At 45.0% G+C, this 56,614-nt stretch carries 66 protein-coding genes and 5 pseudogenes (2 of these 71 running past the window's edge); 56 read left to right on the top strand and 15 right to left on the bottom strand.

All coding sequences use genetic code 11. From position 1 onward, the window contains the following. From glyS to AB447_RS04540, 16 genes are all read left to right on the top strand, one after another. On the top strand, positions 1-2,018 hold the 3' portion of the coding sequence (glyS, locus tag AB447_RS04610) for a glycine--tRNA ligase subunit beta (protein ID WP_048355487.1). It extends 22 nt beyond the left edge of the window; the window shows 2,018 of its 2,040 coding nt (coding positions 23-2,040); its start codon lies beyond the left edge, outside the window; it ends in the stop codon at positions 2,016-2,018. A 184-nt stretch (positions 2,019-2,202) separates the two neighbouring features. Continuing rightward, on the top strand, positions 2,203-2,841 hold the full coding sequence (ccpN, locus tag AB447_RS04605) for a transcriptional regulator CcpN (RefSeq protein WP_048355501.1): 639 nt from the start codon (positions 2,203-2,205) through the stop codon (positions 2,839-2,841). A 25-nt stretch (positions 2,842-2,866) separates the two neighbouring features. Then, on the top strand, positions 2,867-3,679 hold the full coding sequence (locus AB447_RS04600) for a pyruvate, water dikinase regulatory protein (RefSeq protein WP_057957452.1): 813 nt from the start codon (positions 2,867-2,869) through the stop codon (positions 3,677-3,679). Between the two features lie 263 nt (positions 3,680-3,942). Next, on the top strand, positions 3,943-4,434 hold the full coding sequence (locus tag AB447_RS04595; RefSeq protein ID WP_057957451.1) for a YaiI/YqxD family protein: 492 nt from the start codon (positions 3,943-3,945) through the stop codon (positions 4,432-4,434). 32 nt (positions 4,435-4,466) lie between these two features. After that, positions 4,467-6,290, top strand: coding sequence for a DNA primase (dnaG, locus tag AB447_RS04590; protein WP_048355489.1), 1,824 nt, complete (start codon positions 4,467-4,469; stop codon positions 6,288-6,290). Between the two features lie 200 nt (positions 6,291-6,490). Beyond that, positions 6,491-7,612 (top strand): RNA polymerase sigma factor RpoD, encoded by a 1,122-nt coding sequence (rpoD, locus tag AB447_RS04585; protein ID WP_006637592.1) that lies wholly within the window; start codon positions 6,491-6,493, stop codon positions 7,610-7,612. Between the two features lie 358 nt (positions 7,613-7,970). Then, on the top strand, positions 7,971-8,330 hold the full coding sequence (gene cccA, locus AB447_RS04580) for a cytochrome c550 (protein WP_048355490.1): 360 nt from the start codon (positions 7,971-7,973) through the stop codon (positions 8,328-8,330). Positions 8,331-8,656: 326 nt separating this feature from the next. Beyond that, a complete protein-coding gene (locus AB447_RS25680; RefSeq protein WP_156183620.1) occupies positions 8,657-8,812 on the top strand; it encodes a hypothetical protein in 156 nt (51 codons plus the stop codon). 99 nt (positions 8,813-8,911) lie between these two features. Beyond that, entirely contained in the window at positions 8,912-9,349 is a 438-nt protein-coding gene (locus AB447_RS24990) for a T7SS effector LXG polymorphic toxin (protein WP_232517695.1), read from the top strand. A 122-nt stretch (positions 9,350-9,471) separates the two neighbouring features. Continuing rightward, a complete protein-coding gene (locus tag AB447_RS04570; RefSeq protein WP_048355492.1) occupies positions 9,472-9,960 on the top strand; it encodes a hypothetical protein in 489 nt (162 codons plus the stop codon). A 218-nt stretch (positions 9,961-10,178) separates the two neighbouring features. Continuing rightward, complete coding sequence (locus AB447_RS04565) at positions 10,179-10,673, top strand: hypothetical protein (RefSeq protein ID WP_048355493.1); 495 nt, start codon at positions 10,179-10,181, stop codon at positions 10,671-10,673. Positions 10,674-10,953: 280 nt separating this feature from the next. Next, entirely contained in the window at positions 10,954-11,613 is a 660-nt protein-coding gene (locus AB447_RS04560) for a hypothetical protein (RefSeq protein WP_048355494.1), read from the top strand. A gap of 361 nt (positions 11,614-11,974) precedes the next feature. Then, a complete protein-coding gene (locus AB447_RS04555) occupies positions 11,975-12,364 on the top strand; it encodes an immunity 50 family protein (RefSeq protein WP_048355495.1) in 390 nt (129 codons plus the stop codon). A gap of 89 nt (positions 12,365-12,453) precedes the next feature. Next, positions 12,454-13,179: an endonuclease V gene (locus AB447_RS04550; protein ID WP_048355496.1), complete on the top strand. Its 726-nt coding sequence runs from the start codon at positions 12,454-12,456 to the stop codon at positions 13,177-13,179. 78 nt (positions 13,180-13,257) lie between these two features. Beyond that, positions 13,258-13,974: a tRNA (adenine(22)-N(1))-methyltransferase gene (locus AB447_RS04545; protein ID WP_231592338.1), complete on the top strand. Its 717-nt coding sequence runs from the start codon at positions 13,258-13,260 to the stop codon at positions 13,972-13,974. Next, positions 13,967-15,088 carry a Nif3-like dinuclear metal center hexameric protein gene (locus AB447_RS04540; protein ID WP_057957450.1) on the top strand — a complete coding sequence of 374 codons (1,122 nt, stop codon included), beginning with the start codon at positions 13,967-13,969 and terminating at the stop codon, positions 15,086-15,088. Before AB447_RS04545 ends, AB447_RS04540 begins: the two co-directional genes overlap by 8 nt. Positions 15,089-15,110: 22 nt before the next feature. On the opposite strand, the gene AB447_RS04535 is transcribed toward AB447_RS04540, so the two are convergent. Beyond that, entirely contained in the window at positions 15,111-16,055 is a 945-nt protein-coding gene (locus AB447_RS04535) for a 4-hydroxy-3-methylbut-2-enyl diphosphate reductase (protein ID WP_048356154.1), read from the bottom strand. Between the two features lie 122 nt (positions 16,056-16,177). Beyond that, the gene (gene vrrA / locus AB447_RS04530) at positions 16,178-16,870 is read right to left on the bottom strand and encodes a VrrA/YqfQ family protein (protein ID WP_048356153.1); all 693 of its coding nucleotides are present in this window, start codon (positions 16,868-16,870) and stop codon (positions 16,178-16,180) included. 256 nt (positions 16,871-17,126) lie between these two features. Between vrrA and AB447_RS04525 the strand changes: the two genes are divergently transcribed. Both AB447_RS04525 and AB447_RS04520 read left to right on the top strand, forming a co-directional pair. Beyond that, positions 17,127-18,446 (top strand): DEAD/DEAH box helicase, encoded by a 1,320-nt coding sequence (locus tag AB447_RS04525; protein WP_057957449.1) that lies wholly within the window; start codon positions 17,127-17,129, stop codon positions 18,444-18,446. Between the two features lie 11 nt (positions 18,447-18,457). Beyond that, complete coding sequence (locus AB447_RS04520; protein WP_048356152.1) at positions 18,458-19,351, top strand: deoxyribonuclease IV; 894 nt, start codon at positions 18,458-18,460, stop codon at positions 19,349-19,351. Between the two features lie 15 nt (positions 19,352-19,366). Here the strand turns inward: AB447_RS04520 and AB447_RS04515 are convergent, their stop codons facing one another. Next, positions 19,367-19,627, bottom strand: a complete 261-nt coding sequence (locus AB447_RS04515; RefSeq protein ID WP_048356155.1) for a DUF2624 domain-containing protein — start codon at positions 19,625-19,627, stop codon at positions 19,367-19,369. Between the two features lie 131 nt (positions 19,628-19,758). On the opposite strand from AB447_RS04515, the gene AB447_RS04510 reads away from it, so the two are divergent. From AB447_RS04510 to zur, 4 genes are all read left to right on the top strand, one after another. Further along, positions 19,759-20,640: a YitT family protein gene (locus AB447_RS04510; protein ID WP_048356151.1), complete on the top strand. Its 882-nt coding sequence runs from the start codon at positions 19,759-19,761 to the stop codon at positions 20,638-20,640. 145 nt (positions 20,641-20,785) lie between these two features. After that, positions 20,786-21,568 (top strand): metal ABC transporter ATP-binding protein, encoded by a 783-nt coding sequence (locus tag AB447_RS04505; protein ID WP_048356150.1) that lies wholly within the window; start codon positions 20,786-20,788, stop codon positions 21,566-21,568. Next, the gene (locus AB447_RS04500; protein WP_057957448.1) at positions 21,562-22,422 is read left to right on the top strand and encodes a metal ABC transporter permease; all 861 of its coding nucleotides are present in this window, start codon (positions 21,562-21,564) and stop codon (positions 22,420-22,422) included. Before AB447_RS04505 ends, AB447_RS04500 begins: the two co-directional genes overlap by 7 nt. Then, positions 22,400-22,828 (top strand): zinc uptake transcriptional repressor Zur, encoded by a 429-nt coding sequence (gene zur, locus AB447_RS04495; protein WP_048356149.1) that lies wholly within the window; start codon positions 22,400-22,402, stop codon positions 22,826-22,828. Before AB447_RS04500 ends, zur begins: the two co-directional genes overlap by 23 nt. A gap of 45 nt (positions 22,829-22,873) precedes the next feature. Here zur and AB447_RS04490 read toward each other — a convergent pair whose 3' ends face one another. Further along, positions 22,874-23,458 carry a 5' nucleotidase, NT5C type gene (locus AB447_RS04490; protein WP_048356148.1) on the bottom strand — a complete coding sequence of 195 codons (585 nt, stop codon included), beginning with the start codon at positions 23,456-23,458 and terminating at the stop codon, positions 22,874-22,876. A gap of 138 nt (positions 23,459-23,596) precedes the next feature. On the opposite strand from AB447_RS04490, the gene AB447_RS04485 reads away from it, so the two are divergent. Further along, positions 23,597-23,971 carry an MFS transporter gene (locus AB447_RS04485; protein WP_048356147.1) on the top strand — a complete coding sequence of 125 codons (375 nt, stop codon included), beginning with the start codon at positions 23,597-23,599 and terminating at the stop codon, positions 23,969-23,971. A 40-nt stretch (positions 23,972-24,011) separates the two neighbouring features. Here AB447_RS04485 and ispG read toward each other — a convergent pair whose 3' ends face one another. From ispG to AB447_RS04470, 3 genes are all read right to left on the bottom strand, one after another. After that, entirely contained in the window at positions 24,012-25,130 is a 1,119-nt protein-coding gene (ispG, locus tag AB447_RS04480) for a flavodoxin-dependent (E)-4-hydroxy-3-methylbut-2-enyl-diphosphate synthase (RefSeq protein ID WP_096891858.1), read from the bottom strand. A gap of 104 nt (positions 25,131-25,234) precedes the next feature. Next, positions 25,235-25,540: a LysM peptidoglycan-binding domain-containing protein gene (locus AB447_RS04475; RefSeq protein WP_048356145.1), complete on the bottom strand. Its 306-nt coding sequence runs from the start codon at positions 25,538-25,540 to the stop codon at positions 25,235-25,237. Between the two features lie 79 nt (positions 25,541-25,619). Further along, positions 25,620-26,372 (bottom strand): DUF1189 domain-containing protein, encoded by a 753-nt coding sequence (locus AB447_RS04470; RefSeq protein WP_048356144.1) that lies wholly within the window; start codon positions 26,370-26,372, stop codon positions 25,620-25,622. A gap of 120 nt (positions 26,373-26,492) precedes the next feature. Here AB447_RS04470 and AB447_RS04465 point away from each other — a divergent pair, with 120 nt between their 5' ends. The 9 genes from AB447_RS04465 (at position 26,493) to pstB (AB447_RS04425) (ending at position 36,255) form a co-directional block, all read left to right on the top strand. After that, complete coding sequence (locus AB447_RS04465) at positions 26,493-26,978, top strand: DUF456 domain-containing protein (protein ID WP_048356143.1); 486 nt, start codon at positions 26,493-26,495, stop codon at positions 26,976-26,978. A gap of 190 nt (positions 26,979-27,168) precedes the next feature. Further along, entirely contained in the window at positions 27,169-27,777 is a 609-nt protein-coding gene (sodA, locus tag AB447_RS04460; RefSeq protein ID WP_048407223.1) for a superoxide dismutase SodA, read from the top strand. 333 nt (positions 27,778-28,110) lie between these two features. Beyond that, the gene (locus tag AB447_RS04455) at positions 28,111-29,397 is read left to right on the top strand and encodes an MFS transporter (protein WP_048353158.1); all 1,287 of its coding nucleotides are present in this window, start codon (positions 28,111-28,113) and stop codon (positions 29,395-29,397) included. A 95-nt stretch (positions 29,398-29,492) separates the two neighbouring features. Further along, entirely contained in the window at positions 29,493-31,622 is a 2,130-nt protein-coding gene (locus AB447_RS04450; RefSeq protein ID WP_057957447.1) for a peptidoglycan D,D-transpeptidase FtsI family protein, read from the top strand. A gap of 190 nt (positions 31,623-31,812) precedes the next feature. Then, a complete protein-coding gene (locus AB447_RS04445) occupies positions 31,813-32,733 on the top strand; it encodes a phosphate ABC transporter substrate-binding protein (protein WP_269430316.1) in 921 nt (306 codons plus the stop codon). Positions 32,734-32,804: 71 nt separating this feature from the next. Further along, the gene (gene pstC / locus AB447_RS04440; protein WP_048353157.1) at positions 32,805-33,734 is read left to right on the top strand and encodes a phosphate ABC transporter permease subunit PstC; all 930 of its coding nucleotides are present in this window, start codon (positions 32,805-32,807) and stop codon (positions 33,732-33,734) included. Further along, a complete protein-coding gene (gene pstA, locus AB447_RS04435; RefSeq protein WP_048353156.1) occupies positions 33,734-34,621 on the top strand; it encodes a phosphate ABC transporter permease PstA in 888 nt (295 codons plus the stop codon). The genes pstC and pstA overlap by 1 nt, the downstream gene beginning before the upstream one ends. Before the next feature lie 19 nt (positions 34,622-34,640). Further along, positions 34,641-35,462 carry a phosphate ABC transporter ATP-binding protein PstB gene (gene pstB, locus AB447_RS04430; protein ID WP_048353155.1) on the top strand — a complete coding sequence of 274 codons (822 nt, stop codon included), beginning with the start codon at positions 34,641-34,643 and terminating at the stop codon, positions 35,460-35,462. 13 nt (positions 35,463-35,475) lie between these two features. Next, a complete protein-coding gene (pstB, locus tag AB447_RS04425; protein WP_048353154.1) occupies positions 35,476-36,255 on the top strand; it encodes a phosphate ABC transporter ATP-binding protein PstB in 780 nt (259 codons plus the stop codon). A gap of 145 nt (positions 36,256-36,400) precedes the next feature. On the opposite strand, the gene AB447_RS04420 is transcribed toward pstB (AB447_RS04425), so the two are convergent. Both AB447_RS04420 and AB447_RS04415 read right to left on the bottom strand, forming a co-directional pair. Then, entirely contained in the window at positions 36,401-36,883 is a 483-nt protein-coding gene (locus AB447_RS04420; RefSeq protein WP_048353153.1) for an endolytic transglycosylase MltG, read from the bottom strand. Further along, complete coding sequence (locus AB447_RS04415) at positions 36,880-37,230, bottom strand: hypothetical protein (protein WP_046130043.1); 351 nt, start codon at positions 37,228-37,230, stop codon at positions 36,880-36,882. Before AB447_RS04415 ends, AB447_RS04420 begins: the two co-directional genes overlap by 4 nt. Positions 37,231-37,781: 551 nt before the next feature. Between AB447_RS04415 and rpmG the strand changes: the two genes are divergently transcribed. The 8 genes from rpmG (at position 37,782) to AB447_RS04375 (ending at position 45,246) form a co-directional block, all read left to right on the top strand. Further along, entirely contained in the window at positions 37,782-37,931 is a 150-nt protein-coding gene (rpmG, locus tag AB447_RS24985) for a 50S ribosomal protein L33 (protein ID WP_003153056.1), read from the top strand. Positions 37,932-37,980: 49 nt separating this feature from the next. Continuing rightward, a complete protein-coding gene (locus tag AB447_RS04400) occupies positions 37,981-38,541 on the top strand; it encodes a 5-formyltetrahydrofolate cyclo-ligase (protein ID WP_048353159.1) in 561 nt (186 codons plus the stop codon). A gap of 46 nt (positions 38,542-38,587) precedes the next feature. After that, entirely contained in the window at positions 38,588-38,761 is a 174-nt protein-coding gene (locus AB447_RS26130; protein ID WP_096891857.1) for a hypothetical protein, read from the top strand. Between the two features lie 100 nt (positions 38,762-38,861). Further along, on the top strand, positions 38,862-40,400 hold the full coding sequence (locus tag AB447_RS04395) for a rhomboid family protein (RefSeq protein WP_048405805.1): 1,539 nt from the start codon (positions 38,862-38,864) through the stop codon (positions 40,398-40,400). A gap of 69 nt (positions 40,401-40,469) precedes the next feature. Beyond that, positions 40,470-41,924 (top strand): spore germination protein, encoded by a 1,455-nt coding sequence (locus AB447_RS04390; protein WP_048353150.1) that lies wholly within the window; start codon positions 40,470-40,472, stop codon positions 41,922-41,924. A gap of 98 nt (positions 41,925-42,022) precedes the next feature. Then, positions 42,023-42,220: a YqgQ family protein gene (locus AB447_RS04385; RefSeq protein ID WP_048353149.1), complete on the top strand. Its 198-nt coding sequence runs from the start codon at positions 42,023-42,025 to the stop codon at positions 42,218-42,220. Between the two features lie 28 nt (positions 42,221-42,248). Then, positions 42,249-43,220 carry an ROK family glucokinase gene (locus tag AB447_RS04380; protein ID WP_048353148.1) on the top strand — a complete coding sequence of 324 codons (972 nt, stop codon included), beginning with the start codon at positions 42,249-42,251 and terminating at the stop codon, positions 43,218-43,220. 130 nt (positions 43,221-43,350) lie between these two features. Further along, the gene (locus AB447_RS04375; protein WP_048353147.1) at positions 43,351-45,246 is read left to right on the top strand and encodes an LTA synthase family protein; all 1,896 of its coding nucleotides are present in this window, start codon (positions 43,351-43,353) and stop codon (positions 45,244-45,246) included. A gap of 84 nt (positions 45,247-45,330) precedes the next feature. Here AB447_RS04375 and AB447_RS04370 read toward each other — a convergent pair. The 4 genes and pseudogenes from AB447_RS04370 to AB447_RS24975 form a co-directional block, all read right to left on the bottom strand. Then, a pseudogene (locus tag AB447_RS04370) lies at positions 45,331-45,908 on the bottom strand (transposase); the annotation flags it as partial. A 19-nt stretch (positions 45,909-45,927) separates the two neighbouring features. Next, positions 45,928-46,050 (bottom strand): annotated as a pseudogene (locus AB447_RS24980) (YrzI family small protein). A gap of 361 nt (positions 46,051-46,411) precedes the next feature. After that, positions 46,412-47,212, bottom strand: a complete 801-nt coding sequence (locus tag AB447_RS04365; RefSeq protein ID WP_048353146.1) for a formate/nitrite transporter family protein — start codon at positions 47,210-47,212, stop codon at positions 46,412-46,414. A 270-nt stretch (positions 47,213-47,482) separates the two neighbouring features. Beyond that, positions 47,483-47,759, bottom strand: a pseudogene (locus AB447_RS24975) (Na-translocating system protein MpsC family protein). A gap of 162 nt (positions 47,760-47,921) precedes the next feature. On the opposite strand from AB447_RS24975, the gene AB447_RS04360 reads away from it, so the two are divergent. From AB447_RS04360 to AB447_RS27435, 13 genes and pseudogenes are all read left to right on the top strand, one after another. After that, on the top strand, positions 47,922-48,866 hold the full coding sequence (locus AB447_RS04360; protein WP_048353145.1) for an iron-hydroxamate ABC transporter substrate-binding protein: 945 nt from the start codon (positions 47,922-47,924) through the stop codon (positions 48,864-48,866). Between the two features lie 109 nt (positions 48,867-48,975). Next, positions 48,976-49,131 (top strand): annotated as a pseudogene (locus AB447_RS27440) (phage distal tail protein); the annotation flags it as partial. A gap of 12 nt (positions 49,132-49,143) precedes the next feature. Beyond that, the gene (locus AB447_RS04355; RefSeq protein ID WP_057957445.1) at positions 49,144-49,992 is read left to right on the top strand and encodes a phage tail spike protein; all 849 of its coding nucleotides are present in this window, start codon (positions 49,144-49,146) and stop codon (positions 49,990-49,992) included. Positions 49,993-49,999: 7 nt separating this feature from the next. Beyond that, positions 50,000-50,434, top strand: a complete 435-nt coding sequence (locus AB447_RS04350; protein WP_048356161.1) for a hypothetical protein — start codon at positions 50,000-50,002, stop codon at positions 50,432-50,434. Continuing rightward, positions 50,392-51,006: a hypothetical protein gene (locus AB447_RS04345; RefSeq protein ID WP_156415961.1), complete on the top strand. Its 615-nt coding sequence runs from the start codon at positions 50,392-50,394 to the stop codon at positions 51,004-51,006. Before AB447_RS04350 ends, AB447_RS04345 begins: the two co-directional genes overlap by 43 nt. A gap of 17 nt (positions 51,007-51,023) precedes the next feature. Beyond that, a complete protein-coding gene (locus tag AB447_RS04340) occupies positions 51,024-51,380 on the top strand; it encodes a hypothetical protein (RefSeq protein WP_048356163.1) in 357 nt (118 codons plus the stop codon). A gap of 13 nt (positions 51,381-51,393) precedes the next feature. Continuing rightward, on the top strand, positions 51,394-51,540 hold the full coding sequence (locus AB447_RS25675; RefSeq protein ID WP_156415960.1) for a hypothetical protein: 147 nt from the start codon (positions 51,394-51,396) through the stop codon (positions 51,538-51,540). Positions 51,541-51,554: 14 nt separating this feature from the next. Beyond that, positions 51,555-51,725: an XkdX family protein gene (locus AB447_RS04335; protein WP_156415959.1), complete on the top strand. Its 171-nt coding sequence runs from the start codon at positions 51,555-51,557 to the stop codon at positions 51,723-51,725. A gap of 14 nt (positions 51,726-51,739) precedes the next feature. Further along, entirely contained in the window at positions 51,740-51,904 is a 165-nt protein-coding gene (locus AB447_RS26655) for a hypothetical protein (protein ID WP_232517694.1), read from the top strand. Between the two features lie 185 nt (positions 51,905-52,089). Beyond that, the gene (locus AB447_RS04325) at positions 52,090-52,359 is read left to right on the top strand and encodes a hemolysin XhlA family protein (protein ID WP_048356165.1); all 270 of its coding nucleotides are present in this window, start codon (positions 52,090-52,092) and stop codon (positions 52,357-52,359) included. A gap of 15 nt (positions 52,360-52,374) precedes the next feature. After that, the gene (locus tag AB447_RS04320; RefSeq protein WP_048356166.1) at positions 52,375-52,638 is read left to right on the top strand and encodes a phage holin; all 264 of its coding nucleotides are present in this window, start codon (positions 52,375-52,377) and stop codon (positions 52,636-52,638) included. A 51-nt stretch (positions 52,639-52,689) separates the two neighbouring features. Continuing rightward, entirely contained in the window at positions 52,690-53,331 is a 642-nt protein-coding gene (locus tag AB447_RS04315; RefSeq protein WP_232517693.1) for a M15 family metallopeptidase, read from the top strand. Positions 53,332-53,395: 64 nt separating this feature from the next. Next, positions 53,396-53,596 (top strand): peptidoglycan-binding domain-containing protein, encoded by a 201-nt coding sequence (locus tag AB447_RS27435; RefSeq protein WP_048356167.1) that lies wholly within the window; start codon positions 53,396-53,398, stop codon positions 53,594-53,596. Positions 53,597-53,658: 62 nt separating this feature from the next. Here the strand turns inward: AB447_RS27435 and AB447_RS04305 are convergent, their stop codons facing one another. After that, positions 53,659-53,886, bottom strand: a complete 228-nt coding sequence (locus AB447_RS04305; RefSeq protein ID WP_048356168.1) for a hypothetical protein — start codon at positions 53,884-53,886, stop codon at positions 53,659-53,661. 128 nt (positions 53,887-54,014) lie between these two features. Between AB447_RS04305 and AB447_RS04300 the strand changes: the two genes are divergently transcribed. Beyond that, complete coding sequence (locus tag AB447_RS04300; protein ID WP_048356169.1) at positions 54,015-54,548, top strand: hypothetical protein; 534 nt, start codon at positions 54,015-54,017, stop codon at positions 54,546-54,548. Between the two features lie 84 nt (positions 54,549-54,632). On the opposite strand, the pseudogene AB447_RS04295 reads toward AB447_RS04300, so the two are convergent. Continuing rightward, positions 54,633-54,951: pseudogene (locus AB447_RS04295) on the bottom strand (YolD-like family protein). A 291-nt stretch (positions 54,952-55,242) separates the two neighbouring features. Between AB447_RS04295 and AB447_RS04290 the strand changes: the two are divergent. Both AB447_RS04290 and AB447_RS04285 read left to right on the top strand, forming a co-directional pair. Continuing rightward, on the top strand, positions 55,243-56,370 hold the full coding sequence (locus AB447_RS04290) for a M14 family metallopeptidase (RefSeq protein ID WP_048356170.1): 1,128 nt from the start codon (positions 55,243-55,245) through the stop codon (positions 56,368-56,370). A gap of 65 nt (positions 56,371-56,435) precedes the next feature. Next, positions 56,436-56,614, top strand: the start of a protein-coding gene (locus AB447_RS04285) for a YqgU-like beta propeller domain-containing protein (RefSeq protein WP_445661404.1). Its footprint extends 916 nt past the window's final position; 179 of the gene's 1,095 nt are visible here — the first part of the coding sequence; the start codon lies at positions 56,436-56,438; the stop codon falls past the right edge of the window.

Here is a 56,614-nt window from a genome sequence, read left to right as displayed (position 1 = left end):
TAGAAATCGGATTAGAAGAAATGCCGGCGCGGTTCATGCACGACAGCATGACGCAATTGGGAGAAAAAATCGAAAGCTGGCTGAAAGACAAAAACATCGCGTACGGCAATATCCGGCTTTTTAACTCGCCGAGAAGGCTTGCAGTCCTTGTGGAAAACACAGCCGAAAAGCAGGATGATATAAAAGAAGAAGCCAAAGGGCCTGCCAAAAAAATCGCCATTGACGAAAACGGCGAATGGACGAAAGCCGCGATAGGCTTTTCAAGAGGGCAAGGCGCAAGTCCGGAAGATTTATATGTGAAAGACGTAAAAGGGACGGAATACGTATTCGTGCAAAAGTTCCAAAAGGGACAGGACACCGTCTCGCTGCTGCCTGAACTGCGCGATTTGGTGACGAGCCTTCACTTCCCGAAAAATATGCGCTGGGGCAACGAAGAGCTAAAATACATCCGGCCGATTAAATGGATTGTCGCTTTATTCGGCAGCGAGGTCGTTCCTTTTTCGGTCGCACATGTCGAAAGCGGCCGAATCTCGGAGGGGCACCGTTTCCTCGGAGAAGCGGTCGAGCTGAACGCGCCGAAAGAATACGAGGCGAAGCTGGAAAGCCAATTCGTCATCGCTGATCCAAAAAAGCGCAAGCAGCTCATTACAGAGCAGCTTGACAAATTGGCTGCCGAAAAATCGTGGAACATTCCAAGAGACGAAGATTTGCTCGATGAAGTCAACCATCTCGTTGAATACCCGACCGTTTTGTTCGGTTCGTTTGAAGAGGAATTTCTGGCGATCCCTGAAGAGGTTCTCGTCACAACGATGAGAGAGCATCAGCGCTATTTCCCTGTCAAAGATGGAACAGGTGCACTGCTTCCGTTCTTTGTAACGGTGCGGAACGGAAACGACCGGGCGCTGGAAAACGTCGCAAAGGGAAACGAAAAGGTGTTAAGGGCACGCCTTTCAGATGCTGCTTTCTTCTACAAGGAAGACCAAAAATTAAACATTGAGGAAAATGTGAAAAAACTTGAGAAGATCGTCTTCCATGAAGAGCTTGGCTCACTTGGAGACAAGGTGAGACGGTCTGCGGCAATCGCCGGGCGGATCGCACAGGAAATCGACGCTGACGATGAAACGGTGAAGCTGATCGACCGTGCGGCACACATTTCCAAATTTGATTTGGTTACGCAGATGGTCTATGAGTTCCCTGAACTTCAAGGAATCATGGGCGAAAAATACGCGCGGATGCTCGGCGAAAACGAAGAAGTCGCGCGCGCCGTTAACGAGCATTACATGCCGAGACAGGCCGGCGGTGAGACACCTTCAACTCTTGTCGGCGCCGTCGTTGCATTAGCCGACAAGCTTGACACCGTCGCTTCGTTCTTCAAAATCGGCGTGATTCCGACAGGCTCCCAGGACCCCTACGGCTTGAGAAGGCAGGCGAGCGGAATCGTTCAGATCCTGGTTGACCGGAACTGGGGAATTTCGTTTGAAAAGCTGATTTCCTTTACAGAATTGAAAGAAAACAGCGAGCTGCTCGATTTCTTCAAACAGCGGCTTAAATATGTGCTGACCGGGGAAAACATCCGTTACGACGTGGTAGACGCCGTCCTTGAAAGCACAGAGCTTGAACCGTATTCAGCCCTTAAAAAAGCCGCCGTTCTCGAAGCGCAGGCCGCAAAACCGGAATTTAAAGAAACGGCTGAGGCGCTGGCAAGGGTCATGTCGATCAGCAAAAAAAGCGAAACTGCTGCCATTGACGCATCACTGTTCGAAAATCCGCAAGAATCAGAACTGTTTCAGGCATATGAAGAAACGAAACGGAAAATCGCGGACCTTTACGAAGCAAAAGATTATGAAGGAGCCTTTGGCGAGCTTTCCAAGCTGAAAGCGCCGATCGAGGCTTACTTCGACCATACGATGGTTCACGCCGACGATGAAAGATTAAAAGAAAACCGCTTAGCGCAAATGGCAAATTTGGCGAAACTGATCCGGAGTTTTGCAAACATAAATGACATCATTGTAAAATAAACGGACAGATGACGGTTGCCGCATATGCGGGCAGCCGTCTTTTTGCCAAAACTTTTTTCGCATTTGTCGACCTTTTTCATAGAGTTCAAATGTAATTGCTGTTATTTTCGCGGCTTTTTGCGTTATAATATGTTATCGACTGTTTATACATATTGAACGAATCGTGAGCTTCAGCTTAAAGGTGGTGAGTACGATCGAACTAAATAAACGTCAGGAGCATATTTTGCAGATTGTCAAGGAGAACGGCCCGATAACCGGGGAGCATATAGCCGAAAAGCTGAATTTGACAAGGGCTACCCTCAGGCCGGATTTGGCGATATTAACGATGTCCGGTTTTTTAGAAGCGAGGCCGAGGGTCGGTTATTTTTATACGGGCAAGACAGGCACCCAGCTTTTGGCTGATAAGCTGAAAAAGCTGCAGGTAAAAGACTTTCAGTCGATTCCGGTGGTGATTCACGAAAATGTTTCCGTCTATGATGCGATCTGTACGATGTTCTTAGAAGACGTAGGAACGCTTTTTGTTGTTGATGATAATGCTATCTTAGTCGGTGTACTTTCACGCAAAGATTTGCTCAGGGCAAGCATCGGCAAACAGGAGCTCCCTTCTATACCCGTCCATATCATTATGACAAGAATGCCTAACATTACGATATGCAGGCGCGATGATTTTATTTTGGACGTCGCCAAAACGCTCATTGAAAAACAAATTGACGCATTGCCCGTTGTAAAAGATACGGAAAAAGGCTTTGAAGTAGTGGGAAGAATCACGAAGACAAACATGACAAAAATCCTTGTCGGCTTATCTGAAAATGAAATCATGTAGAGTGAAAAACCAATGGGGGGATATCATGAATAATCGGACGATTTATGTTGTATCCGACTCTGTCGGCGAGACGGCCGAACTGGTTGTTAAGGCGGCGGTCAGTCAATTCAACGGTTCATCTGAGCATACCAATATCAGGCGGATTCCATATGTGGAAGACCGCGGAACAATTAAAGAAGTCATTTCGCTGGCAGAAGCCGACGGCGGCATCATCTGCTTTACGCTCGTTGTGCCGGAAATCCGCGAATTTTTAATTGCTGAAGCTGAAAAAAGAAACGTAGTCTATTACGATATCATCGGCCCGCTGATCGAGAAAATGGAGTCCGTCTACGGTTTTAGCGCCAAATATGAGCCGGGGCGCGTCCGCCAGCTTGACGAAGATTACTTCAAAAAGGTGGAAGCGATCGAATTTGCCGTGAAGTATGACGACGGCAGGGACCCGCGGGGGATATTAAAAGCGGATATCGTCTTAATCGGCGTATCGAGAACGTCTAAAACCCCATTATCACAATATTTGGCTCACAAGCGCCTGAAGGTGGCAAACGTGCCGATCGTTCCGGAAGTCGATCCTCCGGAAGAGCTCTTTACCGTTGATCCGGCGAAATGCATCGGCTTGAAAATCAGCCCTGATAAGCTGAACCATATCCGGAAAGAGCGCCTAAAATCGTTGGGCCTCAATGACAAAGCAATATATGCCAACATCAACCGCATCAAAGAAGAGCTCGAATTCTTTGAAAAAGTCGTGAACCGCATCGGCTGCAACGTCGTAGACGTATCGAATAAAGCGGTAGAAGAAACGGCTAACATGATCCATAACATGATGACAAAAAGGGCCTAAACATAAAACTCAGGACACCCCATCCTGGGTTTTTGCTTTGGGCGTTTTGGGAAAAGTGAAAATGTTAGCATCTTTGACCCATTTGTATTATAATAAAAAATTGTGATAAAATGATTAATTTTAGGTTTAAGCTTAGTACAGAACGAATAAACTATTATGGGTATCGTGTCAAGAATTTCAAGAAAAAAACTTTCGACAAATTCTTTATAGATCGATTATTTTGAAACCTGTGTGATTTTGCCCGTATTTATAGCAGGAGTTTGATGGAGGGATGGAGAATTAGTCTTCTTGAAAACAAAAGGACGATTTTTGTCGATGCAGACGCATGCCCGGTAAAAGACGAGGTGCTGAAAGTGGCATCCGAATACGAAGTGGATGTTGTGTTCGTGGCTTCATTCGAACATTATCAAGTCACAAGGGAAGAAAGAGAGAATTGGAAGTACGTCGATCCGCATAAAGAAGCGGCGGATCTGTACATTGCCAATCATGTTCGCGCAGGTGATTTGGTCATTACACAGGATATCGGGCTCGCATCACTCTTGCTTGGCAAAAAGGTCTTTGTGATGTCAGAGAGAGGATTTCGTTTCGAGGAGAAGTCCATCGATCTCGCGCTTTGCCGCCGTCACATTTCTCAAAAACTGAGAAGGAGCGGGCGCTACACAAAAGGCCCGAAAAAGCTTGTCAAAGGAGACAGGGAGCGATTTGTCAGAGAGCTGCAAAAAATCTTGTCGAAAATTGAAGGATTTACGTACTAAGCAGCGAATTATGTACGACGGAGTGTTGGAACATGGGCAATCGTATACCGGATGAAATTGTAGAACAAGTTCAGAAATCGGCTGATATCGTTGAAGTGATTGGAGAGTACGTCCAGTTAAGAAAACAGGGGCGTAATTATTTTGGGCTCTGTCCATTTCACGGCGAGAATACGCCATCTTTTTCCGTTTCTGGAGAAAAACAGATCTTCCACTGTTTTGGGTGCGGAGCGGGAGGAAATGTCTTTTCATTTTTAAGACAAATCGAAGGTTATTCATTTAGTGAAGCAGTGACTCATTTGGCGGACAAATATCATATCGATATGCCTGATCATGTAACGGCTGTTTCCTCATACAGCTCCGGCAATTCAGATGAACAGAAGATGGCGGAAGCTCATGAGCTGTTAAAGAAATTTTATCATCATTTGCTGGTCAATACAAAAGAAGGCCAAAAAGCGCTCGATTATTTGCTCGAGAGAGGCATTTCGATGGAAGAGATCGAGCGGTTTGAAATCGGCTGCGCTCTTGATTCATGGGATTTCATAACGAAATTTTTAGAGCGGAGAGGCTTTGAAGCCGGCTTGATGGAAAAAGCGGGCCTGATCATCAGGCGTGAAAACGGAGACGGCTATTTTGACCGCTTCAGGAATCGGATTATGTTCCCGATTCATGATCACCACGGAACAACGGTCGCATTTTCGGGACGGACGTTCACCGGAGAGCATCCGAAATATATGAACAGTCCCGAAACCCCGATTTTCCGAAAAAGCAAGCTGCTGTACCATTTTCACCAGGCGCGGCTTCACATTCGAAAAGAAGAAAGGGCCGTCCTTTTTGAAGGGTTTGCCGATGTCATTTCAGCCGTCGGTTCAGGTGTGAAAGAAGCGATCGCGACGATGGGAACAGCCCTTACGGAAGAGCATGCAAAGGTCATCAGGCGTAATGTCGGAGAGGTCATCCTTTGCTATGATTCGGATCAGGCCGGATACGAGGCCACGCTGAAAGCGGCTGACATGCTTCAAAAGCGGGGTTGTACCGTCAAGGTTGCGATGATTCCCGACGGCCTGGATCCCGATGACTACATCAAAAAATTCGGCGGCGAAAAATTCAAGCAGGATGTAATAGGGTCCAGCGTCACGATCATGACGTTTAAAATGCACTATTTCCGCAAGGGAAAAAATCTGTCTGATGAAGGTGACCGTTTAGCCTACATCAACGATGTATTAAAGGAAGTCAGCCAGCTCAGCGGGCCTCTTGAGCAGGAGATCTATATCAAGCAGCTGGCAAATGAGTTTTCGCTCTCACTCGATTCGCTGAAAGAGCAGCTTTCCGTTTTTGAAAAAGAATCCGCCGGCAGGAAAAGGGACAGCGGCCGTAACGAATTGCAGGAACGGCGCACTTCAGTCCCGCGGCCTCCGCGAAAAAAAACGGGGCTTCGACCGGCTCATGAAAACGCCGAGCGACTGCTGATCGCCCACATGATTCGCGACCGGGACGTCATCCGAAAGGTTTTGGACCGCGTCGGCTTTGAGTTTAACCTTGATCAGCACAGGGCGATAGCGGCTTATTTGTATGCCATGTATGAAGAAGGAGCCGACATTTCTATCCAGCAGCTCTTTAAAAGAATTGATGATCAGGAGCTGGGCCAGCTTCTTACGGATATTTTAATGCTTCAGATAAACGATGAGCTCAGCGAAACGGAATTATCTGATTACGTAAAAAAAGTGTTGAATTACCGAAATTGGTCAATGATAAAAGAAAAAGAAGCTGCAAGGACGGAAGCCGAACGGCAAAAGGATTTTATTAAAGCGGCGACTTTAGCTCAGGAAATTATTAAGTTGAACCGTTCGCTAAAATAAATCGTTATATAATAGGAGAGCATTTGGCAATGAATCCTTACGGAGGAGCAAATGCTTGTCCTAATCACATATTGTCAATTTATGATTTGCTTTCCCGTTAAGCTCTAGACAGATATAAGGCTTAAAAGCGTGAAATAGGAACAAATAAAGCGGGACGCTTTTAGAATTCGTCTGTAAGTTTTGGAAGGAGGGATCCATGAATGGCTGATAAACAAGCACACGAGACCGAAACTGAATTCACGTTTGAACAGGTAAGGGACCAATTAACAGAGGCCGGAAAAAAACGCGGTGTGCTCACATATGAAGAAATTGCTGAGCGCATGTCCAGTTTCGATATCGAATCAGACCAAATGGATGAGTATTATGAATTTTTAGGAGAGCAGGGCGTTGAATTAATTAGCGAAAACGAAGAAAATGAGGATCCTAATATTCAACAGCTGGCTAAAGCTGAAGAAGAGTTTGATCTGAATGATTTAAGCGTGCCCCCGGGCGTTAAGATAAACGACCCTGTCCGGATGTACTTGAAAGAGATCGGACGGGTTAATCTCCTGTCTGCAAAAGAAGAAATCGAATATGCCAAAAAGATCGAAGAAGGCGACGAAGAATCCAAGCGGCGCCTTGCCGAAGCGAACTTGCGGCTTGTTGTCAGCATCGCAAAACGGTATGTCGGCCGCGGCATGCTTTTCTTAGACCTGATCCAGGAAGGAAACATGGGTCTGATGAAGGCGGTTGAAAAGTTTGACTACCGCAAAGGATACAAATTCAGCACATACGCTACATGGTGGATCAGACAGGCGATTACAAGAGCAATAGCCGACCAGGCGAGAACGATCAGGATTCCTGTTCATATGGTGGAAACCATCAACAAACTGATCCGTGTTCAAAGGCAGCTCCTTCAGGATCTCGGCCGGGAGCCAACTCCTGAAGAAATTGCAGAAGATATGGATTTGACACCTGAAAAAGTCCGCGAAATTCTTAAGATTGCCCAGGAACCGGTTTCCCTTGAAACTCCGATAGGAGAAGAGGATGATTCACACCTCGGCGATTTCATCGAAGACCAGGAAGCGACTTCTCCGTCAGATCATGCGGCATATGAACTGCTGAAAGAACAGCTTGAAGACGTGCTGGATACGCTGACAGACCGCGAAGAAAACGTATTGCGCCTTCGTTTCGGTCTTGATGACGGACGGACTAGAACGTTAGAAGAAGTTGGTAAGGTATTTGGGGTAACAAGGGAACGAATTCGTCAAATAGAAGCCAAAGCACTTCGTAAATTGAGACATCCAAGCAGAAGCAAACGTCTGAAAGATTTTCTCGAGTAAGATGAACGGGTCCGCCGGATCCGTTCTTTTTTTGTTTTTAAAGTTATGAAAGCGCTATTATTGGTAAACCCGATTATATTTTACTTAATTTTTTTCGATTTTGCAAATCGTCAAAAATTGTTTTTAAGCCATTATAATCTTGAGGTTCTAGGAAAAGCCCTTTATAATTGTTGTTGAAACCGCATTCAAAATTTGATTTTCAACTTATGAAATAAAACATTTAGTCTTCATCGATCATTTGTCTAAAATGTGAACTTCATTGGCTTTTGTTTCAAAACCGGTTTACTTTTTGTAAAATTAAAGTAGAATTAGAATTGTTTACATAGGGGCAGGGGTAAATGAAAAAGGGGGATGTAAAATGAACCGCAATCCATTGATTCCATTTTTAGTGATCGCCATTTTGGGCATAGGTCTTGTTGTGATTTTATCGATAAAGGGTCAATACGATGCAAAAGAGATTGCCGGAAAAGGGAATAAAACCGCTGAAGAAAACAAGGCGGATGCATCGCCGGAAGAGATCTACAAGGCGAACTGCGTGTCGTGCCACGGCGAAAACTATGAAGGCGTATCAGGTCCGAAATTAAAAGGAGTCGGAGACCACCTTGATCAAGGACAAATTAAAGAAAAGATTGAAAAAGGCGGAAACGGAATGCCTGCCGGACTTGTTCCTGCCGAAAAGCTGGATGATATGGCGAAATGGGTTTCCGAGATCAAGTAGCCGTATTCCGATGGCTGCTGAAGCCACAATATGAAATAGATAGTATATGCCAAAATCCTTTCAAAAAAGATTCGCAATAGAAAGCCTGTCAAGGCCTCTGTGCGAATCTTTTTTTGTGGATTCAAAGCATTCGAACAGCTCGATATTACACCGAATCTTTCTCGGAAGTCACGAAATTTCAATTGCTATTAGAACCATTATCTTTTACCCGATTCAGCTTTGGTTCGGGTGAATAAGCAGGTCTATTTTTCTTTTGGATATAAGGGGATATTGCAGAGGGTTATTCTGTATATTCCGCCTTTTTAAGTGTTTTCGAGGTGGAGCATATGAATCATGAGGGCACATTGGATTACATTCACAGCACGGTTAACCAAAATTTAAATGATGTAGAAGACAAATTGAAAAAGTTAAAAGAGGCAGAAAAGAAATTTAGAAAAAACAATATTGCACCTGCATCTGGAAAACCAGAGGGGACAGGCTGAAATCGATGCCAGCTGGCTAAAGCTAGTTGATTCGCAAATTGCTTTTTTAAAGGTGTGCCAGGAATATAAAGGACAAAATAAGCTGTCAGGTTCGGATCATTGAAGGCGACGGAAATCGTTTCGGTGCTCAAACTGGAGATGGATTCAATCATTGCGAGCATCAGCTATATCGTTAACTTGGAAAATTGGACGCTTGACGATTATATTGATAAAATGAAAGCTCAAAAAACCCGGCAGGACACCATCAATGCCGTTTATGAGCTGGATGAATCGTTCAAGACCGAAATACGTCAATTTACAAGCGGCAAAACAGCTGACAAACGCATCCCACTCGCCAAATCGCCAAAAACAGCGGTTACACAAAAAGGAAACAAAATCCTTTCAAGTCCAAACGAACGTCCGAGTCTATGCCCAACAGCCGGCGTCCGCCACCGGCCGCCGCATCGGAACCCCGATCATCCGCGTGGATGTAGAGAAAACGCCGGTGAAAGAGCTTGGGATTGTGAAGATGATCCATATCCATTCCAATTTTCTTAAATATCGGAGGATTTCTTAAGTTTTTATGTATTATATGTTGCGCTGGATTGATATCCCTTCAAAACCATTTAGCAAAGAGATGGCGGTGTTACCGAAGATCTTTGGGAAAGGTTGATCAATAAATGAAGTACGGAAGAAACACTCATTTAGTCGAAGAGGTTATTCATTTTATTGCAAATTTGCACTTTTTTCGTAATGAAAACCTTCTAAATCGTGATGTTGTTATGGTTAATGATTATGAAAGAGCACAAGAATTAGCATGGTCTCAAGATTTGGATGAAGTTGAAAATGTTTGGGAAGATATTAAATCCTCAGAAAGTGGGGAAATAATAGGACAATTATATGAACACGATTTAAACTCTATGGATCATCCTATATGGGAGATTATTCAATCATCTGAGAACTTTCCAGATGATTTTGTATCAGAATATATTGATATTTTTGAAGAAGTAATGGGAGATTTACATAAGTGTGCATTAAATCGTTTGGTAAATGGAGAAGTTGATAATTTTTACGAAAGAATCTTTGAGATTTATAAACTAGGGGGTTGGCCTTGTGGATGGGAAGGCGAATATCCAGAAGGGAGAATGATTGTATATTCACCAGAATAAAAACAAACTATATTTACAGGCTTTTAAAAAGTAAGGACTCATGATGGTTGTACCATTATAGAGTACAGTGCTGCATGCAATGATAGAATAGAAACGAAGTGCGAGCTTAGGCATGATGACATTTTAATTCGTGACGGGCATAAAGACATGAAGTTAGTGCAATACAAATAAATTAGAGGAGCAACAGTTGGCCTTTGGGAAAGGTGGCATAACAAATAATGGGTCAAAGTGTATTTAATATCCCAGTTGAAGAAGTTATTCAATTTTCAAAAGGTTTTCAAGTTGAGCGTTTTGAAACTGTTCTCAATGACGTTGTTCTTATTAAAGATTTTAAAACAGCTGAACATTTAGCTTTTGAAGAAATAGTCGGTGAGGATGAATATAATTGGAGGGATATTAAAGAATTAGAAATGAGTAAAGTTTGGAATGATTATTATTCAATGTCAGAAAGTAAAAAACCTAAAGGATTGGAAGAATTATTAGATATAATTGCTGAAAATGTAAGAAAGAGCTCGTTTGAATATGGCGTGTTTTATCATGATGTTGCCGCTGATCTTCATAATTGTGCTATAAATAGAGCGATAAATGGAAAAACTAATTCCTTTTTTGAAAAAATATTTGAAATATATCAGTTTGGTGCTTTTCCTTGCGGTTGGAGCGGTGATTATCCAGAGGGGAAAATTGTAGCGTATAAATTTGATGAAGTGTCATAAACCGTTTTTGACAAATAAAATATTCGGTCGTTGCAAAAGTTAACCCCCTTTCATTCCCTGCAATAGCCGGTACATTATTTCCCGGTCATTACCGAGAGGGTAGAGAAATTGCACAAGGAGTAAAACACAAACACAGTTTGTCTATAATCCTAACAATAAAATGGTTATGATCTGGATAAACAATAACGAGGGTGAACAGTGAACTTATGGATTGTATCATGATCACGGATCAGCCGTTATTTATACAATATGATTCAAGAGACGAATATATCAATAAGGGGTGAACGATTTACTTAATTCCATTAAATCTTTAGAACCTATAAATATACCAAGCGGCTGGTTCGTTAAATATAATGATTTAACCGTCTCACAAGATAATGTTAAACCAAATACCAAATTGATAGAATTAGAAAAACAAAGATATAACGCTGTGGTAAAAATCATTAAAGGAGAAGATGAATATCTTATACATATTTGCGACGATCATGGGGAACTGATGGACACAATCAATGTTGAAGAACGGCAGCAGCTAGTAAACGAATTGGAACGGATCATTTGGAAAATAGAAGCAGCGGCATTTGAAAGGTACATTTTCATTTTTGAAGGTCCTCCTGACTATTTACGTCTGAGAATCCCTCAAGGATGGACCGTCTCTTATAATAAACTAATTGATATCGATCCCGATCAGTTGGAGGAGGACAGTGATGACTGGTTTAACTTTACGTCATCATTATTACAGTTGGAACATAAAGAAAGCCGCTTGATTTTAGATGTTGGCTGGTATGAAGATATTGAACCTTCAGGCACTTTTTATGTGCTCTTAATTAAGAATCTAGACTGGGAAAACCCGTTAGAAGATATGGACACGAGAAGACCGGAAAAATTAGTGTCCGAAATAGAAGCAATTCTTCAAAACGCAGCTGAACAAAAATATGAGTAACTAAGCTGAAATTTTCCCGCCCAGCGGCTGAACCGAAACACCGGCAAAAGGTCAACCTGAAGACGATGTATGCCGTAGATAAAGCTGTATATGTTCGGCCTTTCAGCCCGTCATTGGCTTGACAAACTGATGATGGGAAGGCAAAAGTGACAGAAGGAAAGAGAAAGTTGTTCAGCAGCTGGAAGTTGGCCGACATGTGATGACTTTTCATGTCCAAAGCGGCGCGTTCAAGGTTCTTTATATTTCGAGGCGCATTTAATCATTCCTAAGTCAAAGTATCCCATATCAAAATTGTCCCAGCGATTACATGCCTGATGTGGTAACAAATGTGAAAGGAAATGAAAAACGTGGAGTTTAAAATATGATCAACCAAGCAAAATTCATGAATCCCCGGGCAATGACCAACATATTTGGGGGTATGCCTCAATTCACCGGTTCAGAATTAATGAATGTGGAACTAAGAAGAGACGGTCCTTGTTTATTGATTAGATTTATGACAAAAGAGAAAGTTGAGAATCAACCAAAACGTTGGGATAAGTGGGATGTAATCTATATTGAAATGTCTTTTATAGGCGTGCGCAATTTAAACATAAAAGATATTGGTACGGACAATATAATCAATCAATTTGAAATAGACGAGGCTGAAGAAGCAAATTCATTTAAGATTAAATGTCTTAATCAAATGCAGATTGAATGTATTTTTGAATGGGCAAGAATTGACAGGATCACTCCCGGATTATTAGATACATAAATATATATGAGGAAGCCTTTGCTTTGTGATGTCCGGACGGATCAACTAGACAGTAATTTTTAAATTATATAAGGGAGTTCGTTTAAAACATGCAAGTAAACCATATTCACGATTTTCATTTGAATCATGAAGATGCTTTTTTAAATTTGCAAATGGAGCTTAAAAGCCAAATTCAGTTAACAAAATCGATAACCGCCGATTCTTTAAAAACCTGCGCAGGTGTCGATTTAGCTTATTGGGAAGAAGATGGCGAATCAGTCGGTGTCTGCAGTATAGTAGTGTTGGATGTTAACGGCAGGAATATCATTGAAAAAGTTCATAGTGTGGGGAAAATCAATGTGCCGTATGTTCCGGGATTTCTTGCGTTCAGGGAGCTGCCTCTTATCATTGAAGCGGCAAAAAAGTTAGCGGCTGAACCTGATGTTTTTTTATTTGACGGGAACGGTTATTTGCATCATAACCATATGGGGATTGCGACACACGCATCGTTTTTTCTGAATAAACCAACTATCGGTATTGCAAAGACTTACTTGAGAATCAAACAAACCGACTTTGAGATGCCTGACGATAGAGTCGGCGCTTATACAGACATCGTGATTGACGGTGAGGTTTACGGGCGGGCTTTACGGACGAGGCAAGGCGTGAAACCCGTTTTTTTATCATGCGGAAACTTCATTGATTTAGAAAGCAGTTATCAAATTGCGATGAGCCTGGTCAATCAAGAAAGCAGACTGCCGATTCCCGTTCGGCTGGCGGATCTTGAGACACACGCTTTAAGAAAATATTATCAGGAAAATAAAAAATTTGCTGAGTAAATTCGCATCAGCTTGGAAACCAACCCGTTTTTTTATATGATAGTAAAGGAAAAATGAATCAGAAAAGTTGTGATGATTGTGAATGAAATGAAGTTATCAAAAAGGCTGCAGACTGTAGCGGAATACATACCAAAAGGGGCAGTGATGGCGGATATAGGGTCTGACCATGCTTATCTTCCCTGCTATTGTGTGCTGAATGATCTTGCTAGCGCTGCGATCGCCGGTGAAATTACGGATGGACCTTTTCTTTCTGCGAAACAGCAGGTTGAGAAATTAAATTTAAGTTCGCTTATTTCAGTGCGGAAAGGGGACGGGCTTGAAGTCATTCAAAAAGGCGAAGTGAATGCGATTGCGGTAGCCGGAATGGGGGGATCGCTCATTGCTCACATCCTGGAGTCGGGAAAGGAAAAGCTGACGGGCAGGGAACGCTTGATTTTACAGCCGAATATTCACGCTTACCATATTAGAGAGTGGCTGCATAAGGAAGGCTATGCGCTTATAAGCGAAGACATCCTTGAAGAAGACGGGAAATACTATGAGATTCTTGCAGCCGAAATCGGCGATAAGGATGCGGCATACGAAGGTATTTCTTTTGAGGCCGGCGTGCTTGTTGGTCCATTTTTAGCTAAAGAAAAAAGCGCCGTTTTTATAAAAAAATGGTCCCAAGAGCTTGAACATCTGAAAAACATTCATCAGCAAATTAAAGGTGCTGCCCCAAGCATGGAAAATCAGCAAAAACTGGATGAGCTGTCAGAGCGGATTGAAATTTTAAAGGAGGTTTTAGAACGTGGGTAAATTGGTGAACGGTCAAGAAATGATTCAACTGTTTGAACAGTTTTCCCCGAAGTCTTTGGCCGTTGAAGGAGATAAAATCGGCCTGCAGATCGGGACGCTTAATAAAAACGTCAAAAACGTCATGGTAACCCTTGACGTACTCGAAGAAACCGTGGATGAAGCGATTGCGAAAAACGTAGATTTGATTATCGCCCATCATCCTCCCGTCTTTCGGCCGCTGAAGAATATCGTGACAGATCAGCCGGGCGGGAGACTGATTGAAAAATGCATAAAACATGATATTGCAGTTTATGCGGCCCATACGAACCTTGACGTGGCTGACGGCGGTGTCAATGATATGCTGGCAGAAGCTCTGGGTCTTGAGGCTACAAAGGTGCTTGTTCCCACATATGAAGAGCCGCTTAAAAAGCTTGCTGTTTATGTGCCGAAAGATTATGAAGAACAAGTCAGGACGGCTCTTGGGAATGCGGGAGCCGGCCATATCGGGGCATACAGCCATTGCGCTTTTTCCTCAGAAGGAGTCGGCAGCTTCCGGCCGCTTGAAGAAGCAAACCCGTTTATCGGCCAATCCGGTAAGCTTGAACGGGTTGAAGAGGTCAGGATTGAGACGGTCTATCCGTCAAGCCTTGAAAAGGCCGTGTTAACGGCGATGAAGAAGGCTCATCCGTATGAAGAAGTCGCCTATGACATTTATCCGGTCGAACAAAACCCGCTCCAAAAAGGGCTCGGGCGGATCGGCACTCTGAAAGAGGAAATGACGCTTGCTGATTTTGCGCGCCATGTAAAGGAAAGGCTTCATGCGAATGGAGCGCGGATGGTCGGAAAACCCGATGCCAAAGTGAAAAAAGTAGCCGTGCTCGGCGGTGACGGAAACAAGTACATTTACGCCGCAAAACGGATGGGTGCCGATGTATACGTAACAGGAGACCTTTATTTCCATACCGCACATGATGCGATGGCGCTCGGCCTGAATGTCGTGGATCCCGGACATTACGCCGAGCACATCATGAAACAAGGCGTCGCCCAAAAGCTTTCGGAAATGTGTGCAGAGAAAAAATACGAGGTCTGCATTTTCCCTTCAGAAACCGATACAAATCCGTTTGTCTTTCTATAAGAAAAACCTGAGGCAGATGGCCTCAGGTTTTTGACTTTACTTTCGGTAATATTTTTTGCAGCGGGACTTCATGACTGGTTTTCCATGTGGACGGATCATTATGATCAAATTGCTCTAAAAAGCGGATGACTTCTTTTGTAATCGGCGTCGGTGTTGACGCTCCCGCCGTCACGGCCACCGTATCCACTCCTTCAAGCCATTCCAGCTTTAATTCGCTTAAGTCTCCGATCCGGTATGCTTTCGTGCCGGCGATTTCCTCAGAGACCTGTGCAAGGCGGTTCGAATTGTTGCTTTTTGGATCGCCGACGACGATGGTCAAATCGGCTTTTTTCGCCTGTTCAGAGACCGCTTCCTGCCGAACCTGGGTCGCCAGGCAAATTTCTTGGTGGAATTCGACATGAGGATATTTCTCTTTCACTTTTTCCATAATGTCGTGGACATCCCATTGTGACATGGTTGTCTGGTTTGTGACGATCAATTTGTCTGCATCAACGGTCAGGCGTTCGACGTCTTCTTCGGTTTCGACAAGGTGAACGATATCGGGTGCAACGCCGACCGCGCCCTCCGGTTCAGGATGGCCCTTTTTGCCAACATAGATGACATGGTAGCCTTTCGCTTTCATTTCCCTGATTAAATCGTGGGTTTTTGTCACATCGGGACAGGTCGCATCAATGGCAACAAGGCCTTTCTCCTCAGCCGCTCTCCGGACTTCGGGCGAAACGCCGTGAGCGGTGAATATAACGGTTCCCTTGTCGACCTTATTTAAAATCTCAAGCCGGTTCGGACCGTCCAAAGTATAGATGCCTTCTTTTTCAAATGCGTCTGTTACGTGTTTATTATGAACAATCATTCCCAAAATATAGATGGGTCTTGGCAGGCTTTTATCAAGAGCCGCGTTTTTGGCGATCACCATGGCGTCAACGACACCGTAGCAGTAGCCGCGCGGAGAAATTTTAATAACGTTCATTCTGTAGTCCTCCTAAAAAGAAGTAAGAGCCGGACATGATAAAAAGCCGTAAAAACGGCTTATATTCTCACAGTCTCTATAGACCTCATTATATCTGATCCTTTAGGAGATATCAAAGAATGTTATATATACAGTTTCGGGATTGACGCTCCTCCGTTTGTTCTTTTTGAGGATGAAGATTCTGGCCGGCTTGATTTTTGAACGCTCCTTTCCGCTTTTGATTTTTCCGGTTTTTTCGATTTTTCCGGTTTGGAGGAGTTCTTGCTTTGTTCAGCGGCTTTACCGGCTTCTCCGCTTTTTTCCGATTCGGATAATTCGGATTCTTGCTCTTCTTCGCTTTCGCTCGTTTCATCGTCGGCAGAGTTCAGCTGTCTGAACATTTTGACCATGCCCGGCAGGTTGCGTACGAGGGGGCCGTATTGCTGAATCATCGGCGTCACTTGCTGAGCCACGCCAAGCACTTTTTGCACATTGCCGAGCATATTTGAGATAGAAGCCGGGTTTGCAAGTCCTTGGAGCCCGCCGAGTCCGCTCCCCGTTCCGCCAAGTCCTGCTCCGGTTCCGCCGAGTCCTGCTCCGCTGCCCCCAGAAGCGGCCGATCCTCCGGGAAGAAACCTGGAAAGAAATCCTTGTATTCCTCCTCCGCCTCCGCGTGCTCCGGCCTGCTGGGCTGTGCCCATCGGATTAAAAAGCTGCTGGAGTCCTTTTTGCTGCCCGGCGGCCGGCCCCATTCTCATGCCCATGTTCCTGGGAGTGAGCAGCCTGCTCGGTCTTTGCAGCCCCGGAGGCCTTCTCATAGGCTGTTGTGGAAACATACTTGTACCTCCTTTCACATCCTTCTCTAAAGTAGGATATGCAGGTCCTTCATAAAGTGCTTTTGCCCCCGTGCCCGATTCCGGCGGTGATGATGGTTTTTTTTCGCAGGATCAGTTATAATTTAATGATGGACATGATACCAGCCTTTTTTTGAGCCGCGCGGCATAAAAAAGGATACATAAGCGCACAATTCAGCCATATAGGATAAAGCTTGGGACGCTATAAATAGGCGCTTTCCAAGAAGGAGTTGGGAAAATGAAGCAAACGAAATTTGACATGTACGATTTAAAGCCGTTTATCATAGAGGCTGTTCACCAATTGGGATTTTACGAGCCGACTGATATTCAAAAAAGGCTGATCCCTTCAGCGCTGAAAGGAGAGAGTGCCATCGGGCAGTCTCAGACGGGGACGGGTAAGACCCATGCATATCTGCTGCCGATCCTAAGCCGAATCGATCCTGACAAAACATTTGTTCAAGCCGTGATTACGGCGCCGACAAGGGAGCTCGCGAACCAGATTCATCAGGAAGTTTTGAAAATCACCAAGTTTTCGGCACCGGATGAAGCGATTCGCTCAAAATGTTTTATCGGCGGTACGGATAAGCAAAAATCGATCGATAAATTAAAAACGCAGCCCCACCTTGTTGTCGGAACGCCAGGCAGAATCGCCGATTTGATCAGGGAACAGGCGCTTGACGTCCATAAAGCGGATGCGCTTGTCATTGATGAGGCCGATTTAATGCTCGATATGGGGTTTTTGGAAGATGTCGATTTTATCGGCTCCAATATGCCTGAGAACCTGCAGATGCTCGTGTTTTCCGCGACGATCCCGGAAAAGCTGAAGCCTTTTTTGAAAAAGTATATGGAAAATCCGAAGTATGCGCACGTCGAACCGCGGCATATCACGGCAGAAAAAATAGAGCACATCCTGATTCCGTCGAGGCACAGGGATAAAAATCAGCTTTTATTAGAGGTTATGACCCATTTAAATCCGTATTTGGCAATCGTTTTTGCCAATACGAAGACGACGGCTGACGAAATCGCCGCGTTTCTTGCCGATAAGGGAATGAAAGTCGGGCTTCTTCACGGCGGTCTGACGCCGAGAGAACGCAAAAAAGTGATGAAGCAGATCGGCGATCTTGAATTCACCTATATCATCGCCACAGACTTGGCCGCAAGAGGCATCGATATAAAAGGCGTCAGCCATGTCATAAACTATGAGCTGCCGGAAGATCTTGATTTTTACGTGCACCGTGTCGGCCGGACGGCGCGCGCCGGTACATCGGGAACGGCTATGACGTTTTATGATACTTCTGACGAAGATGCGCTCGCAAGGCTCGAACAGATGGGGATTGTTTTTGAAAACATGAGGCTTGAAAAAGGCGAGTGGAAAAAGATTGATGACAGAAAACGCCGGCAAAACCGCAAGCGGACTCCGGATGAAACGGATGAAATCGCCAAGCGGCTTATCAGAAAGCCGAAAAAAGTCAAGCCGGGCTACAAGAAAAAAATGAAAACAGAAATCAATAAAATCAAAAGACAGCAAAAGAGAAAGCAATTTAGAAAAGGAAAGTAGGGGAAACAGCTTTGTTGAAAATCGGTTCTCACGTCTCAATGAGCGGAAAGCATATGCTGCTTGCGGCCAGCCAGGAAGCAAGCTCATACGGAGCCAATACGTTTATGATTTACACGGGCGCTCCGCAAAACACACGCAGGAAAAAAATCGAGGATTTGAATATTGAAGCAGGCAGGGCTCACATGGAAGAGCACGGAATCAGCGATATTGTCGTTCATGCGCCGTATATCATCAATATTGCCAACACGACGAATCCGGCGACATTTGAGCTCGGCGTCGATTTTCTCCGTTCTGAAATCGAAAGGACGGCGGCAATCGGAGCCAAGCAGATCGTTCTTCATCCGGGGGCACACGTCGGAGCCGGGGCGGAAACAGGCATAAAAAAAATCATCGAGGGGCTGAACGAAGTCATCGATCCTGAACAGGATGTCCAGATCGCTTTGGAAACGATGGCAGGCAAAGGATCTGAATGCGGCCGGACATTTGAAGAGCTCGCCCAGATCATTGACGGCGTCACCCATAACGAGCATTTATCGGTCTGCTTTGATACGTGCCATACCCATGATGCAGGCTATGATGTCGTCTCTGATTTTGACGGTGTATTAAACGAATTTGACAAAATCGTCGGAATCGACCGTTTAAAAGTGCTCCATATCAACGACAGCAAAAATGTCAAAGGAGCGAGAAAAGACCGCCACGAAAACATCGGCTTTGGGGAAATCGGCTTTGATGCGCTTCAATATATCGTCCACCACGATCAGCTTCAGGATATACCGAAAATCCTTGAGACGCCTTATGTCGGGGAAGATAAGAAGAACAAAAAGCCGCCATACCGCTTTGAAATCGAAATGCTCAGGAACAAACAATTTGATGCTGAACTGTTGGAGAAAATCAAACAGCAATAATTCAAGGGGCTTTTTTCAGCCCCTTGATACATACTGTTCAAACAGCCGGTTGAGCAGCTGAACGGCTTCTTTTGAAGTTACGGCTTCCACCTGGCTGAGCAGTTTGTTCCGTTCTTTTTCATTAAAAATGTTAATGTTTTTTCCGTTTACGAGCTTTTCCACCTCGAGCGCTTGCTTTCTAGTTACATGTATTCCGTATTGTTTTGCGTATTTGAGCACCTCATCGGCAGTCACCTGATTTAAGCGCTGCAATACGATTTTCTGAAATAAAATCACGCCCATTCCTCCCCTCTGAAATAATGTATGGCGGAAAATTAAAAATGTGTCATTTTTTTATTTCACGCTGTTAAATGATATGATAGTAAAAGAAGTAGATATGGCCAGTTCAGATAAAAAGGAGAGACAGCATGGCAACAAAAAAACAACATAAAAGGGAATCATTGGTCCGTCTGTCGTTTCGGGTCATCATGATTCTCATCGGTGCTGCCTGTGCAGCCTTAAGCATTGAATTATTTTTAGTACCAAACAACATCATCGACGGAGGCATCATCGGAATTTCGCTTATTTTGGATCACATTTTCAAGGACAACCCTTATTTGAACTTCGCGCTGTTCGTCGTGGTTCTTAACATTCCGTTTATGATATCCGGCTACAAGCACATCGGAAAAACGTTTCTCATCTCCACCATCATTGGGATTGTCAGCTTATCAGTAATTGAAACCATGTTGCATCATGTAGAAGGGGTTACGACTCAGCCCATTTTGGCAGCCGTTTTCGGAGGGCTTTTGCTCGGATTCGGCGTAGGGCTTGTTATTCGTAACGGCGGTTCTATGGATGGAACGGAAATACTGGGGATATTGTTCACAAAAAAACTCCCGTTTTCAGTAGGCGAATTCGTCATGTTCGTCAACGTTTTTATTTTTGCGTGGGCTGCTTTCATATTCGGCCTTGAGCAGGCGATGTATTCGGTCATGACGTACTACATCGCGATGAAGACGATCGATGCCGTCATTCAGGGGCTTGACGAAACGAAAGCGGTCATCATTGTGTCAGATCAGTACGAGGAGATTTCCGACGCACTTTTGCACCGTCTCGGCCGGGGAACGACAAAGCTGAAAGGAAAAGGCGGCTATTCGGATGAAGATACGGAAGTGATCTACGCCGTGGTGACAAGACTTGAAGTCACAAAGCTGAAGTCAATCGTATTTGAAATCGACAAAAACGCGTTTATTACGATTATGGATACGCACGAAACAAGAGGCGGAAAGTTTAAAAACGCCATTCATTAGGCTTTCATTTACTTTTTTAAGGATTATATGTATAATTTAAAAATGAACTGGTCAAACGATGAAGATGGTTTGCTGCATTTGGCTGCCATTTTCTTTTTGTTTGCTAAATCGTAATGATTCTGGAAAATTTGAAGGTGAGCGAAAATTGAAACAACCGATTATCGAGATGAAACATGTATCATATTCTTATGATCATCGAAATGTGATAGAAGATATCAATTTAACCATTGAGGAAGGGACGTTTCTCGGCTTGGTCGGTCCGAACGGCTCGGGAAAAACGACATTGCTCAAATGCATTCTCGGGCTCATTAAACCGCAAAAAGGGGAACTGAAACTGTTCGGCGTCCCCCAGAAAAAGTTTAAGGACTGGAATCAGATCGGATTTGTCTCACAAAAGGCAAACAGCTTTAACACCGGCTTTCCCGCTTCAGTGTACGAAGTGGTGGCAAGCGGTTTAACCGCCAAGCTCGGCCTGTTTAAACGAATGTCAAAAGAGGATAGAAAAAAAGTGGATGAGGCGATTGACGCTGTTGGAATCGGTTCCCTTAAAGGCAAGAACATCGGCGAGCTATCAGGGGGACAGCAGCAGAGAACGTTTATCGCAAGAGCCCTTGTAAGCGAGCCTAAGCTTTTGATTCTTGATGAGCCGACGGTCGGGGTTGATCAGCAGACGGTTGACAGCTTTTATCGCCTGCTTGAGAAGCTGAACAGGGAAAAAGGAATTACATTGATTCTCGTCACTCATGATGTAGGCACGGTTTCCGATAAAGTTACACATGTTGCCTGCATGAATAAACATCTTCATTTTCATGGCAATGCAGACGAATTTGAACAGGTGACAGATCGGGATCTTTCGCAATTTTACGGGCACGATGTCCAGGCCCTCAGCCACGATCACCATCACCACGGAGGACAAGAAACATGCTGACACCTTTTTTTCATTATGAGTTTTTGCAAAACGCATTTATTTCCGGTTTATTAATCGGCCTTATCGCTCCTTTGCTCGGGGTGTTTATCGTCGTCAGACGGCTGTCGTTGATTGCTGATGCCCTCAGCCACGTTTCGTTGGCAGGGATTGCGGCAAGCCTTTATTTAGGAAGCCGGTTTACGATGCTCGCCGGTATCAGTCCGATCTATTTCGGAATGCTGTTCTCGGTAACAGGCTCTTTAATCATCGAGAAACTCAGGACGGTATATAAACATTACCAGGAGCTTGCGATTCCGATTATCATGTCGGGAGGCATCGGTATTTCCGTTATTTTTATTTCGCTTGCAGACGGATTTAACACAGACTTGTTCAGCTATTTATTCGGCAGCGTCAGCGCGGTGTCAAGAGAGGATCTGCTTGTGATCATCGGAATTTCTGCCGCCGTTTTGATCGTCATTTTTTCCCTTTTTAAAGAGCTGTTTTTGCTTTCGTTTGATGAAGAGCATGCCAAAGCGTCGGGAATTTCAGCCAAATGGATTCATTTTATCTTTATCCTGATCGTCGCGCTCGTGATTGCGGCTTCGATGAGAATCGTCGGCACATTGCTCGTTTCCGCGCTGATGACGCTTCCCGTCGCGGCCAGCATGCGCATTGCAAAAGGGTTTAAACAGGCGATTTTCTTTTCTGTTTTGTTCGGGGAACTGTCCGTCATTCTCGGACTTATCCTTGCTTATCAATTGGATCTCGCCCCGGGGGGAACGATCGTGCTGCTGTCCATTCTCATACTGATATTGTGTATCAGCTACAACAAAATCAAAAGGGGGATTCGCCGTGAACGTACAGGAAGCGCTTGATCTATTGAAGGAAAAAGGCTATAAATACACAAGCAAAAGGGAGGATATGCTTCAGCTTTTTAGTGATTCTGATAAATATTTAACGGCGAAAAACGTACTTTCAGCTTTAAACGATGATTATCCGGGCTTGAGCTTTGATACGATTTACAGAAACCTGTCTCTATTTGAGGAGTTCGGCATTTTGGAAACGACCGAGCTTTCAGGGGAGAAAATGTTCCGTTTTAAATGCTCTTCCGCTCATCACCACCATCATTTCATTTGCATGGCCTGCGGAAAAACAAAGGAAATCGAATTGTGTCCGATGGAAAAGCTTACAGACGATCTTGACGGTTATCAGATCAGCGGGCATAAGTTTGAAATTTACGGCACCTGTCCCGGCTGTGAGGAAAAAAGCGCGGAAGTATAAGCAAAACCGGCATACACGATATGCCGGTTTTTTATGATGAACATCTTACATGCCTTTGGCCGTTTCGAGGGCTTTCCGGTTGTTCTTCAGCCAGTCCGCCGCTTCCAGCCAGCTGTTGACTCTGACAATGTTGGAGTCGGTCGGGAGCTGATTGTACGGGGTGTTGAACAAAAGGACCGGTATATTGGCTTCTTTTGCAATCATAGTCGCATTCCCGTGATGGTCTTCAAAGAAAACATCCACTCCGTGTTTCAAAACGGCTTCGAGCTTATCATGGCCGCCGACGAGCTCAATATCGTCGTAATGAACGCCGTTCTTGCGAAACCAATCGAATGTAATATCCTTCAAATGGTGTCTTCTTGCCGTTATATAGATCAGCCTGCAGTGATCTTTTAATTCATCGAGGGTCTGTTTGGCGTACTCTGCAAGCAATGCTTCTCTATAGATGCGCGGCTCGTTTTCGTTCATCCATTCCCAAAATTCCTCAGCAGATATATTTAAAAGTTTTGTCAAGTCATATTCCTTTATATCTTCCAGCGTAATGGACAGGCTGAATGCCTCGTTTAAATAGGGAACAAATGTGTCTTGAGCCGTGATCGTACCGTCAATATCGATTCCTAAATGTAACATGTCCACACTCCTTATTCTCCATTCCTTCAGTGTATCATAAACTTTTAACATTTACAGTAAAGTTTAGCAAACATGAATCAGTCTAAAATGCTTAAACTATAAATGCTCCTTTATGGACTCTAAGAGGGGGGATAACGAATGGAAAGAGGACAAAATGTCAATGATCATAACCGTGATCGTTATGACAGTAACTTAGTCGATGCAAATTTGGATCGTGATGACTTTTTAGAAGAAACGGCAGCAGAAGTTGCCCCGCAGCCGTATCGCACAGAAAAACGCGATAATGGCGCAAGGGATCGAGATGCAGATGCCGCCGGCGGAAGGATTACCGGATATATCGCGTTAGCTCTGTCGATTATTTCTTTGTTTATGCTTCCTGTTCTGTTGGGAATCGCAGGAATCATTGTCGGCTATATCGCCAGAAGACAAGGAGCAGCTGGCTTGGGAGCTTGGGCGATGGGAATCGGTGCCGTTTCGCTAGTGCTTGGCATATTTGTAGCCCCGTTTTTCTAATGGAAAAGCTTGACGGACATCCGTCAAGCTTTTTTAGTGGTCATGTGTTTAATTTTTCTTTTTCGGCGGCTTGTTTGGCATAATGTTCTTCCGCCAGTTTGTCGATTTCTTTTTTCAGTTCCTCGACCATCGTTTCTTCCGGAACTTTGCGGACGATTTCGCCTTTCATGAAAAGCAGGCCTTCGCCGCGGGCGCCTGCAATGCCGATATCCGCCTCCCGGGCTTCACCGGGACCGTTTACAGCGCAGCCCAGAACGGCAACTTTAATCGGAGCCTTGATTTTGGCGATGTAGTCTTCGACTTCGTTTGCGATCGAGATCAAGTCGATTTCGATCCGTCCGCATGTCGGGCAGGAAATCAGTGTGGCCGCATTTGCCGCGAGTCCAAATGATTTCAGCAGTTCCCTTGCGACTTTCACTTCTTCAACCGGATCAGCGCTCAAGGACACGCGGAGGGTGTTTCCGATTCCTTTTGAAAGGATCGCGCCAAGACCCGCTGCGCTTTTCACCGTGCCGGCAAACAATGTTCCGGATTCGGTGATTCCGAGATGAAGCGGATAGTCAAAGGCTTTTGCCGCTTTTTCATAGGCTTCAATGGCAAGGTTGACATCCGATGCCTTCATGCTGACGATGATATCGTGGAAATCGAGGTCCTCAAGAATCTTGATATGATGGAGGGCGCTTTCGACCATGCCGTCAGCTGTCGGATAACCGTATTTCTCAAGGATCCGTTTTTCAAGTGAACCTGCGTTGACGCCGATGCGGATCGGAATCCCTTTTTCCTTGGCGGCGTTGACGACGGCTTCGACTTTTTCGCGGCGTCCGATATTTCCGGGATTGATGCGGATTTTATCCGCCCCGCCTTCAATGGCTTTCAAAGCCAGTTTATAGTTAAAATGAATATCCACGACAAGCGGGATGGATATCCTTTTTTTGATCTCAGGAATGGCGTCGGCAGCCCGTTCATCCGGACAGGCAACGCGGACGATTTGACAGCCGGCTTCTTCAAGCCGTTTGATTTCGGCAACCGTTGCTTCGACATCGTGTGTTTTTGTCGTTGTCATGCTTTGAATCACGACTTCGTTGTTACCGCCTATTGTTAAAGGCCCTACTTTGACAGGGCGCGTTTTTGTACGATGTGTGATTTCACTCACTTTGATTCGCTCCTTAAGTATAATTCTAGAGGCGCTGCTCTTTCTTATACCATATCGTTTACAAATCCTATTGTAACAGCACGTTCATGAAACTGACAAGAAATTAACGCTTAATCCTCCCGGTAGACCGGGAACTTGTACGTAACCCCGGCCTGAATGCTTCCCGCTTTTACATTCGGATTCAGCGCTTCGAAGTCTTCTGCCATCTGATCGGCGGGAACGCCGGTTTGTCCGATGATTGAAAAGACGGTATCACCGGGTTTCACGGTGACCGTTTTGTATTCGATACCGTCTGATGCAGCGTGTGCCGCTGTAGAAACAGGCATTGCATTCTGTGGAATCGTGCCCGATTTCAAGTCATAATAAACGATGAACAAGCTCAGTAAAATAGAAAGAAGTACGATGAGACGCTTCATTGGACTTGTCCCCATTTCAATCATTTTTTACTATGTTACGCTTGTTCGATGTTCGGCATGACTACAAATTATTTCACTTTCAGTTTTGCTTAGCCGGCGTTTCTTTCACGGCAAGGAAAAGCATCACAAAATTGACAAACCAGTACAGCAATTGCTGGCTCGGCACGACGGCCTGAAGGCTGTCCATAATGATGAAGAATACAGTGGCCAGCGTGATGGAATATGCCGACATCACCCAAAGCTGTTTATAGGAAAGCTTTTTCCTCAGACTGTTGCGGATGAACAGGCCGATAACGGCAAGGACGCTGACGTTAATAAATTTACCTGCAGCCGTCGACAGAAACAAAAGCACGCACAATACGGGGACGATCACGGTTTTATTTTGTTCAACGAGAGTCATGATGTCCTGTTTTGTCATTTCTTCGGGGAGCATCTTGTAAGGCATCTCCTGGGCTTGTCCGTCTATTGCGATGACAAACTTGTCTTTAAGGATGCCGACCGAATTGCGCTTCTCTTGTATCTGTTTTGATCCATAGGCGCCTGTCGGATCAAGGACAATGACAAATCCGAATGACTGTGATTCGATCGGTTTTTTTGCATCTGTATGTAATGATCCGTCTTTAATCGAGAAAGCGGGGAATTCTTTTACCGCAGACTGAAAGCTGTTCATCGTTTGCACGACTCCGCTCGAGATATGGTAAAGGTTTGGAAGAGCGGCGAGAATGCTGAGCAAAAAGACGAAAAAAATAGTTTTTCCTACTCCTTGAAATCGCGTTTTGGCAATTGCCGGAGGGGAATATGTGCTTTTAAAAAATAGCTGAAAGATATTCATTCGGTTTTCACTTCCCATTTCTATAGTGTATCTGCATTATTGTATCGTCAGGAAAGAGTGAATACAAGGAACTTACGCTAAGGTATAATAAAAAGCATGACAAGGATTGGGGGGAAACGATTGGACATTTTATACTGGATCATTGTGGCGGCAATGTTTGTGATCGCTTTTGCCGGTTTGGTCTTTCCGATCATTCCGAGCGTCGTGTTTATAATCGCCGGTTTTGTTCTGTATGGATTCTTTTTTACGTTCGCACATTATTCATATATGTTTTGGATTGTTGAAGGAATATTTACAGCAGCTTTGTTTGCGGCTGATTACGTCGCAAACCTTCTTGGGGTCAAGCGCTTCGGCGGAAGCAGGGCGGCGGTGTGGGGAAGCACGGCCGGCCTGTTGATCGGCCCCTTCGTGATACCGGTGGCGGGCATTATCCTCGGGCCGTTTATCGGGGCGCTCTTAGGAGAGATGCTCGTCCACAAAAAGGACATCAAGACCGCTCTCAAAATAGGAGCCGGTTCGCTGATCGGCTTTTTAACGGGCGCTTTGGCGAAAAGCGTGATTCAGTTGATTATGATTGGGTATTTTTTATATACCGTTTTGCATTGAAAAAAATGTCTGGAAGATGTTTAAAATGAAGAGGGATCGGTTAAAGTTTAGTATGTCCGCCCGAAATGCAAATTGTGATCGTTTTGTGAGCATTACCATTGAAACACGCCTTTTCTTTTGATACATTGAAAGAGGAAAGGCTTGCTAATGGCGGCATTTCAGTACATACAATTTTAAGGAGGAATCGATAATGGCTTACAAACTTCCAGAATTACCTTATGCTTACGATGCGTTAGAACCGCACATCGACAAAGAAACGATGAACATTCACCATACGAAGCACCATAACACATACGTTACAAAATTAAACGAAGCGGTGGCCGGCAAACAAGATCTTGAAAGCAAATCTGTTGAAGAGCTTGTTTCAAACCTTGATGCTGTTCCTGAAGACATCCGCACTGCGGTCCGCAACAACGGCGGCGGACATGCCAACCATTCGCTTTTCTGGAAGCTGCTTTCTCCAAACGGCGGAGGCGCTCCTACAGGAGAATTGGCTGAAGCGATCGACAAAAAATTCGGCAGCTTTGACCAATTCAAAGAACAATTCGCAAATGCGGCAGCAGGACGCTTTGGTTCCGGCTGGGCATGGCTTGTTGTCAACAATGGCGAACTTGAAATCACAAGCACGCCAAACCAGGATTCCCCGCTTTCAGAAGGCAAAACGCCAATTTTGGGACTTGACGTTTGGGAGCACGCTTACTACCTGAACTACCAAAACCGCCGTCCTGATTACATCAAAGCATTCTGGAGCGTTGTGAATTGGGATGAAGTGGCACGCCTTTACAGTGAAGCAAAATAATCTAAAACAATGATGAAAGGCCCGCTAAAAAGCGGGCTTTTTAGTATGGCGGTGAAGTCAACTATCGAGGATAAAATCGATAGTTGCAAAAAACTCAAATTAAAGCACTCCTCAGCTTGGTTTGAAAACGCTTGAAGTCTAGGAAGGGCGAGCATCGGAGCGGAGCGTATTAAAATACGTGAGCACCGAAGCGGAGCCGTGACGACGAATGCAAGCGTTTGTCAACAAGCTGAGAGGCCCGCTAAAAAGCGGGCTTTTTTATTTTGCCTTTCCAAGTACATAACTGACTTTTGATGTGACAGACTAAGGAGTATCAGAAAAGGGGAGTCAGTTATGAGCAAACTCAAAAACATAATAGGCGATGTTGAAGTAAACAGAGACTTGCTGCTTTTGCTTACTGTCGGCGGCCTTTATTCGCTGAGCATTGCCCTTTCAAATACGTTCGTGAATGTGTACCTGTGGAAGCAGTCCGGAAAGTTTCTTGATTTGGCGATTTACAATTTGTCGATCGTCGTTATGCAGCCGTTGACATTTATGCTCGCGGGACGGTTGGCGAAAACGATCGACAGGGTGTTTATTTTGCGGTTCGGCGTAACGTTTTTGGCCGTTTTTTATTTAACGGTTCTTCTGGCGGGGGAAAATGCAGCGTCACGATTGGTGCTTCTCGGCGGTGTCCTTGGCATCGGCTATGGGTTTTATTGGCTCGCTTTTAATGTGCTGACGTTTGAAATCACAGAACCGGAAACGAGGGATTTTTTTAACGGATTTCTTGGCGTATTGTCGTCGGGCGCAGGAATGATCGGGCCGATTGTCGCAGGTTATGTGATTTCACGGCTTGCCGATAACACCGGCTATACCTTGATCTTCAGCTTGTCACTCGCTTTATTTACGATTGCCGTCATCACGAGCTTTTTCCTCAAACGGAGGGAATCGCGCGGACGGTATATTTTAAAAAAGATCTGGGCGGAACGAAATGAAGATGCAAGCTGGCGCAATATCACCAATGCACATTTTTTCCAGGGGCTGAGAGAAGGAATCTTTGTTTTTTTGATCAATGTCTTCGTGTTCATCACGACAAAAAGCGAGCTTGCTTTGGGAAAATTCGGACTGGTCAATTCAGCTGTTTCTTTTTTTGCATACTTCTTTGCCACACGGCTGATTAAAAAAAGGGCGCGCAAAAAAGCGATTCTTTTAGGGGGCCTCATCTTATTCGGATCATTGTTCCTGATTTTATTCAACATGACCTATGTGACCCTGCTCCTTTACGCGGTGGCGATTGCGATCGGTTACCCGATCCTCCTTGTTCCGTACTCATCGCTGACATATGACGTGATCGGAAAGGCGAGATACGCGAGAAAGGCGCGGATTGAATATATCGTCGTGCGGGAGGTTTTTCTCAACATGGGTCGTGTCGTGTCTATCTTGGTTTTCTTATTGCTCGTGCTTTTATTAAAAGACGATCTGGGCATTACGGTTTCATTGGTTCTGCTTGGCGCAGGCCATACGCTGATCTACTATTTCGTTAAAGATATCCGCCTGACGGAGCCCGCTCAGGAAACGGTCGGAGAGGACGCACACAAGCAGAGAGCAGAGCCTAATTTTTTGGAAGGAAAAAGATAAGGGAAAATAGTAGAAAAATGTCGCAGAACGCTTTACAATGTAAAATGGCACCTTTAATTAAGGTGTCTTTTCTTTCTTGAAAAAGGTGATGTTGAATGAGGAAAAACAAGTTGAAAACCGAAAAGCGGAAATCGCTGCCCATCAGGCTGAATATACTGTTTCTGCTCGCTTTTATCATTTTTACGGTTGTCATCGTCCGCCTTGGCATGGTGCAGATCGTGTACGGAGAAGACTATACAAACGCAGTGCAGAAGCAGGAGGAAACAGACGTCTCCTCGACTGTTCCGCGGGGAAAAATATATGACAGGAACTTGAATACGATCGTTACAAATAAGCCGCTTAATGCGATTACATACACAAGGACAGCCTCAACCTCACAAAAAGAACGGCTGTCTGTCGCAAAAAAGCTGGCGGACATGATTGACGTCGATACCGACAAGGTAACAGAGCGGGACAAAAAGGACTACTGGATCCTGACGAGATCGAAGGAAGCGGAAAAGCTGATTACCGCTGCAGACCGCAAAAAAGTGAAGGACGGAAAATTGAAGGAAGACGATTTATACCAGCTTCAGCTTGAGAGGATCTCAAAAAGCATGCTCAACGAATTGACCGAAAAGGACATGAAAATCCTTGCGATCAAACGCCAGATGGACTCAGGCTATGCATTGACGCCGCAATATATTAAAAACAAAGGTGTTACGGCAAAAGAGATGGCCTATGTCAGCGAGCATCTTGACGAGCTTCCGGGAGTGGACGTAACATCGGATTGGGAGCGCGACTATCCGTTCAATGGTCTCCTCAGGACGATGATCGGCAGCATTTCAAGCTCGAATGAAGGGCTTCCGAAAAACATGCTGGATCATTATTTGTCCCTCGGCTACAACCGGAACGACCGGGTCGGAAAAAGCTACCTTGAAGCCCAGTATGAGGACGTGTTGCAGGGGCAAAAAGAAAAGGTAAAAAGCATAAGCGGCAAATCCGGAAATGTCATTGACACACAAGTCGTTTCAAAAGGAAAAAGCGGCAAAGACTTAGTGCTGACAGTCGATGTCCAGATGCAAAAAGCAATCGAGAAAATTATCGAAGACGAGCTGAAAAATGCAAAACTTACAAAAAGCGCTCCCCTTCTTGACCGCGCGTTTGTCGTCATGATGGATCCTAGAAACGGGGAAGTGTTGTCGATTGCCGGGAAACAGATCAAGACGAAGAACGGCAAACTGAAATTTGATGACTATGCTCTCGGCACGATGACATCGTCATATGCCATGGGATCGGCCGTTAAAGGCGCGACCGTTTTAACGGGGCTGGAGACAGGCGCGATCAATTTAAATACGACGTTTAAAGATGAACCGCTGTGGATCGGATCAGGACCTGGCGTTAAACCGAAAAAATCGTGGACAAACGGCTTGGGAACATTGGGTATCGAGGGAGCGCTTGAACAATCGTCAAACGTCTTTATGTTTAAAACGGCCATCGCGCTCGGCAAAGGGCAATATAAGCCGCATCAGCCGCTAGACATAAACACGAAAGCGTTCGATACATTCAGATACTATTTCAGTCAATTCGGCCTCGGCGTGCAAACGGGAATCGATCTTCCGAATGAAATGACGGGGTATAAAGGCTCGCAAAAACTGCCTGGTTTCCTGCTTGACTTCGCCATCGGCCAGTACGATACGTATACACCGCTGCAATTGGCGCAGTATGTTTCAACGATCGCAAACGGCGGATACCGCATGAAGCCGCAGATCGTCAAGGAAATCAGAGAGCCTGATTCGAAAAAAGGCATCGGTGCCGTCACACAGGCCGTTCAGCCGGAAGTGCTGAACAAAATCGACATGAGCGAAACGTATCTCAAAGAAGTGCAAGAAGGATTCAGGCGTGTGATGACTAAAGGTACCGCAGCTGGGCAGTTTGCATCGGCAAAATACAAACCTGCCGGTAAAACAGGAACGGCTGAGTCGTACTATGATGGACCGGACAAATCGAAAACGGGAACGAAAACATACAATACAACGCTTGTCGCCTACGCACCGTACGATAATCCGGAAGTCGCAATTTCCGTCGTGGTTCCTTGGCCTTATAACGACTATAGTAGGCGTTATTCCATCACAAACGAAATCGGCAGAAAAGTGCTTGATAAGTATTTCGAACTGAAATCGAAACAGGCAAAAGACAATACTGCAGAAAAAAATATGAACAAGATTGAAAAAGAAGCTAACGAATAAGCGCTTCTTTCTGGAACGCCCGCATCCAAGCGGGCGTTTTTTTACCTCAAGGTTCCCCTTCAACCCCTGTTTTATACAAAATTCAAGCTTCTTTTACAAAACCTTAATAATTCATTTAAACAAGATTAACACTGAAAAGTTACGCTATACACGTAGGACAAATTACACATTTACGCGGGAGGATTAAGAAGTGAAATCATTTAAAAAAGTCACACTGATGTTCATCATGTCCGTTTTAGTTGTCTTCGCAGCAGCTTGCGGAAGCAGTAGTACGAACGGCAGCAGCTCGGGAGAAGGCAAACAAAGCGATAAAGCAGAGGATAAGGCTTCAGGATCTTTGACGATTTCCGGTTCTTCGGCGATGCAGCCGCTCGTGTTAGCCGCGGCTGAAAAATTCATGGATGAAAATCCGGATGCCGATATTCAGGTGCAGGCAGGAGGTTCTGGAACGGGCCTTTCTCAAGTAGCTGAAGGAACGGTTCAAATCGGAAACTCCGACGTATTTGCTGAAGAAAAAGAAGGCATCCCTGCCAAGGAGCTTGTTGACCATCAAGTCGCAGTAGTCGGCATGGCGGCAGCCGTTAATCCGGAAGTGGGCGTTAAGGATATTTCATTAGAAGATCTGAAAAAGGTGTTTACAGGAAAGATCAAAAACTGGAAAGAACTTGGCGGCAAAGATCAAAAGATCACCCTCGTTAACCGTCCTGATTCTTCAGGAACCCGTGCGACATTTGTTAAATATGCGCTTGACGGAGAAACTCCTGCTGAAGGCATCACCGAGGATTCTTCAAACACGGTGAAAAAGTTAATTGCTGAAACACCGGGAGCGATCGGCTATCTTGCATTTTCATATATCAAAGACAACTCTATCACTCCTCTTTCAATTGACGGAGTGAAACCGACCGCAGAAAATGTGCAAAAAGGAAAATTCCCGATTTGGGCTTATGAGCATTCTTATACAAAAGGCGAGCCTACAGGTTTGGCTAAAAAGTTCCTCGATTATTTGATGAGCGACGAAATCCAAAAATCGATCGTCACGGATCAGGGCTATATTCCTGTAACAGACATGGAAGTAAAACGTGACGCAAGCGGTAAACAATCGGATAAATAATAAAGTTAGGCCGGGAAAGTGTGCTCCTGACACTTTCCCTATTATGACTTGTTTTAATAGGAGTGTAAAAAATGGTTCAAAAAATAGAGAAACTGTCCGCAGAAGAGCGGCTGATCAGCTCCAAACAAAATCGTAAAATGGATGAAGTCCGCGGGAAGATACTGGTCGCATCGTGCGCGTTTATTATGATGGCGGCGGCGATTTCGATTACAATCTTCCTCGGAAACAAGGGGTTGCAATCTTTTCTGGCTAACGGTGTAAGTCCGATTGAGTTCTTAACCAGTCTAGATTGGAATCCAACAAACCAAAACCCTGAATTCGGAGCGCTTCCGTTTATTCTCGGGTCATTTGCTGTAACCTTTCTTGCAGCTTTGATTGCTGCACCGCTTGGAATCGGAGGCGCGATATTCATGACCGAAATCGCACCTTCGTGGGGAAGAAAAGTATTGCAGCCGGTTGTCGAATTGCTTGTTGGCATTCCTTCCGTCGTTTATGGATTCATAGGCCTTACAGTATTAGTGCCGTTCATCAGTCATCTGAAAACAAGCGGATCGGGGCACAGTCTGCTGGCGGGAACGATTGTCCTGGCTGTCATGATTTTGCCGACGGTCACTTCAATTTCCACGGATGCGCTCAGCTCGCTGCCGAAAAGCCTGAGGGAAGGATCGTATGCACTGGGTGCAACGAGATGGCAGACGATCAGAAAGGTGCTGATTCCTGCCGCTCTGCCGTCGCTGCTTACGGCGGTTGTGCTCGGAATGGCGAGGGCGTTCGGAGAAGCGCTCGCCGTGCAGATGGTGATCGGAAACTCAAGGAATCTTTTTGAGAGTCTCTTGGATCCAGCGGGAACATTGACAACGATTATTACGTTAAACATGGGACATACAACGTATGGAAGCGTGGAAAACAATACGCTTTGGTCGATGGGGCTCGTTCTGTTGATCATGTCGTTCTTGTTCATTCTGCTGATCCGATATCTGTCATCCAGGAGGAAACTGTAATGAACAGCAAAGTAACTGATCGTATCGCAACTGGTGTTTTCGGATTGATCGCCGCGGTGATCACCGCGATTCTCGTCGGGTTGTTTTCTTATATTATCGTAGGCGGTTTTTCGCATATCAGCCTCGAATTTTTAACGTCGCGTTCCAGCGCACTGTCAAGCGGAGGAGGCATTCGGGATCAGCTGTTCAACTCGTTTTACATTTTGGTGCTGACCATGATCATCACTGTTCCGCTCGGAGTGGGCGGCGGTATATATATGGCAGAATATGCGCCTGACAACAAGCTGACCGACTTTATCCGCATCTGTATCGAAGTGCTGTCATCCCTTCCTTCCATCGTTATGGGGATGTTCGGCATGCTGGTATTTGTCAACCTGACCGGCTGGGGATACACCATTATCGGCGGAGCCCTGGCGCTGACGGTCTTTAACCTGCCTGTGATGGTGCGGGTGACAGAGGACGCGATCCGCTCGGTTCCGAAAGAGCAAAAAGAAGCATCTCTGGCACTGGGCGTTTCGAAATGGCATACGATTAAAACCGTTTTAATCCCGGGGGCAGTCCCGTCGATTATTACGGGGGCAATCCTTGCGTCAGGACGCGTTTTTGGTGAGGCGGCCGCCTTATTATTTACGGCGGGCCTGACAACGCCGAGACTGAATTTTGCCGATTGGAATCCTTTTTCGGAAACGTCTCCGCTCAATATTTTCAGACCGGCGGAAACGCTTGCCGTCCATATTTGGAACGTCAATACACAGGGCATTATTCCTGATGCGGAAGCGATCGCAAACGGCGGGTCAGCTGTTCTCGTTTTGTCCGTCCTGCTGTTTAATCTTGCCGCAAGATGGCTTGGCTCCTTTATTCATAAGAAACTAACGGCTCATAAATAAAAAGGAAGGGTGACATCTGATGGTTCAAATTCCGGCTTTGGAGATCGCGCGTGAGACGATTGGAATTGCGCCGCTGCCCGAAACGAAAGAACACATTTTAAAAGTGGAGAACTTAAATATATATTATGGAGAGAAACGGGCTGTCAACGATATTTCTTTCGATATTGACAAACATGCTGTTACAGCTCTGATCGGTCCGTCAGGCTGCGGAAAATCAACTTTTCTAAGAAGCATTAACCGAATGAACGACCTGATCGCATCCGCCAGAACGACGGGCAAAATCGTATATGAAGGGGTTAATATTCTGGATTCGAACATCAACGTTGTCAATCTCAGAAGGGAAATCGGGATGGTCTTTCAGAAGCCGAATCCTTTTCCGAAATCGATTTATCACAACATTACCCATGCGTTAAAATATGCGGGAGAACGAAGGAGATCGGTGCTGGATGATATCGTGGAAGAAAGCTTGACAAAAGCCGCATTGTGGGATGAAGTGAAAGACAGGCTCCATCAGTCGGCACTGTCATTGTCCGGAGGCCAGCAGCAGCGGCTCTGCATCGCGCGGACGCTTGCCATGAAGCCGGAAGTGCTGCTGCTGGATGAACCGGCTTCTGCCCTTGACCCGATTTCAAACGCGAAAATAGAGGAATTAATCGTTGCGTTAAAAAAGGAATATTCGATCATCATTGTCACACACAATATGCAGCAGGCTTCAAGAATTTCCGATAAAACGGCATTTTTTCTGAACGGTGATCTGGTTGAATACGACCGGACGGAAAAAATCTTCACCAATCCATCAGAAAAAAAGACAGACGATTATATCAACGGCAGATTTGGATAAGGAGGACGGCTTCATGAGCGCAGTTGCAGCAGTAAAGCAAAAAGAGGTGTACCGGATCAGCGATTTGAATCTGTGGTACGGCAGCCACCATGCATTAAAAAATATTAACCTGACCATTCCGGAATACGAAATTACCGCGATCATCGGCCCGTCAGGCTGCGGAAAATCGACTTTTATTAAGACGCTGAATCTGATGATCAATATGGTTCCAAACGTTAAAATGACCGGCGAAATCGTCTATGACGGAAAAAATGTGCTGAACAGCAAAATCGATCTTGTCGAATTAAGAAAAAAAGTCGGTATGGTGTTTCAAAAAGGAAATCCGTTCCCGCAGTCGATCTTTGATAATGTCGCATACGGACCGCGAATCCACGGATTAAAAAATAAAAAAGAATTGCACGAAAGAGTGGAAAAAGCGCTGATTGACGTGGCGTTGTGGGATGAAGTAAAAGACCGCCTTCAAGCCCCGGCGCTTGGCCTTTCCGGAGGCCAGCAGCAGCGTTTGTGCATCGCAAGAGCACTCGCAACGAATCCGGATGTTTTGCTGATGGATGAGCCGACATCGGCATTAGACCCTGTATCCACCTTGAAAATCGAAGAGCTCATGCTGAAGCTGAAAGAAAAGTACACGATCGCCATCGTGACTCATAATATGCAGCAGGCTTCCAGGATTTCTGACCAGACCGCTTTTTTCCTGATGGGAGAGCTCATCGAATGTAACGATACGTTTAAAATGTTTTCGTCTCCGGACGATGTGAGGACAAAAGATTATATTACCGGCCGATTTGGCTGATGGTAATGGCAGGCTGCCGACTCTCATCGGCAGCCTTTTTATGATGCGAGGGGGTTCTTTCGGTCAACGGAAGGAAGTCGTTAGAAGAGGCTTTTTTGGCATTGGCAATAGCAAAAAAACAGGCTGTATTGAGACAGCCTGTTTTTTAACGGGATAGAGCCTTGACGATGCTTTTTAAGCTCGATCCGCGCTTTAATTCGTATTTGCCTGCGCGGATTTTAGATTCGTAGCCCGCGTCTTTTACATAGTCTTTAAAATCATCTGCTGATGGGACAACCTTTTCTTTTTCGAGAATATCGGCAACCTCTGCCGTGCTCATGCCTTTTTTGATCTCAAGCTTGTATTTGGAGCCTTTTTTCGGCTCGTTATCTTGTCCTGAGTCTTTCTCATTTTGGCTGGCGTCATCCTGTTTTAGCGCCTTTTCTTTATATTGCAGAAGGTCCTGGTAATCTGTTCGTGTAAGCGAGACCTGATCATTGTCTTTCAAATATGTTTTGACATCGGCTTCACTGACTTTGTTTTTTGAAGATTCTGCGTTTCCGCTGCCCGTCAGGTAAAATGTGCCCGCCAGAACAGCCGTCGCCAAAATCATTCCCCCGGCGAAAGCTTGTACACTTTGTCTGGTCATACGAGCACCCTCTCATTATCCTTGATGATCGCTTTTACATCTTCAACAGAGACATGCTCTGCTTTTGCAATCGCTTCTTCTGACATGCCGTTTTGATATTTTGAAAGAATTTGTTTTGCGATATGCTGGCTGATCCCTGCGTTCGGTCTGCGGACAACGACGTTTGAATCGAGGAGCTCTTCTTCAAGCACTGTCATTTTCTTTTTCAGCTTATAGATTTCCTGCATGGCGGACAGCTGGAGCGTTTCCAGTTCCTGTTCAACTTCTTTAATCGGTTCTCTCTGAAAATATGAGAATGCGATCAGCGCAATGCTGACAACGAGCAGCGCAATGATAGCAATTTCCACGTTCATCACCTTCAATTCTTATTTTCTCCTTCTTTTTTATACCATAAAAACGCTTGCTTCAAAAGGAATTAATAAAAAAAATAAAAAATTTGTCGACAAAATTCATTTTCATTGGTGCTTTTGTATGGTGTATAAGGAAACAAGCTCTTCGGGGAGCGGCATGATTGTGAAGCGGCGAGCCGGGAAAACGCCTTTTCAATATAATATTCGAAACGGTTTTTCGTTTTCTAGCGATCGTTTGCAAATAGATTCCGAACATAAGCCCCCGGAGTTGAGGATTTTATCCTGCCAGCGGTCTAAGCCGTGCCTTGGCGATTGATGAACTCTTTCAGGACTTACGCTCCTAAAGAGGACAAAGAAAAGGGGAAGGCTTTTATTTTCGGCCTGCATGACCGGCAAACAGCAGAAAAGCATTTTGGGAAGGCGTATATGTCTCAAAACTTTTGGCTAAACCCGCACAAACTGAAAAAAACGCCTGGCATTCCGGCTTCAATAGTGGTATTATAGATAGGTCTGAACAGCAAATGATATATAGTTTGGAGGGAAAATAAATGCGCGTAAATATTACTTTGGCTTGCACTGAATGCGGCGAGCGTAACTATATTTCTAAAAAGAACAAGCGTAACAACCCGGATCGCGTTGAATTCAAAAAGTATTGCCCACGTGACAAAAAATCAACTTTACATCGCGAAACAAAGTAAGCAGCAGGAATTTTCCTGCTGTTTTTTTCAATTTGAAAGGGGGATCGATGTGAAGCGTTCGTTAAGAAGCGAGGTCAGAAATCAACTTGCAAAGCTTACGGATCAGGAATTTCGGCAAAAAACAAAGGCGATCCAGCAGGCGTTTTTAGAGTCGAAGGAGTGGGCGGATTCTTCTGTCATCGCCATGACCATCTCAAGAAAGCCGGAGATTCCGACAAGGCCGATTATTGAGCGGGCTTGGCGCGAAGGCAAGACGGTGTGTATTCCAAAATGCCTCCCTGAAACAAAAGGGATGCATTTCCGCCGCTTCAAAGATGACAGCGAGCTGGAGGTCGTCTACTTCGGGCTCCAGGAGCCGATCATACATAAAACAGAGCTGATCAAGCCGGAGGATATCGACCTTATCGTCGTTCCGGGGATATGCTTTGACCTTGAGGGCTATAGGATCGGTTATGGCGGCGGTTATTATGACCGGTATTTGGAGGGCTTTATGAATGAGACGGCGTCGCTTGCCTTTCATTGCCAAATCGTTGAGCGCGTTCCCCGCGAGGTGCACGATATCCCGGTGAAGCAAATTTTCACCGAGGAAAGGACATTCGTTTGCCGCTGAATAAATATTGTAAAATGAGACACGATACGGTTATAGGAGGGATGATATGAGGAAAATGACTTTTATTGTACTGGGCACGCTTGCCGCACTCGTATTTTTTCAAAACCGCTATCGTGTGATCAATTTCATTCTTGGCCGCGACAGAATCCGCCACTACTTCATTCATTGGATCATGAGAATTCCGTTTATCCGAAACAAGTTTATCCAGCAGGCGTTTTAAATCCCGTTTCAAAAACGGGATTTTTTATGCGCTGATGTGAAACCGGGCAAGAAAGGGCGATTCCTGTTATAATGAACAAAAAACATTGTGGAGCGACGCTATGTATTCATTTGATTACATGTACTGGAATTTCATCAAACACCTCTTGGAACGGGATTATGAGCTCGTGCAGGCGCCGGCTTCGTTTGGGGAAGCCTGGCTTGAAGCCGGGGGAAGCGCTCCGTACGATTTGATCCGCATCTACAGGCAGGATATTGATTTTAGACAGGAGCTCGTCCGCGATCTTGAGTCATTAGCGGAAAGAACGGAGCGTTTAAGGGCAGCTTCAGGCAGACGGAAGCTTTCGGTTTTAACCGTTTATTTATCACAGCAAGCGCCTGTTGACGAGTGGGAAGACGTCGTCAGCCATTCGGTTGAAGGCAAAAGAGTCAGCATTGCGCCGATATTCATCGATGAAGCCTCTATAGAGGAAGGCCTCAAGAAAATCGCTGCGGCCTTACACATACATACAGGCGGCTGGACGGAAGACATCAAGGATGCTACATACGAAGAAGCCGTGAAAGTCAGGGATGAGGTTTTGGAGGCTGCAAAGCGCAGGGAAGAGGAAAGAAAGCGGGAAGCGGCGCTTTTTGAAAGGGGAACGCCGATTGTCACCTGGTTTTTCGCCGGTCTTCAAGTCATCATGTTTCTTCTATTAGAAATAGCGGGAGGAAGCCAAAATACCGAAACGCTCATTCGGTTTGGCGCAAAGGAAAACAGCTTAATATTGGCGGGGGAGTGGTGGAGACTGCTCACGCCGATCGTCCTCCATATCGGACTCGTCCACCTGTTATTTAACACGTTTGCATTGTTGTCGGTAGGGGCGGCAGCAGAAAGGGTCTACGGTTCATTCCGGTTTCTCGCCATTTACATAACGGCCGGGGTTTTCGGTTCGATCGGCAGCTTTTTGTTCAGTCCGTACCCTTCTGCGGGAGCATCAGGGGCAATCTTCGGGTGCCTGGGAGCCCTTTTGTTCCTCGCTTTTTCAAACCGAAAGGCCTTTTTAAAGACGATTGGAACGAATATTATCGTCATCATTATCCTGAACCTCGGGCTCGGCTTCGCCGTTTCGAACATTGACAACGCCGGGCATATCGGCGGCTTGATCGGGGGATTGCTTTCGGCAATGGCAGTCGGGCTCCCCGGGAAAAGGAACGCGGGGCTGCGGGTGATCGGCTGGGTTTTAGTCCTTGTCATTGGCGGAGGAGCGCTTTACTGGGGCTTTCATTCCGTGCCGGTTCAGGAAAGCGCCCTCCTGTATAATGCCAGGAAATGGTATGAAGAAGGCGAATACGAAAAGGTGAGGAATGCGCTGCAGGAAGCCGCCGGACGGAAAGACGCTTCAAGCGACATTTTGAAAATACTCGCCATTTCCGAAATTCAGCTCGGCGAATATGATACTGCTGAAAAAAGGCTCGCGGCCCTCGTTAGAAAAGATCCTTCAGATCATGCTTCCTTCTATTATATGGCAGTGCTGTACGTCGGAAAGGGAGAATTGAAAAAAGCGGAGCAGTCCGTTGAACAGGCGCTAAAAGAAAAACCGGATGAAAAGATGTATCAAATGCTGAAGAATGAAATTATAAATGAATTAGACAAGTAATCAAGTATGAAATGCTTCCGTTATGTTAAAAATGGTCTGAAAAACAGATCTTTTGACGGGAGCTTTTTCATGGAAAAAAAACAGTTTGTGAAGGAAAACCTGGCTGAAAATGTCGATTATTTAAATGAAAAATTGGGGGTCGGCAAAAGCTTTGACATGATCCGGCTCGACGTGATCTATGCCGGAAGAAACATGGCCCTGTATTTGGTCGACGGGTTTGTAAAAGACGATATCACGCATCATTTGCTGAAAAATCTTTCAAAGCTTTCTCCCGAGTGTTTGGAAGACGATCCGCTCGAAAAGCTGATCAAAACCTATATACCTTATATCGAAGTTTCGACGGAGGATGACCTCGACAAAGCAGCAGACCAGGTGCTGGCGGGTCCCGCCGTGCTGCTTGCAGACGGTGTCGATCATGCCATTATTATAGATGCCAGGACATACCCGGCAAGAAATCCCGAAGAGCCTGACAATGAACGTGTCGTCAGGGGATCGAGGGACGGTTTTGTCGAAACGATTGTATTTAACACAGCATTGACAAGGAGAAGAATCCGCGACCGTTCGCTCCGAATGGAGATCCTCCAAGTCGGGAGAAGAAGCAAGACGGATGTTGTCGTGTGCTATCTTGAAGACATCGCCGATTTGGAGAACGTGAAAAAGCTAAAAAAATCACTGGAAACGATCGATACAGATGCTTTGACAATGGCCGAAAAAACGCTGGAAGAGTACATCGGCGGCCGGCATTGGAATCCGTATCCGACGGTCCGCTATACAGAAAGGCCTGATACGGCGGCCGTACATTTGTATGAAGGCCACATCCTCGTCTTTGTCGACGGCTCGCCGAGCGCCCTGATTACGCCTGTAACCTTCTGGCACCATTTGCAGCATGCGGAAGAGTACAGAAACAAACCGCTGGCAGGGGCTTATTTGCGTATGGTTCGCTTTATATCGGTATTGGCATCGATCTTCCTGCTGCCGCTGTGGTTTTTGCTGTCCATTCACCCTGAACTGCTGCCGGACGCCCTTCATTATATCGGCCCTGATAAAAAGGGAGCACTTCCGTTACTGGCGCAGTTTCTGATCATCGAATTAGGGGTCGATATGATGAGAATGGCGGCGATTCACACGCCGTCATCGCTTGCCACAGCTCTCGGTCTTGTGGCTGCGTTAATGATCGGCGAAGTGGCAGTGCAGGTCGGACTCTTCTCCCATGAGGTCGTGCTGTATTTAGCCGTTGCGGCGATCGGCACGTTCGCCACGCCGAGCTATGAGATGAGCATCGCCAACCGCCTTGTCAGACTCGCGCTTCTCATCGCTGCGGGCGCTTTTGGTCCAATGGGCTTTGTTATCGGCATTTTCTGCTGGATCATTTATTTGGTAAGGATGAAATCCTTTCATGTTCCTTATTTATGGCCGTTTATTCCCTTTGATTACAGGGCTTTCCGCGATATCGCGATTCGCACTCCGATGCCGCTGAAAAACAGAAGGCCCGTATTTTTGGACCCGCAGGACCCCGACCGCTAAAGCCTGTTTTCATAATGAGAAGACAGGCTTTTTTTGCTTGACGCCAACCGGGTTTATTTATACGCTATTGTTAGGTTTTTAAAAGAATGGTGGATGACATGAAAACAGCATACGATGTACAGTTGTTCTTGAAACGGTTCGGGTGCTATGTGTATTTCGGAGATCGGGAGCTGGAGCTTGAGTATATGATGGACGAACTCAAAGAAATGCTTTTTGCAAACCTGATCGAGAAAGAAGAATGGGCACAAGCGATGTCGATTTTGCAGAATGAACTGACAAATGTAAAGAGAAAATAAAACAGTTGGGTTTTAAGGGGGACTTATGATGAATGAAAGCTGGCTGGTCGGAGTCGACCTCGGGGGAACGACCGTAAAACTCGCTTTTGTAAGCGCTTATGGGGAAATCCGGCACAAGTGGGAAATCCCGACCGATAAATCGGGAAAAACGGTGACGGTAGACATCGCAAAAGCGATTGACAGCAAGCTGAGGGAAATCGGGAAGCCGAAACACATCTTAAAATGGATCGGAATGGGGGCGCCGGGACCGGTCAATATAGAGACGGGCGTCGTTTACAAGACGACCAATATGGGCTGGGAAAACTATCCGTTAAAAGACCATCTGGAGGCGGAAACAGGGCTTCCGGCCGTCATCGAAAACGACGCAAACATCGCCGCTCTCGGGGAAATGTGGAAAGGTGCGGGTGACGGCGCAAAACATCTCATTCTCGCTACGTTAGGAACCGGTGTCGGCGGCGGCATTATCGTCAACGGTGAAATCGTCCACGGCAAGAACGGAGCCGGAGGGGAAATCGGCCACATTTGTGCTGTTGCAGAAGGAGGTGCCCCTTGCAACTGCGGGAAAACCGGCTGCATTGAAACGATTGCGTCCGCCACCGGCATTGTCAGGATCGCCAAAGAGAAAATTGCGGCAGGCGATTGTGAAACCGTTTTAAAAGATCACCCTGCACTATCGTCACGCGAAATTTTCGAAGCGGCTGAACAAAACGATCCGGCAGCAGCGTATGTCATCGAATATGTTACAAACCATCTCGGACTGGTTCTCGGCAATCTGGCAAGCTCGTTGAATCCTTCAAAAATCGTCATTGGCGGCGGCGTATCAAAAGCGGGCGAAATCCTCCGCGCCAATGTTGAAAAATCGTTTAAAAAGTACGTGTTTCCAAGAGCGGGAGAGGCTGCGGATATCGTGATCGCTTCGCTCGGAAATGATGCCGGCGTTATCGGCGGAGCGTGGATCGCAAAGAACGCATGGCTGCAAAGCGAGGCCCAGCTTCATTAAGGGTAGCTTTGTTAAAATGGATTGATTTTTTTATGAAGACACGCTAAGATATAATTTAGTTATTTTTAACCTTTTTACTAAAATAAGAAATTTATGGAATCTGCCTGATTGCTGTATAGGGAGGTTAGGAATGCAAAAGTCATTTTTTTCGAAAATTTCGTTTTTGCTCATTGCGACATTGCTGATGTGGCTGAAAACGTATGTCGTGTATAAAACAAGCTTCAATATTAAAATCGAAAATTTCATGCAAGAGTTTATTTTGTTCATCAATCCACTAAGCTTTTTGCTGTTTATTTTCGGAATCAGCCTGTTTTTTAAAGAAAAAAACAGAAATCGTTTTATTATCGTGGTGAGCATCGTTCTGACGTTCGTCCTTTTGGCAAATATGATTTTCTACCGTTTTTACAATGACTTCCTGACGATCCCGGTATTGTTCCAGACGAATAACATGGGCGACTTGGGAAGCAGCATCAATTCCCTGTTCATGCCTACCGATCTCCTTCTTGCCGTTGACATCATCATTTTGATGTGGCTGTACAAGCGCCAGCCGGAGAAAACCGTCGGTGCGGCGACAAGGAAAGAGAAGGCGGCCTACTTTCTGTTTGTCGCAGCCGTTTTCTTTTTCAATCTGGGAGTATCGGAAACAGAGAGGCCGCAGCTCTTGACGAGATCGTTTGACAGGGAAGTGCTCGTCAAAAACATCAGCCTCTACAATTTCCACATCTACGATGCCCTGATCCAGTCCAAGCAGTCTGCCCAGCGCGCACTGGCTGACAGCAACAGCCTCACCGAAATCGAAAACTATCTCAGCGCAAACCGGACTGACCCGAGCAAGGATATGTCCGGAATCGCCAAAGGGCGCAATGTGATTTTAGTTTCATTGGAATCCACCCAAAGCTTTGTCTTGAACCGGAAATTGAACGGCAAAGAAATCACTCCTTATTTGAACGACCTGATCAAAAAAAGCTACAGTTTTGAAAACGTTTATCATCAGACAGGACAGGGGAAAACAGCAGATTCTGAATTCATCGTCGACAACTCTCTTTATCCTTTGGGAAGAGGAGCGGTCTTCTTTACAAATGCTGCAAACAAGTATACGGCGATGCCTGCCATTTTGAAAAATCACGGCTATTATTCCGCGGTTTTTCATGCGAACAACAAAAGCTTCTGGAACCGGGACATCATGTATGAGTCGCTTAAATATGATAAGTTTTACGATGTCAAATCGTATGACGTAAATGATGAAAACTCGGTAGGATGGGGATTGAAAGATAAAGAATTCTTTGAGCAGACATCAGAGCTGATGAAAGAAATTCCGCAGCCGTTTTACACCCGCCTGATCACGCTGACGAATCATTTTCCTTTTGAACTGAACGAAGAGGATAAAATGATCGACGAATTCGATTCGAAAAGCAGCACGCTGAACAAATATTTCCCGACCGTCCGCTATCAGGACGAAGCGCTTAAGCGGTTTATTGAAAAGCTGAAAAAGGACGGACTGTATGAAAATTCGATAATCGTGTTATACGGGGACCATTACGGAATTTCGGAAAACCATAATGAAGCGATGGGACAGTTCCTCGGCAAGGAAATCACGCCTTTTGAGGAAGTGCAGCTTCAACGAGTCCCGATTGTGATCCATATTCCGGGCGTCACGGATAAAAAGCCGAAAACGATTGACACCGTCGGCGGACAGGTTGATATCCGTCCGACATTGCTCAACCTGCTCGGGATCGATTCAAGCGATCAAATCCAGTTCGGGAACGACCTGTTTTCCCGCGATAAAACGGAATTCACAGTCCTTCGCGACGGAAGCGTCATTACGAAGGACCGCATATACACAGACGGCGTATGCTATGATAAATCAACCGGCAAGTCTGCGAAAGATCAAGAAAGCTGTGAGGCTTTTGTCGAAAAAGCAAAACAGGAGCTCTCATACTCTGATCAAATCATTTACGGGGATTTACTGAGATTTTACGACAGTGAACGTTTAAAAAGCCACCAAAAGAAAAGCAATAAAGAATAGGAAAAAGCTTCCGTGCATTGGCCGGAAGCTTTTTTTGTGCTGTATTCATCGGATTTTAGATACAGAAAAAGAGCTCCCACATACCTAGCCCTGCTTGGCTAGGTATGTGGCAATCTTCTTCATGTTCTGGCATGCGGCTGTGAGGAGAACTTGTCACTCACATTCCATTTTCCCTTCAACCTGCAATAGCGAAGTCCATGCAGCTGTTTTGAATCTGCAAAGCTTCGCTCTATTTTTTCTTTTCTTTTTTTATAGAGGGTTTTCCCTGAAACAGACAAACGATTTTGTCTGGTCTTTTCTTTGTGGTCCTCCCATACATGCCGGGCAATGACTTTCTGGCGGTTCTTTAATCTTGTGCAGTGCTCAAGCAATGGGCATGCGGAACAGGTTTCAGGATTTGATTTATATGACCGGCAGCCTTTTCGGTCAGTTGTTGAGTATGTAAGTGTTTGCTGGTTCGGGCAAATGTAACTGTCTTTTTCACTGTCATCATGAAACTTCCATTTTGGAAACAAGCCTCTAGTAGGGTGATATCGTCTATGGGCAATAACGCCAAAAATATGGCGGTCAGCTAATTCTTTACAGATCGGAGTCGTTAAATAACCAGAATAAAGAGCGACGGCTCCAACTTCAAAATCAAATCGTGCAATTTGGTGATCTAATTCAAATTTTTTATTGCTTTTAGCGCCAGTTTGTTAAATAAAGATGCTTTAACTGAGACTCTTTCATTTCATCATAAATTTGCTCAATCTGCTGTTCTCATTCGAATTCTTCCGGGTTTTTAAACCTTTTGTTAATCGTCATATCGCTCACCTCCTTTCAAATCCGCTTCAAGCGAAATAATCCCCGGCATCATTTCTTCTGCCGCGGGCAAGTAAAAACCGCAGACAAAAGAAGACACCAATGCCTCTACTGCCTGCGGGGAGCCGTATGTCCGTCTATTCCGATTTTAATGCGTGCGATAAGCATCGGTTAAGGAAGGACACGAACTCTTCCACAGGCTGTATCACGTCCAGGTTGACGTCGCTGTCTCATTGTAATTTTGTTCAGCCTCTTTTGCTTTTTTCTTACTTTGTAAGCATATCCACCAAATTTCATTTTATGAACATCTTTTTCCAAATACGGACGGAATTCGCATGTTTCATCGAGTGGATTTGCCCTTTGTTTATGATACCTGCTTCATTTCTTTTCTGGAGCGGTCTTTCTTGTGGTATCCAATAAAGTAAATGAGACCGACAAACACGGCTCCGCCAATGACATTGCCGATAAAAGCCGGAATGATGTTTCCGATAAACTGCCCCCACGTGAACGAGCCTGCAAAAATGGCTGCGGGAATCACAAACATGTTGGCGACAACGTGCTGAAATCCGATTGCCACAAAAGCCATAATTGGGAACCAGATCCCAAGGATTTTTCCTGCTCCGTCTTGTGCGCCGAAAGAAAGCCATACCGCAAGACATACAAGCCAGTTACAGCCGATGCCGGAAATGAGAACCTTGCCGAAGCTCATATCGAGTTTTCCTTGTGCAACGGCGATCGTTTTTTCTAAATAAGGACCTGTTTCAGTCAATCCAACCAAATGTCCGAAAAAGTAAGCAACAAACAGTGCGCCGATTAAGTTCATAATCGTGACGATTCCCCAGTTAACCGCCAATTGTTTTAGTGATATTTTTCTTGAAAAGAAAGCCATCGCAACGGACATCATATTCCCTGTGATCAATTCAGCGCCAGCGAGCACCACAAGTATCAGACCGACAGGAAATACGGCAGCTCCGATCAGGCTGGACAGGCTTCCCCATTCTTTCGGCAGGTCGCCGATTACCCTGATATCAAGCAAGTACCCAAGCGCGATAAATGCGCCGCCTAAAAACCCCAATACAAGCAGAGACGGCAGCGGGAGCTGTATTTTTTTCATCCCTGCTTCAATTGCTGCATCCGCTATTTCATCCGGTTTCCGAAAAGCCATACTAAAACCCTCCATTATTTCTTCTTTTCTCACAGTTATGGCAGAAAGACAATAAAAAAAGGCAGCACTCAAATAACCTGTGTCAACCAGGCGTTCGAATGCTGCCTAACTTGTATGCATACCCATACAACAAAATCAAGCAGAATTAAGATATTGAAAGAGAATATATACAGTTCGTGCATACATTCCATTGCTTTTGTCTTCTATAACTGTAGCAACATTATATCAATTGTGACAAAAATGTGTCAATGACAAATGTTCATCTATTTTTTAGTCAAAGACAAACGCAGATACAGCGAGAATTCCCTCAATTTTATATCAGAAAACAAATGAACTGGCTTAGCCCCGATCAGCTCCTCCATCCCTTCCGGCGTTTGTTTGGAATAAAGATCTTGAATCAGGCTTGTCCGGCCCGCATCTACCGTTTTTCTTCCTTCAGGTGGCGGGCGATAAACTGCTCGCTTGCACTCGGGTTTTCATACAGTGTTGAGACTGCCATGTTTTCTACAAATACAGTGTGAATCCGTTCAGGCCCTTTGCCGAACAATTCTTTGCGAAGTTTTCATTCATTGGCCGGAAGCTTTGTTGGCGCTGTCGGAATACAGTAGGGAAACATTTCGAAAAACATCGTGTTTACCTGCGTTTTGTTGTGATATAATCATATTGATAATGATTCTCTTTATCAAAACTCAGAAAGAAGGAATGAAAGATGACTCATAGATGCAAGAAAATCACGGCAGCTTTTTTTGCCTTATTATTGATTTCAGCCTTGGCAGCATGCGGAAATCAATCAGCGAACAAAGGCTCTTCTTCAGACTCAAAGCAGGAAGAAACCATTACATATAAGGCTGAAAACGGAACGGTTAAAGTCCCTAAGCACCCAAAACGGGTGGTGGTCTTGGCTGATGACTATTACGGATATCTCAAGACGCTCGGCATTCACGTGGTCGGGGCGTCTGACAGAGTATTCAAAAACCCGTACTTCAAAGGAAAAACCGATGGCGTGACAAACATTGGTGACGGAGTTTCTGAAGAAAAAATCATTAATTTAAAACCTGACCTGATCATCGTTTGGACAACTCAAGGGGCGGATGTCGAAAAGCTGGAAAAAATCGCGCCTACGGTCGCTCTGAAATACGGAAAGGGCATGAGAGAACAACTTGAAGATTTCGGGAAGATGACTGGAACGGAAGATAAAGCGGAAAAATGGCTGGCTGAGTGGGACAAAAAAGTTGCGGCGGCAAAACCGAAAGTTCAAAAAGCCGTCGGTGACAAAACGGTCTCCATTATGCAGACGAACGGCAAAGAGATTTACGTGTTCGGGGAAAAATTCGGACGGGGCGGAAGCATTGTCTATAAAGAACTCGGATTAAACGCCACAAAGCTAACAAAGGAAAAAGCCATCAGCACCGGCCCCGGGTATACGAGCATTTCGATGGAAAAGCTGCCTGACTTCGCCGGAGACTATATTTTTATAGGTCCTTGGCAATCAGGCGGAGACGACGGCGGTGTGTTCGACACTTCAATTTGGAAAAACCTCGGCGCTGTCAAAAGCGGACATGTCTATAAAATCGACCCGATCGGCTTCTATTTTTCCGATCCGATTTCATTAGAAGGGCAGTTGAAATTCATAACGGACAGTTTAACAAAATAGAATAAAAGAGCTGCTTGATTTGCGGCGCTTCCGTCCTTGGGGCGGAAGCTTTTTTTATGATTGATGTTCGCCGAACAAGCATCCTTCATATGATTAAGGGGATACCTTTGTTATTTATTTTGATAAAAGAAGAGTAGTAATCAGCGGCAAAGTGAACATGAATGCGCTGCGTATGCTTTCAAGGTGGTTCAATATTCCGGTCGGAGAAATCACCGTAAACACAACACATAAAAGCAGTATTTCATTTAAAAAGGCGTATATGTAAGGGGGTGCGTTTATGGCCGATATGTGGGTTTTCGATGATATGGATAGAAAATTAACGATCATATCGAGTGATGCAAAAGGAACATGTCGTTTCTATGAAGCACCTTTTCGAGAAGAGCTGAATGTCGGCTCTTCTTTTTCTTTTGTCGTTGATGCTGACCATGAAGATAGTCAATATATCGTTGAGGAAAATCAAGTCGTTTTCGAGGACCGTAAGGGGAGAAAACGACTTTTTGTTATAAAGGAACTGGAGGATACCGACGATGGCGCAAATCCGGGTATTCGTGCCATTTGTGAGCCGGCTATAGCGGAGCTTTACGATGAGTTCGTAACTGACATTAGGCCACAAGAAAAAACGGCTCAGTATGTCATAGATCGTGTTTTAGAGGGTACGAGATGGCGCGGCAATGTAACGGCCGAACTGGGCCTAAATTCAACTAATTTCTATCGTATCAGTGCCATGGAGGCCATTAATCAAATTTTGCAGATTTGGGGTGGCGAACTTTACGACGAGGTCGTATTCGACGAAGAAAGCGACCGGATCATTGACCGGATTGTGCATATACTTCCCCGACGTGGGAAAGACACCGGAAAGCGGGCTGAAATCGATAAAGACATTCAGGAGATCACTCGAACCGTTCTGAGCTACCCGGCAACGGCCTTTTATGGCTACGGTGCCAGCCTTGAAACTGAAGGCGGGGGAAACACTCGGTACATTGATTTCTCAGATGTTGAGTGGAGCGTCGCAAACGGCGATCATTGGAACGGCTCAGATCGAAGACGGGGCCATCACAAACGCGAAAATCGCCAACCTGTCGGCCGACAAGATCAACGCCGGGACGATCAAGGGAATCACGATTGAAGGTTCATTGATTCGCGGTGCCCGGTTCGAGGCTGCCGGACAAAGCGATAATTTCGAATCATGGATACAGGATGGAACCTTTTATCAATGGACAAGGGACTCCGATAAGAAATATAACAAGCTAACTATCACGGCCGGGATGTTTGAACAAGAAACAGGCGAATATTTTAGTTCGGTAATTGATCTGAATGAGGTTTACAGCACAATCCAAATCGGTAACGGGAAATTCTCGATACGAGGAACCCCCTCTGAAGACCAAACTAGCGGTGTACCACAAATAGAAATTTATTCAGAAGACAAAATCCAAGACAATCCCGATAGATTTTTCGGAGATTATGACAAAGTCTCGCGGTTTAGAATGACTCAAGATATTTTTTCAAATGACGACGTACCGAAATCATGGCTATTACAACCGGTGACGGTAATTTATATGATGAGTTAAGAAGTACACCGTACGACACGTTTGATCCAAACGGTGTTAATGCGGCACTTATTAGCGGTGAACAAGCATGGTTCCGATTCAAACCTGTAAATTTCGATGTCGTAGCATCCGGCGGTATGCGTTTGAAAGCCGGTAAACAAGTTTATATTGATACTCCTAATTTATTTTTGCCAGATAAAACGAGGATGATAGGAGGCAATAACACATGGACTCCTTATCCGGCCGTTTTTGGAAGTCTTTCAAGAAGCCTTACAGACACATACGGAGGATTGCAGTGCAATCTTGGGGCTTTTGTGTTTGAAACATCGGTCGTTTTGCCATCGAACGGCGGATCTACAGCATATAACAGTATCAACTATACATTTCCCGGAGATGGAGAAAACAACAAAATTGAAAACTGTTCCGCGGTTTTCCCTCAAGCATATGGAGCGTATTCCAGCGCTGTGACAGTCGGTATCGAAAATCAATCATCAAGCGGATTCAAAATGTATGTAAGGGGAACGGGCGTGACATCCGGCGTCGCTGGGCAAAGCATGACTATAAGATTATTAGTTTTCTATGAAGTAAGTTAAAGAGGTGTGTCATTAAAATGATCGAAAGAAGAGACGTTCCGGCCGCATGGTATTTTGAAGGCATGGAAGTGACAGAAACGGACGCAGGAATCGAGATAAGCGCCTGTGTCCTTAAACATAATGACGATGAGTACCGGTTTGAAGCCGTTTCATTCGATTTAATTCCCGATCATCAATTAAAAGTCGCATATGATCTTTTTGTCGAATTAGATGTTTCAACAAACGAAATGAAATATATTTTGAACCGGTCATACGTAGATCCAGACGGGTATTATCCGGGATACAGCGGTGACAAGCGGCTTATCCATACACTTTTAAGTATAACGGTAGACACCGACGGCAGCAGAACCGGCGAAATATTCAATTTCCATTAGTGGGAGGCAACCAATGAAACTGGTACCTAATGAGCAAAACATCGAAGCAAAAGAGAAATTCGGCCAAAAAACAAAAGAAGAGATGTTGCAGGAGCAGTTGGCATACACCCAACGTCTTGCCAATGACTTGATCCTGAGACTCGAAGGGACAAAATCGTGACGGAGGCGGTGAATGTGTTCGATGGTAAAAGTCGTTACTACGGGCATTTTTATTACTGCTGGCTGAATGGAACTGTGACCACAAAGGAAATGTACAGGCTTGTTGAAAGTGGAATGATAACCGAAGAAGAGCGCGCGGAAATCATGAAGAATCCACGCGTCGACGCATTCGCAGACGAAGTATAAGGGAGGAAAACAAAATGACATTTGAAGAATTGAAAAAGCAGCATGAGGAATTAAAAGCGCAGTTTGAAAGACAGGCATTAAAGGCAGCGGCTTACAAAGATGAAATGAACCAAACGCATGATAGATTGGCGGAAGCTCGAAGCCTATATATACGAAAGGCAGAGAAGGCAGAACCTTGAGCAGGAAAATGAACAGCTTAAAAAGGAGTTGCAGGAAGAGCGCATAGGCAACTCGCAGGCGGATGGTGTGCAGCAAGAGAGCGGCGCAGCAACTGAATAATACAAACTAAAGCGGCGAATCAGCGGCTTTTTTATTTTGCCTCTAAGAAGGTGAAAACGATGTGAGAACAGGAGGATTAAGGGACATGCCACAGTCAAATGAATTGGACGTCTTTCAAAAGGAGATCACTGAACTCAAAGCTGATCACAAAACGCTCGAACAGCGCGTCATCACTTTGGAGAGAACGTCTGACCGACACGATCAGCAGATTATGTCCATCAATGAAAAACTCAACAAAATTGAAGAAAACACAACTTGGATTAAACGTAGCATTACCGGCGCTATCATAACGGCGGTTTGTACGCTGGTGATCTCCGGAATTGCGGCGCTTTTCATTAATTTTATTCAAAAATAAGGAGGAAAACACATTATGAAAAACTTTGACAAAGGCACTGTAGTCCGTACGGTGCTTCTTTTTATCGCATTGGTAAACCAAACTTTGATCATGTTCGGGAAGGCTGCTCTTCCGGTCACCGAGGACCAGGTCAACACGCTGGCAGACGCTTTGTATACGACTGGCTCCACAGTGTTTACCATCGTCACGTCCGTTATCGCTTGGTATAAAAACAACTATGTCACTGGCAAAGGAAAGCTGCAGAAAGAAGTTCTGAAACAAAAAGGGTTAACGAAATGAGGTTGCCGCCCGGCAGCCTTTTTTATTTAAAACAAAATAGGAGTGATTCAAGTGACAGTTTCATTACAAAATTTGATTGATCGGTCTGTCGGAAATATGGGTTCGGGGATTCACTCAGTCGTGAAAGAAACAGCTATTGAAGTGATTAAGCGGGCTTATAAAGAGGACATCTATGTCCAGATTACATCGGGATATCGCTCTTTTGCGGAACAAAATAGATTGTATGCTCAAGGACGTACAGCACACGGAAAAATCGTTACGAATGCAAAAGGTGGGCAGTCAAACCACAATTATGGTTTAGCCGTCGACTATGTTCTATTGACTTCAGACGGAAAAACAGCACTTTGGACTATCAATAGCAAATGGAAAAGAGTTGCTCAAATTGCAAAAGCTCTAGGGTTTGCTTGGGGAGGTGACTGGAAAAGCTTTAAAGATTACCCACATTTAGAAATGATGGGCGGCTTAACATTGTCGCAATTGCAGGCTGGCAAGCGCCCGAATCTGGTATCAAAAGTCAAAAATCCTACACCTGCTGTATTAGATAAGCCGAAAAAATCATCTTCAGGCGGCAGGTCGATAGTCAAAACCATTCAGGAAACATTAAACAAACGGTACGGTCTAAAAATTAAAGTTGACGGCTTCCCGGGTCCGGAAACATACAAGGCTTTACTTAAAGGCTTCCAAACTAATTAAATAAACAGTTTAAAGCGGTCTTGTCGTTGATGGCCTTTGGGGTCCGAAAACCCGCGCGGCTTCCGTGAATGTCCGTAAAGGAGCCAGAGGTAACCTGACTTGGATACTGCAAGCGTTACTGATCTGCAAAGGGTATGAAGTGAACGGCCTTGACTCTATTTTTGGTAGCGGCCTTGAAAAAGCGGTTAAATCCTTTCAAAGGGCGAAAGGTTTGTCTACGGATGGTATTGTCGGTAAAGCTACTTGGACAAAGTTGTTTGCATAATAAAAGACCCCTATGTGTAGGCAAAAGCAAAGCACCGATATTAGTCGGCGCTTTGCGGCCGTCTAAAAAATGTAAATAGTAATTACAACCCATGCAATAACCAATAATATAGGGTTTTTCTCTTTTCTCTCTAGGTATCCGGACATGAAGAATCCAACACTAAGCATAATATAAGACGCCACTTTAAAGACTATTTGAACTGACTCAGGCGTGAAAATCCACACAATAACGAAGACGAGAGATAAGATATACGCAACCTTTTCTATTACTCCAAGTCTATCTTCATCCATCATATGACCCTCCATTTTTGATAAAATTCTGCAAATTAAATTGGTAGACTATTTCCTTATATGGTATAATTACCCTGACATCACAAGTAATTACATAACAAATATAACACGAAAGGATGTTGGAAAAAATGAAAAAAGTTGTTGTGACCGTATTGGTTGCGGTATTGTTGGGGTCAACTTTCTTTCCTTACTCATCACAGGCAGCAGAAAACGAAAGCGTATCATTCACTCCAACCGTTGTTAAAACTGAATTACAGCAAATTGAGGAACTCTCAAATTCATCTGTTATGAATCCTAAGATGGCTGTTATGGATGAAAATGGACAGGTTCATATCCAAGCCGTACCTCCTATGAGCAAATGGAAAATCGTAGACCACTTCCGAGGAAACTCTAAAAACTTGGACACTGCTAAGGAATTAGCAACTCGACTTGCTGTAACACTAGTCACTTTAAAATGGAGATTCGCTGTTCTATTCTCAAACGTCGTTTTCCCAACCTACTACAAGAAAAAACCTACACGTTACTATTCCACTACTCAATATGTCGCTGATGACAAAAAATATAGATACACCATTCTTGATATGTATATTTACAAAGATAAAAAGTATTCAAAACAAATAGGTTACGAATACAAGGCGTTTAAAGCTGGTAAAAGAAAATAAACAGAGCACAGAATCAATCTTTTTCGTATACTAACTTGTTACCGGCCATATGATGAGCGAAGCCCTTCCCAACAAAAGAAGGGCTTACTTTATTTCGACGCCGACAACATCCTTAAATTTAATGAGATTGGTATCCCCTTGAATCCACGACATGAAAAACCTTCCGAATCTGATTTATGTAATGGATTTTTCCTTCTATATAAATGATTTCCCCAGTGTCTGCCCCGTTTAAAAACGGCAGCGGCTTAAATACAGCGAACTCCACCGGGGTATTATATTCCATCGCCTCGCATATGACCCGTTCCATGTCTTCTATTTGGGCCATGTCAAGCACCGGCCTTTTTACTCTGTTGTGGTTGCTTTCTAACTCTCGAAGCAAACTGGCATGCTCCGGCAGCATCATTGCCGTCCGTTTGATTGTGCCTCGATTTTTAAGGTTGTCGTCTCTCATGGTGTTTCATCTCCTTCTGAGATGATTATATAAGAACGTTTGTTCTGTTTTCGAGTAGTATGTTATTTTTTTAAAAAATAACACGGAAATAACGAAAGTTCCGTTCAGGGGCGAAAAACGACAACTGATAAAGAACAAAAAAATAACACAGAGATAAGAATAAATCAGGGAACGAAAGGGTCCGAAAATTCGAGAAAACCATTTGAATCATCCTTCATATGCTATTGTGGGAGGGATCATTAGATGGCATTCATCAACATTAAACCGGAGTTAAAACAAGACATGTCAAGATTGTCAGACATCCTGAACATTCCCGAACCGCTTTTAACGAGTGCGAACCTTAACGCGGACGTCGGGGAATTTTATTTTCCCGGATTGCATCCACAGGCAGGAAAAGATGCGCCGGCAGCAGAAACATATGAACAGCTGCAATTATTGGTGAATGGAGAGCCCGGGCTGGAAAATGAGCCGTGGCTGACTGATACGGTGATATATGATTCGCAAACACTGAAACACGAAATTGAACAAATCGCGGAATGCTTTCCGTTTGTCACATACCATATTATTGGCCGCTCTGTGTTGGGCCAGCCGATATACGAGCTGAACATCGGAGCTGAGCATGCTGAAAAAAGAACGCATATCAATGCTTCTTTTCATGCGAACGAGTGGATCACCACTTCGGTGCTAATGAAGTGGGTCAAAGAATATTGTCTGTCTTTATGCAAAGGCGGTGAGATTCTCGGTTTTTCGCCGCTCAGGCTTTTTCAGATGACGAAGCTCTCAATCGTTCCGCTCGTGAATCCCGACGGAGTCGATCTTGTGCTGAACGGCCCGGAGCATCTCGGAATAAATCTTGAGCCCCTTGATGAAATGAACGAATATCAGTCTGAATTTAGGGAATGGAAAGCGAACATTAACGGAGTCGATCTGAACAACCAATTTCCGTCTTTTTGGGAAATCGAAAAACAGCGCAAGCCTCCTAAGGCGCCCTCATACCGGGATTATCCGGGAGACGCTCCGCTTACAGAACCTGAAGCGATCGTCATGCACGATCTAATCGAGAGCCGGCCGCCTGACCGGCTTATAGCGCTTCATACGCAAGGGGAAGAGATCTATTGGGGCTATGAAGGATTCGAGCCTCCGGAATCTGTCAATGTTGTTCAAGTGTTTGAGCGGCTCAGCGGTTATAAAGGCATCAGATATATTGACAGCTACGCCGGTTTCAGGGATTGGTTCATCCATTTTTACGGCAAAGAAGGATACACCGTTGAGCTTGGAAAAGGGAAAAACCCTTTACCCATAGCCGATTTTGACGATATATATTGTAAAAGCAGAGGAATTCTTTGGGCATCTTGTTTTTTTGAAAGCTGAAACCTTTACCGGCGCCACATCGTAAAGGTAGGCAGCGAAACATTTACGGAGGGAGAATGGCCGGTTTGAGAGTTTCATTATGGATCATTGCCGCTGTGTTTACCGTTTTAACAGCCGCCTGCACACCTTCGCAATCAGGCGGTTCAAAGGGCTCCTATAATGCCGATTCTGCTGGAAAGAATCATAGCGATGCAAAAGAAGAAAAGATAATACCGGTGAAGGACCGGTATTTTGATGCGGCGGC

This window comes from Bacillus glycinifermentans (assembly GCF_001042475.2).
GTDB lineage: Bacteria > Bacillota > Bacilli > Bacillales > Bacillaceae > Bacillus > Bacillus glycinifermentans.
This window is presented reverse-complemented; position numbering and strand designations above follow the sequence as displayed.

What these genes read in the sequence shown, in the direction of transcription:
- AB447_RS04600 (WP_057957452.1), top strand. Translation starts at nt 2,867, where the DNA reads ATGAATAATCGGACGATTTATGTTGTATCCGACTCTGTCGGCGAGACG.
- AB447_RS04595 (WP_057957451.1), top strand. Translation starts at nt 3,943, where the DNA reads ATGGAGGGATGGAGAATTAGTCTTCTTGAAAACAAAAGGACGATTTTT.
- dnaG (WP_048355489.1), top strand. Translation starts at nt 4,467, where the DNA reads ATGGGCAATCGTATACCGGATGAAATTGTAGAACAAGTTCAGAAATCG.
- rpoD (WP_006637592.1), top strand. Translation starts at nt 6,491, where the DNA reads ATGGCTGATAAACAAGCACACGAGACCGAAACTGAATTCACGTTTGAA.
- cccA (WP_048355490.1), top strand. Translation starts at nt 7,971, where the DNA reads ATGAACCGCAATCCATTGATTCCATTTTTAGTGATCGCCATTTTGGGC.
- AB447_RS25680 (WP_156183620.1), top strand. Translation starts at nt 8,657, where the DNA reads ATGAATCATGAGGGCACATTGGATTACATTCACAGCACGGTTAACCAA.
- AB447_RS04570 (WP_048355492.1), top strand. Translation starts at nt 9,472, where the DNA reads ATGAAGTACGGAAGAAACACTCATTTAGTCGAAGAGGTTATTCATTTT.
- AB447_RS04565 (WP_048355493.1), top strand. Translation starts at nt 10,179, where the DNA reads ATGGGTCAAAGTGTATTTAATATCCCAGTTGAAGAAGTTATTCAATTT.
- AB447_RS04555 (WP_048355495.1), top strand. Translation starts at nt 11,975, where the DNA reads ATGATCAACCAAGCAAAATTCATGAATCCCCGGGCAATGACCAACATA.
- AB447_RS04550 (WP_048355496.1), top strand. Translation starts at nt 12,454, where the DNA reads ATGCAAGTAAACCATATTCACGATTTTCATTTGAATCATGAAGATGCT.
- AB447_RS04535 (WP_048356154.1), bottom strand. Translation starts at nt 16,055, where the DNA reads ATGAACGTTATTAAAATTTCTCCGCGCGGCTACTGCTACGGTGTCGTT.
- vrrA (WP_048356153.1), bottom strand. Translation starts at nt 16,870, where the DNA reads ATGTTTCCACAACAGCCTATGAGAAGGCCTCCGGGGCTGCAAAGACCG.
- AB447_RS04525 (WP_057957449.1), top strand. Translation starts at nt 17,127, where the DNA reads ATGAAGCAAACGAAATTTGACATGTACGATTTAAAGCCGTTTATCATA.
- AB447_RS04510 (WP_048356151.1), top strand. Translation starts at nt 19,759, where the DNA reads ATGGCAACAAAAAAACAACATAAAAGGGAATCATTGGTCCGTCTGTCG.
- AB447_RS04500 (WP_057957448.1), top strand. Translation starts at nt 21,562, where the DNA reads ATGCTGACACCTTTTTTTCATTATGAGTTTTTGCAAAACGCATTTATT.
- AB447_RS04490 (WP_048356148.1), bottom strand. Translation starts at nt 23,458, where the DNA reads ATGTTACATTTAGGAATCGATATTGACGGTACGATCACGGCTCAAGAC.
- AB447_RS04485 (WP_048356147.1), top strand. Translation starts at nt 23,597, where the DNA reads ATGGAAAGAGGACAAAATGTCAATGATCATAACCGTGATCGTTATGAC.
- AB447_RS04475 (WP_048356145.1), bottom strand. Translation starts at nt 25,540, where the DNA reads ATGAAGCGTCTCATCGTACTTCTTTCTATTTTACTGAGCTTGTTCATC.
- AB447_RS04470 (WP_048356144.1), bottom strand. Translation starts at nt 26,372, where the DNA reads ATGAATATCTTTCAGCTATTTTTTAAAAGCACATATTCCCCTCCGGCA.
- sodA (WP_048407223.1), top strand. Translation starts at nt 27,169, where the DNA reads ATGGCTTACAAACTTCCAGAATTACCTTATGCTTACGATGCGTTAGAA.
- AB447_RS04455 (WP_048353158.1), top strand. Translation starts at nt 28,111, where the DNA reads ATGAGCAAACTCAAAAACATAATAGGCGATGTTGAAGTAAACAGAGAC.
- AB447_RS04450 (WP_057957447.1), top strand. Translation starts at nt 29,493, where the DNA reads ATGAGGAAAAACAAGTTGAAAACCGAAAAGCGGAAATCGCTGCCCATC.
- pstC (WP_048353157.1), top strand. Translation starts at nt 32,805, where the DNA reads ATGGTTCAAAAAATAGAGAAACTGTCCGCAGAAGAGCGGCTGATCAGC.
- pstA (WP_048353156.1), top strand. Translation starts at nt 33,734, where the DNA reads ATGAACAGCAAAGTAACTGATCGTATCGCAACTGGTGTTTTCGGATTG.
- pstB (WP_048353155.1), top strand. Translation starts at nt 34,641, where the DNA reads ATGGTTCAAATTCCGGCTTTGGAGATCGCGCGTGAGACGATTGGAATT.
- pstB (WP_048353154.1), top strand. Translation starts at nt 35,476, where the DNA reads ATGAGCGCAGTTGCAGCAGTAAAGCAAAAAGAGGTGTACCGGATCAGC.
- AB447_RS04420 (WP_048353153.1), bottom strand. Translation starts at nt 36,883, where the DNA reads ATGACCAGACAAAGTGTACAAGCTTTCGCCGGGGGAATGATTTTGGCG.
- rpmG (WP_003153056.1), top strand. Translation starts at nt 37,782, where the DNA reads ATGCGCGTAAATATTACTTTGGCTTGCACTGAATGCGGCGAGCGTAAC.
- AB447_RS26130 (WP_096891857.1), top strand. Translation starts at nt 38,588, where the DNA reads ATGAGGAAAATGACTTTTATTGTACTGGGCACGCTTGCCGCACTCGTA.
- AB447_RS04395 (WP_048405805.1), top strand. Translation starts at nt 38,862, where the DNA reads ATGTATTCATTTGATTACATGTACTGGAATTTCATCAAACACCTCTTG.
- AB447_RS04390 (WP_048353150.1), top strand. Translation starts at nt 40,470, where the DNA reads ATGGAAAAAAAACAGTTTGTGAAGGAAAACCTGGCTGAAAATGTCGAT.
- AB447_RS04385 (WP_048353149.1), top strand. Translation starts at nt 42,023, where the DNA reads ATGAAAACAGCATACGATGTACAGTTGTTCTTGAAACGGTTCGGGTGC.
- AB447_RS04380 (WP_048353148.1), top strand. Translation starts at nt 42,249, where the DNA reads ATGAATGAAAGCTGGCTGGTCGGAGTCGACCTCGGGGGAACGACCGTA.
- AB447_RS04375 (WP_048353147.1), top strand. Translation starts at nt 43,351, where the DNA reads ATGCAAAAGTCATTTTTTTCGAAAATTTCGTTTTTGCTCATTGCGACA.
- AB447_RS04365 (WP_048353146.1), bottom strand. Translation starts at nt 47,212, where the DNA reads ATGGCTTTTCGGAAACCGGATGAAATAGCGGATGCAGCAATTGAAGCA.
- AB447_RS04360 (WP_048353145.1), top strand. Translation starts at nt 47,922, where the DNA reads ATGACTCATAGATGCAAGAAAATCACGGCAGCTTTTTTTGCCTTATTA.
- AB447_RS04355 (WP_057957445.1), top strand. Translation starts at nt 49,144, where the DNA reads ATGGCCGATATGTGGGTTTTCGATGATATGGATAGAAAATTAACGATC.
- AB447_RS04345 (WP_156415961.1), top strand. Translation starts at nt 50,392, where the DNA reads ATGGCTATTACAACCGGTGACGGTAATTTATATGATGAGTTAAGAAGT.
- AB447_RS04340 (WP_048356163.1), top strand. Translation starts at nt 51,024, where the DNA reads ATGATCGAAAGAAGAGACGTTCCGGCCGCATGGTATTTTGAAGGCATG.
- AB447_RS25675 (WP_156415960.1), top strand. Translation starts at nt 51,394, where the DNA reads ATGAAACTGGTACCTAATGAGCAAAACATCGAAGCAAAAGAGAAATTC.
- AB447_RS26655 (WP_232517694.1), top strand. Translation starts at nt 51,740, where the DNA reads ATGACATTTGAAGAATTGAAAAAGCAGCATGAGGAATTAAAAGCGCAG.
- AB447_RS04325 (WP_048356165.1), top strand. Translation starts at nt 52,090, where the DNA reads ATGCCACAGTCAAATGAATTGGACGTCTTTCAAAAGGAGATCACTGAA.
- AB447_RS04320 (WP_048356166.1), top strand. Translation starts at nt 52,375, where the DNA reads ATGAAAAACTTTGACAAAGGCACTGTAGTCCGTACGGTGCTTCTTTTT.
- AB447_RS04305 (WP_048356168.1), bottom strand. Translation starts at nt 53,886, where the DNA reads ATGGATGAAGATAGACTTGGAGTAATAGAAAAGGTTGCGTATATCTTA.
- AB447_RS04300 (WP_048356169.1), top strand. Translation starts at nt 54,015, where the DNA reads ATGAAAAAAGTTGTTGTGACCGTATTGGTTGCGGTATTGTTGGGGTCA.
- AB447_RS04290 (WP_048356170.1), top strand. Translation starts at nt 55,243, where the DNA reads ATGGCATTCATCAACATTAAACCGGAGTTAAAACAAGACATGTCAAGA.